At 73.2% G+C, this 56,019-nt stretch carries 51 protein-coding genes and 5 pseudogenes (2 of these 56 only partly in view); 29 read left to right on the top strand and 27 right to left on the bottom strand.

Translation table 11 applies throughout. From position 1 onward, the window contains the following. Together lanKC and ACIBCA_RS20755 are read left to right on the top strand one after the other, a co-directional pair. Positions 1-2,028 carry the 3' portion of a class III lanthionine synthetase LanKC gene (gene lanKC / locus ACIBCA_RS20750; RefSeq protein WP_396284397.1) on the top strand. 624 nt of this gene lie to the left of the window's left edge, so the window shows 2,028 of its 2,652 coding nt (coding positions 625-2,652); its start codon lies off the left edge, out of view; the stop codon is at positions 2,026-2,028. 277 nt (positions 2,029-2,305) lie between these two features. After that, positions 2,306-3,007, top strand: a complete 702-nt coding sequence (locus ACIBCA_RS20755; protein ID WP_396284398.1) for a DUF4328 domain-containing protein — start codon at positions 2,306-2,308, stop codon at positions 3,005-3,007. 21 nt (positions 3,008-3,028) lie between these two features. On the opposite strand, the gene ACIBCA_RS20760 is transcribed toward ACIBCA_RS20755, so the two are convergent. After that, a complete protein-coding gene (locus ACIBCA_RS20760; protein ID WP_396284399.1) occupies positions 3,029-3,799 on the bottom strand; it encodes an MBL fold metallo-hydrolase in 771 nt (256 codons plus the stop codon). 78 nt (positions 3,800-3,877) lie between these two features. Between ACIBCA_RS20760 and ACIBCA_RS20765 the strand changes: the two genes are divergently transcribed. Further along, positions 3,878-4,486: a CGNR zinc finger domain-containing protein gene (locus ACIBCA_RS20765; RefSeq protein WP_396284400.1), complete on the top strand. Its 609-nt coding sequence runs from the start codon at positions 3,878-3,880 to the stop codon at positions 4,484-4,486. A gap of 92 nt (positions 4,487-4,578) precedes the next feature. Here ACIBCA_RS20765 and ACIBCA_RS20770 read toward each other — a convergent pair whose 3' ends face one another. Then, the gene (locus tag ACIBCA_RS20770) at positions 4,579-4,734 is read right to left on the bottom strand and encodes a hypothetical protein (RefSeq protein ID WP_396284401.1); all 156 of its coding nucleotides are present in this window, start codon (positions 4,732-4,734) and stop codon (positions 4,579-4,581) included. Between the two features lie 355 nt (positions 4,735-5,089). Between ACIBCA_RS20770 and ACIBCA_RS20775 the strand changes: the two genes are divergently transcribed. Together ACIBCA_RS20775 and ACIBCA_RS20780 are read left to right on the top strand one after the other, a co-directional pair. Beyond that, a complete protein-coding gene (locus ACIBCA_RS20775; RefSeq protein WP_396284402.1) occupies positions 5,090-5,299 on the top strand; it encodes a hypothetical protein in 210 nt (69 codons plus the stop codon). Positions 5,300-5,341: 42 nt separating this feature from the next. Then, positions 5,342-6,121, top strand: a complete 780-nt coding sequence (locus tag ACIBCA_RS20780) for a hypothetical protein (RefSeq protein ID WP_396284403.1) — start codon at positions 5,342-5,344, stop codon at positions 6,119-6,121. A gap of 146 nt (positions 6,122-6,267) precedes the next feature. Here the strand turns inward: ACIBCA_RS20780 and ACIBCA_RS20785 are convergent, their stop codons facing one another. After that, the gene (locus ACIBCA_RS20785) at positions 6,268-6,597 is read right to left on the bottom strand and encodes a hypothetical protein (protein ID WP_396284404.1); all 330 of its coding nucleotides are present in this window, start codon (positions 6,595-6,597) and stop codon (positions 6,268-6,270) included. Between the two features lie 524 nt (positions 6,598-7,121). On the opposite strand from ACIBCA_RS20785, the gene ACIBCA_RS20790 reads away from it, so the two are divergent. Continuing rightward, complete coding sequence (locus ACIBCA_RS20790) at positions 7,122-8,591, top strand: alpha/beta hydrolase (RefSeq protein ID WP_396284405.1); 1,470 nt, start codon at positions 7,122-7,124, stop codon at positions 8,589-8,591. Between the two features lie 179 nt (positions 8,592-8,770). Here the strand turns inward: ACIBCA_RS20790 and ACIBCA_RS20795 are convergent, their stop codons facing one another. Beyond that, on the bottom strand, positions 8,771-10,213 hold the full coding sequence (locus ACIBCA_RS20795; RefSeq protein WP_396284460.1) for an alpha/beta hydrolase family protein: 1,443 nt from the start codon (positions 10,211-10,213) through the stop codon (positions 8,771-8,773). 298 nt (positions 10,214-10,511) lie between these two features. Between ACIBCA_RS20795 and ACIBCA_RS20800 the strand changes: the two genes are divergently transcribed. Continuing rightward, the gene (locus ACIBCA_RS20800; RefSeq protein WP_396284406.1) at positions 10,512-11,792 is read left to right on the top strand and encodes a sensor histidine kinase; all 1,281 of its coding nucleotides are present in this window, start codon (positions 10,512-10,514) and stop codon (positions 11,790-11,792) included. After that, a complete protein-coding gene (locus ACIBCA_RS20805) occupies positions 11,789-12,451 on the top strand; it encodes a response regulator (RefSeq protein WP_396284407.1) in 663 nt (220 codons plus the stop codon). The genes ACIBCA_RS20800 and ACIBCA_RS20805 overlap by 4 nt, the downstream gene beginning before the upstream one ends. Here the strand turns inward: ACIBCA_RS20805 and ACIBCA_RS20810 are convergent. Beyond that, positions 12,446-12,826, bottom strand: coding sequence for a hypothetical protein (locus tag ACIBCA_RS20810; protein ID WP_396284408.1), 381 nt, complete (start codon positions 12,824-12,826; stop codon positions 12,446-12,448). The two genes, ACIBCA_RS20805 and ACIBCA_RS20810, sit on opposite strands and share 6 nt — an antisense overlap. Before the next feature lie 167 nt (positions 12,827-12,993). On the opposite strand from ACIBCA_RS20810, the gene ACIBCA_RS20815 reads away from it, so the two are divergent. Next, positions 12,994-13,437, top strand: coding sequence for a hypothetical protein (locus tag ACIBCA_RS20815; RefSeq protein ID WP_396284409.1), 444 nt, complete (start codon positions 12,994-12,996; stop codon positions 13,435-13,437). Positions 13,438-13,465: 28 nt separating this feature from the next. On the opposite strand, the gene ACIBCA_RS20820 is transcribed toward ACIBCA_RS20815, so the two are convergent. Continuing rightward, the gene (locus ACIBCA_RS20820; protein ID WP_396284410.1) at positions 13,466-13,924 is read right to left on the bottom strand and encodes a DoxX family protein; all 459 of its coding nucleotides are present in this window, start codon (positions 13,922-13,924) and stop codon (positions 13,466-13,468) included. 263 nt (positions 13,925-14,187) lie between these two features. On the opposite strand from ACIBCA_RS20820, the gene ACIBCA_RS20825 reads away from it, so the two are divergent. Further along, the gene (locus tag ACIBCA_RS20825; RefSeq protein ID WP_396284411.1) at positions 14,188-16,299 is read left to right on the top strand and encodes a phosphocholine-specific phospholipase C; all 2,112 of its coding nucleotides are present in this window, start codon (positions 14,188-14,190) and stop codon (positions 16,297-16,299) included. Positions 16,300-16,377: 78 nt separating this feature from the next. On the opposite strand, the gene ACIBCA_RS20830 is transcribed toward ACIBCA_RS20825, so the two are convergent. From ACIBCA_RS20830 to ACIBCA_RS20845, 4 genes and pseudogenes are all read right to left on the bottom strand, one after another. Further along, complete coding sequence (locus ACIBCA_RS20830; protein ID WP_396284412.1) at positions 16,378-16,851, bottom strand: PH domain-containing protein; 474 nt, start codon at positions 16,849-16,851, stop codon at positions 16,378-16,380. 257 nt (positions 16,852-17,108) lie between these two features. Continuing rightward, a pseudogene (locus ACIBCA_RS20835) lies at positions 17,109-17,326 on the bottom strand (ferritin-like domain-containing protein); the annotation flags it as partial. Next, positions 17,323-18,597: a M23 family metallopeptidase gene (locus tag ACIBCA_RS20840; RefSeq protein WP_396284413.1), complete on the bottom strand. Its 1,275-nt coding sequence runs from the start codon at positions 18,595-18,597 to the stop codon at positions 17,323-17,325. The pseudogene ACIBCA_RS20835 and the gene ACIBCA_RS20840, both read right to left, overlap by 4 nt. Positions 18,598-19,160: 563 nt before the next feature. After that, complete coding sequence (locus ACIBCA_RS20845) at positions 19,161-20,354, bottom strand: alpha/beta hydrolase family protein (protein ID WP_396284414.1); 1,194 nt, start codon at positions 20,352-20,354, stop codon at positions 19,161-19,163. 168 nt (positions 20,355-20,522) lie between these two features. Between ACIBCA_RS20845 and ACIBCA_RS20850 the strand changes: the two genes are divergently transcribed. Continuing rightward, the gene (locus ACIBCA_RS20850; RefSeq protein WP_396284415.1) at positions 20,523-21,689 is read left to right on the top strand and encodes a sensor histidine kinase; all 1,167 of its coding nucleotides are present in this window, start codon (positions 20,523-20,525) and stop codon (positions 21,687-21,689) included. Further along, positions 21,686-22,447, top strand: a complete 762-nt coding sequence (locus ACIBCA_RS20855; protein WP_396284416.1) for a response regulator — start codon at positions 21,686-21,688, stop codon at positions 22,445-22,447. Before ACIBCA_RS20850 ends, ACIBCA_RS20855 begins: the two co-directional genes overlap by 4 nt. A gap of 254 nt (positions 22,448-22,701) precedes the next feature. On the opposite strand, the gene ACIBCA_RS20860 is transcribed toward ACIBCA_RS20855, so the two are convergent. The 3 genes from ACIBCA_RS20860 to ACIBCA_RS20870 all read right to left on the bottom strand — a co-directional run bounded on the left by ACIBCA_RS20860 (position 22,702) and on the right by ACIBCA_RS20870 (position 24,819). Then, the gene (locus tag ACIBCA_RS20860) at positions 22,702-22,941 is read right to left on the bottom strand and encodes a DUF5302 domain-containing protein (protein WP_396284417.1); all 240 of its coding nucleotides are present in this window, start codon (positions 22,939-22,941) and stop codon (positions 22,702-22,704) included. A 417-nt stretch (positions 22,942-23,358) separates the two neighbouring features. After that, entirely contained in the window at positions 23,359-23,682 is a 324-nt protein-coding gene (locus ACIBCA_RS20865; protein ID WP_396284418.1) for a beta/gamma crystallin domain-containing protein, read from the bottom strand. Between the two features lie 546 nt (positions 23,683-24,228). Continuing rightward, a complete protein-coding gene (locus tag ACIBCA_RS20870) occupies positions 24,229-24,819 on the bottom strand; it encodes a dihydrofolate reductase family protein (protein WP_396284419.1) in 591 nt (196 codons plus the stop codon). Between the two features lie 226 nt (positions 24,820-25,045). Between ACIBCA_RS20870 and ACIBCA_RS20875 the strand changes: the two genes are divergently transcribed. From ACIBCA_RS20875 to ACIBCA_RS20885, 3 genes are all read left to right on the top strand, one after another. After that, on the top strand, positions 25,046-25,456 hold the full coding sequence (locus tag ACIBCA_RS20875) for a hypothetical protein (protein ID WP_396284420.1): 411 nt from the start codon (positions 25,046-25,048) through the stop codon (positions 25,454-25,456). A gap of 36 nt (positions 25,457-25,492) precedes the next feature. Then, positions 25,493-25,663 (top strand): hydrophobic protein, encoded by a 171-nt coding sequence (locus ACIBCA_RS20880; protein ID WP_396284421.1) that lies wholly within the window; start codon positions 25,493-25,495, stop codon positions 25,661-25,663. Between the two features lie 100 nt (positions 25,664-25,763). Beyond that, a complete protein-coding gene (locus ACIBCA_RS20885) occupies positions 25,764-27,266 on the top strand; it encodes a bifunctional phosphatase PAP2/diacylglycerol kinase family protein (protein ID WP_396284422.1) in 1,503 nt (500 codons plus the stop codon). 194 nt (positions 27,267-27,460) lie between these two features. Here the strand turns inward: ACIBCA_RS20885 and ACIBCA_RS20890 are convergent, their stop codons facing one another. Beyond that, entirely contained in the window at positions 27,461-27,868 is a 408-nt protein-coding gene (locus tag ACIBCA_RS20890; RefSeq protein WP_396284423.1) for an SsgA family sporulation/cell division regulator, read from the bottom strand. A gap of 170 nt (positions 27,869-28,038) precedes the next feature. Further along, entirely contained in the window at positions 28,039-29,037 is a 999-nt protein-coding gene (locus ACIBCA_RS20895; protein WP_396284424.1) for a VTT domain-containing protein, read from the bottom strand. A 160-nt stretch (positions 29,038-29,197) separates the two neighbouring features. Here ACIBCA_RS20895 and ACIBCA_RS20900 point away from each other — a divergent pair. From ACIBCA_RS20900 to ACIBCA_RS20920, 5 genes and pseudogenes are all read left to right on the top strand, one after another. Then, positions 29,198-29,516 (top strand): annotated as a pseudogene (locus tag ACIBCA_RS20900) (hypothetical protein); the annotation flags it as partial. Positions 29,517-29,683: 167 nt separating this feature from the next. Next, positions 29,684-30,556 (top strand): SigB/SigF/SigG family RNA polymerase sigma factor, encoded by an 873-nt coding sequence (locus ACIBCA_RS20905; protein WP_396284425.1) that lies wholly within the window; start codon positions 29,684-29,686, stop codon positions 30,554-30,556. 82 nt (positions 30,557-30,638) lie between these two features. Then, entirely contained in the window at positions 30,639-31,034 is a 396-nt protein-coding gene (locus tag ACIBCA_RS20910; protein WP_396284426.1) for an STAS domain-containing protein, read from the top strand. 124 nt (positions 31,035-31,158) lie between these two features. After that, entirely contained in the window at positions 31,159-31,638 is a 480-nt protein-coding gene (locus tag ACIBCA_RS20915; protein ID WP_396284427.1) for an ATP-binding protein, read from the top strand. A gap of 107 nt (positions 31,639-31,745) precedes the next feature. Beyond that, positions 31,746-31,997, top strand: coding sequence for a hypothetical protein (locus tag ACIBCA_RS20920; RefSeq protein ID WP_396284428.1), 252 nt, complete (start codon positions 31,746-31,748; stop codon positions 31,995-31,997). Between the two features lie 284 nt (positions 31,998-32,281). On the opposite strand, the gene ACIBCA_RS20925 is transcribed toward ACIBCA_RS20920, so the two are convergent. Next, positions 32,282-32,827 carry a helix-turn-helix domain-containing protein gene (locus tag ACIBCA_RS20925; RefSeq protein WP_396284429.1) on the bottom strand — a complete coding sequence of 182 codons (546 nt, stop codon included), beginning with the start codon at positions 32,825-32,827 and terminating at the stop codon, positions 32,282-32,284. A gap of 86 nt (positions 32,828-32,913) precedes the next feature. Here ACIBCA_RS20925 and ACIBCA_RS20930 point away from each other — a divergent pair, with 86 nt between their 5' ends. Both ACIBCA_RS20930 and ACIBCA_RS20935 read left to right on the top strand, forming a co-directional pair. Next, the gene (locus ACIBCA_RS20930; protein ID WP_396284430.1) at positions 32,914-33,777 is read left to right on the top strand and encodes an alpha/beta fold hydrolase; all 864 of its coding nucleotides are present in this window, start codon (positions 32,914-32,916) and stop codon (positions 33,775-33,777) included. Beyond that, positions 33,777-33,902, top strand: coding sequence for a hypothetical protein (locus ACIBCA_RS20935; protein WP_396284431.1), 126 nt, complete (start codon positions 33,777-33,779; stop codon positions 33,900-33,902). Before ACIBCA_RS20930 ends, ACIBCA_RS20935 begins: the two co-directional genes overlap by 1 nt. 1 nt (position 33,903) lies before the next feature. Here the strand turns inward: ACIBCA_RS20935 and ACIBCA_RS20940 are convergent. Continuing rightward, a pseudogene (locus tag ACIBCA_RS20940) lies at positions 33,904-34,179 on the bottom strand (transposase); the annotation flags it as partial. 464 nt (positions 34,180-34,643) lie between these two features. Here ACIBCA_RS20940 and ACIBCA_RS20945 point away from each other — a divergent pair. Further along, positions 34,644-34,910 (top strand): annotated as a pseudogene (locus tag ACIBCA_RS20945) (hypothetical protein); the annotation flags it as partial. On the opposite strand, the gene ACIBCA_RS20950 reads toward ACIBCA_RS20945, so the two are convergent. Further along, a complete protein-coding gene (locus tag ACIBCA_RS20950; RefSeq protein WP_396284432.1) occupies positions 34,883-35,212 on the bottom strand; it encodes an AAA family ATPase in 330 nt (109 codons plus the stop codon). The pseudogene ACIBCA_RS20945 and the gene ACIBCA_RS20950 overlap by 28 nt on opposite strands. A 147-nt stretch (positions 35,213-35,359) precedes the next feature. Between ACIBCA_RS20950 and tap the strand changes: the two genes are divergently transcribed. After that, a complete protein-coding gene (gene tap / locus ACIBCA_RS20955) occupies positions 35,360-37,864 on the top strand; it encodes a telomere-associated protein Tap (RefSeq protein WP_396284433.1) in 2,505 nt (834 codons plus the stop codon). A 100-nt stretch (positions 37,865-37,964) separates the two neighbouring features. Further along, on the top strand, positions 37,965-38,507 hold the full coding sequence (gene tpg / locus ACIBCA_RS20960; RefSeq protein WP_396284434.1) for a telomere-protecting terminal protein Tpg: 543 nt from the start codon (positions 37,965-37,967) through the stop codon (positions 38,505-38,507). Between the two features lie 278 nt (positions 38,508-38,785). Here the strand turns inward: tpg and ACIBCA_RS20965 are convergent. Next, positions 38,786-39,151: pseudogene (locus ACIBCA_RS20965) on the bottom strand (hypothetical protein); the annotation flags it as partial. 202 nt (positions 39,152-39,353) lie between these two features. On the opposite strand from ACIBCA_RS20965, the gene ACIBCA_RS20970 reads away from it, so the two are divergent. Next, positions 39,354-40,508 (top strand): exonuclease SbcCD subunit D, encoded by a 1,155-nt coding sequence (locus ACIBCA_RS20970; RefSeq protein ID WP_396284435.1) that lies wholly within the window; start codon positions 39,354-39,356, stop codon positions 40,506-40,508. After that, complete coding sequence (locus ACIBCA_RS20975; protein ID WP_396284436.1) at positions 40,508-43,510, top strand: AAA family ATPase; 3,003 nt, start codon at positions 40,508-40,510, stop codon at positions 43,508-43,510. The genes ACIBCA_RS20970 and ACIBCA_RS20975 overlap by 1 nt, the downstream gene beginning before the upstream one ends. On the opposite strand, the gene ACIBCA_RS20980 is transcribed toward ACIBCA_RS20975, so the two are convergent. The 5 genes from ACIBCA_RS20980 to ACIBCA_RS21000 form a co-directional block, all read right to left on the bottom strand. Then, positions 43,507-43,785 carry a hypothetical protein gene (locus ACIBCA_RS20980; RefSeq protein WP_396284437.1) on the bottom strand — a complete coding sequence of 93 codons (279 nt, stop codon included), beginning with the start codon at positions 43,783-43,785 and terminating at the stop codon, positions 43,507-43,509. The two genes, ACIBCA_RS20975 and ACIBCA_RS20980, sit on opposite strands and share 4 nt — an antisense overlap. Positions 43,786-43,805: 20 nt before the next feature. Next, a complete protein-coding gene (gene istA / locus ACIBCA_RS20985; RefSeq protein ID WP_396284438.1) occupies positions 43,806-44,768 on the bottom strand; it encodes an IS21 family transposase in 963 nt (320 codons plus the stop codon). 289 nt (positions 44,769-45,057) lie between these two features. Then, positions 45,058-46,134, bottom strand: a complete 1,077-nt coding sequence (locus tag ACIBCA_RS20990) for a hypothetical protein (protein ID WP_396284439.1) — start codon at positions 46,132-46,134, stop codon at positions 45,058-45,060. A gap of 14 nt (positions 46,135-46,148) precedes the next feature. Further along, complete coding sequence (locus ACIBCA_RS20995) at positions 46,149-48,287, bottom strand: hypothetical protein (RefSeq protein ID WP_396284440.1); 2,139 nt, start codon at positions 48,285-48,287, stop codon at positions 46,149-46,151. Between the two features lie 14 nt (positions 48,288-48,301). After that, positions 48,302-48,718 (bottom strand): hypothetical protein, encoded by a 417-nt coding sequence (locus ACIBCA_RS21000; protein ID WP_396284441.1) that lies wholly within the window; start codon positions 48,716-48,718, stop codon positions 48,302-48,304. A gap of 312 nt (positions 48,719-49,030) precedes the next feature. Here ACIBCA_RS21000 and ACIBCA_RS21005 point away from each other — a divergent pair, with 312 nt between their 5' ends. Beyond that, entirely contained in the window at positions 49,031-49,342 is a 312-nt protein-coding gene (locus ACIBCA_RS21005; RefSeq protein ID WP_396284442.1) for a hypothetical protein, read from the top strand. Positions 49,343-49,816: 474 nt separating this feature from the next. Then, positions 49,817-51,019, top strand: a complete 1,203-nt coding sequence (locus ACIBCA_RS21010) for a hypothetical protein (RefSeq protein WP_396284443.1) — start codon at positions 49,817-49,819, stop codon at positions 51,017-51,019. A 273-nt stretch (positions 51,020-51,292) separates the two neighbouring features. Here the strand turns inward: ACIBCA_RS21010 and ACIBCA_RS21015 are convergent, their stop codons facing one another. The 3 genes from ACIBCA_RS21015 to ACIBCA_RS21025 form a co-directional block, all read right to left on the bottom strand. Further along, complete coding sequence (locus ACIBCA_RS21015; protein ID WP_396284444.1) at positions 51,293-53,905, bottom strand: helicase associated domain-containing protein; 2,613 nt, start codon at positions 53,903-53,905, stop codon at positions 51,293-51,295. Between the two features lie 250 nt (positions 53,906-54,155). After that, the gene (locus ACIBCA_RS21020; protein WP_396284445.1) at positions 54,156-55,169 is read right to left on the bottom strand and encodes an AAA family ATPase; all 1,014 of its coding nucleotides are present in this window, start codon (positions 55,167-55,169) and stop codon (positions 54,156-54,158) included. Continuing rightward, positions 55,166-56,019, bottom strand: the 3' portion of a protein-coding gene (locus ACIBCA_RS21025) for a transposase (protein WP_396284446.1). Its footprint extends 1,399 nt past the window's final position; only the last 854 of its 2,253 coding nucleotides appear in the window; its start codon lies beyond the right edge, outside the window; the stop codon is at positions 55,166-55,168. The genes ACIBCA_RS21020 and ACIBCA_RS21025 overlap by 4 nt, the downstream gene beginning before the upstream one ends.

Below are 56,019 nucleotides of genomic sequence, written 5' to 3' on the forward strand. Positions count from 1 at the left end.
TTCCTGAACGAGCAGATCCACACCCGCACCACCCCCGAACCCGCCCCGGACGACTTCCCCTACACCATCGAACGCGCCCTGCACTTCTCCAACGGCGGCGGCGTCTACAAGGCCCGCGACCGCCGCGACGGGCGCACCGTCGTCCTGCGCGAAGCCCGCCCCCTGGCCGGACTCGACACCCACGGCACCGACGCCGTCCAGCGCCTGCACCGCGAACGCGACATGCTGCGCCGCCTGGAGGGCCTGGACTTCGTGCCCCGCCTGTACGAGCACCGCACCGTGTGGGAGCACGAGTACCTCGTCGAGGAGTTCATCGACGGCGAGAAACTCGAACGCTTCCTCTTCACCGGCCGCCACCCCCTCCTCGACGGCGACCCCGACCCGCGGCGCATCGCCGAACACACGGCCCTGGCCCTGGACTTCGCCGAGCAGCTCACCCGCATGCTCGCCACCCTCCACGAACGCGGCGTGGCCTTCGGCGACCTCCACCCGGGCAACGTCATGGTCCGCCCCGACGGGCGCCTGGCCCTGGTGGACTTCGAGCTCGCCTTCGACCTGGAGAACGGCACGCCCCCCGCCTTCGGCGCCCCCGGCTTCATCAGCCCCGCCGCCCGCACCGGCACCGCCGTCGACCACTACGCGCTCGCCTGCCTGCGCCTGTTCCTCTTCCTGCCGCTGACCTTCCTCATCGAACTCGACGCCGGCAAGGCCGCCGACCTCGCCCACGCCGCCGCCGAGCGCTTCGCCCTGCCCGGCACCTGGCCCGACGAGCTCCTCGCCGACCTCACCCGCGCCACCGCCGGCCCCCTGCCCCCCGGCAGCCTCCACACCGCAGACTCCAGCACCGCCACCGCCACCGCCACCGCCACCGCCACCGGCGCTACCGGCGCCGCAACCGCCACCGGCCCCGGCCCGGCCGAACTGCCCGACACCGCGACCCCCGAGGGCCTGGCCCGCCTGGCCGACGACCTCGCCGCCGGCATCCTGGCCGCCGCCACCCCCCACCGCAGCGACCGCCTCCACCCGGGCGACCCCGAGCAGTTCACCCGCCAGGGCACCGACCTCGCCCACGGCGCCGCCGGCGTCCTCTACGCCCTCACCGCCACCGGCCGCCCCGTCCCCGCCGAACACCTCGACTGGCTCCGGGAAGCCGCCCGCCACCCCAAGGCCGTCCACCCCGGCCTCTACGACGGCCTCGCCGGCACCGCCCTCACCCTCGAGGCGGCAGGCCGCGGCGACGACGCCCGCGACGTCCTGGAGCGCGTCCACCACCTCACCGCCACCCGCGACGACCTCGGGGTCCTGGGCCCCTCCCTCGCCTCCGGCCTCGCCGGCCTCGGCCTGACCCACCTCCACTTCGCCCACCGCCACCCGGGCGACGCCGCCGACCTCACCCGCCGCGCCGAGACCCTCGCCCACCGCCTCACCACCGCCGAGCCCCCCACCCGCACCGGCCTGCTCCACGGCCCCGCCGGCAGCGCCCTGTTCCTCACCCGCCTGTACGAGCACACCGGCGACAAGCACTGGCTCACCGCCGCCCACGCCGCCCTCACCCACGACCTCGCCCGCGCCCGCCACGACCACAAGGGCCTGCTGCTCGCCCACGACGGCCGCACCACCGCCTACCTCGCCGACGGCTCCGCCGGAGCGGCGCTCGCCGCCCGCGCCCTCCTCGCCCACCTCGACGACCCCGCCCTGACCGAGGCCGCCGACCAGCTGGAGAAGGCGTGCGAGGCCGAATTCGTCCTCATGCCGGGCCTGTTCGAAGGCCGCGCCGGCCTCATCACCGCGCTCGCCGCCAGCCCCGCCCCCCGCGCCCGCACCCACCTGCACCGCCAGCTCGCCCGCCTGACCTGGCACCTGGTGCGCCACCAAGGCCGCGCCGCCGTCCCCGGCCACCAGCTCCTGCGCCTGTCCTGCGACCTGGCCACCGGCTCCGCCGGACTCCTGCTGGCCCTGCACGCCGCCGCCACCGGCCGCAGCGCACTGCCACTCATAGACCCCCGGGACGCACCCGCGCCCCGGTGACCACCGAGAAAGAAAGAGGTAACACCATGGCCTTCATCCTCGACCTCCAGGGCCTCGCCGAGGAGTCCGAGTCCATCGTCGAGTCCCTGTGGTGCAGCCACTGGTCCTCCCGCGCCTGCATGTAGTACGGGAGAACCACCGGTGCCCGCCCCCGCTTCGGGGGGCGGGCACCACCCGTTCCCGGGGCCGCCGCACAAAAGGCACTGGTGTGCACGAACGGTGAAGCCCTAGGGTGGCGGACCGTCAACCGTGGTCCATTCCTGGAGTGCCTGTCCCGATGTCCTCGCCCGCCGTTTACCAGCCGCCGCGTACGGTCGCCACCGTCACCACCGTCCTGCTCGCCGTGAGCGCGGGGGTGGCGCTGCTCTCGGCCGTCGCCGCGCTGCTCATGTACGCCTCCGCCGACGACCTGACCCATGTGCTCGGCGGCGCCACCGCGCTGGTCACCCTGACCGGAGTGCTGCAGCTGCTGGCCCTGGCGGGCACCGCGGCCGCCTTCATCACCTGGTTCTACCGGGTGCGCGTCAACGCCGAGGTGTTCGACCCGATGGGCCACCGCATGTCGCGCGGCTGGGCGATCGGCGCCTGGTTCACCCCCATCGTGAACCTGTGGTTCCCCCGCCAGATAGCCCTCGACACCTGGCAGGCCAGCGTCCGCCCGGACGCCTCCGGGGTACGGGTGCTGCCGCACGCGCTGCTGAACGGCTGGTGGGTCACCTTCGCCCTGGCCCGCGCCGTCGACCGGATCGGCGGGAACATGGCGGACGTCGCCAACTACAGCGACTCCTGCCGGCACGCCGCGATGTGGCTGCTGGTCTCGGACGTGCTGGACGTGGTGGCGGCGGGCCTGGCGATCGCGGTGGTCCAGAAGCTGACGGCCGCGCAGGAGGAGCGCCACGCCGAGGCCGTCGCCCGCGCCTTCCCCGGCACGGGCTTCCCCGGCGCCCACGGCGCCCACGGCGCCACCGCCTGGAACTGACGCCCCTCCCGCCGCCGCGCCTCAGCCCTTCGTGCTCGCCTGGAGCCGGTCGGCCAGCCCGGCGGCGGTGAAGGCGGCGACCAGGTCCTCGTTGCCCTCGGTGAAGTGCGCCCAGCTGTCCTGGTGGACGGGCACCACCGCGCGGGCGCCGAGGATCTGGGCGGCGCGGGCGGCCTGGGCGCTGTCCAGGACGAGGGGCTCGCCGTCGAACAGGACGGGGAAGCGCGGGGCGCCGGCGAAGAGGACGGCGGTGTCCACCGGCGCGAAGCGCGCGGCGATCTGCTCGACCACCTCCAGCGAGGCGTTGTCGCCGCTGACGTAGACGGTGGGCAGGCCCTCGCCGGTGAGCACGAACCCGACGACCTGGCCGGTGACGGCCTCGACCTGCTCGCGCGTGCCGGGCCCGTGCAGGGCGGGCACGGCGGTGACCGTGACGGTGCCGCCGCCGGGGCGCTCCAGCTCGACCTCCTCCCAGTCCGCGAGCCCGCGGGCGCCGCCGCCCAGGCGCTCGCCGCCGCCGGGGGTGGTCAGCGTCAGCGGCACGTCGGCGAGCAGCGCGCGCCCGGCGTTGTCGAGGTTGTCGGCGTGCTCGTCGTGGGAGAGCAGCACCACGTCCACCCGCCCGAGCTCCTCCACGGAGCCGTCCGGCGGGGCGAGCTTGGTCAGCTCGGGGCGGCCGGGGCGGCCGTAGTCCCCGGGGCCGTCGAAGGTCGGATCGGTCAGGAAGCGGAGACCGCCGTACTCGAACAGCGCGGTCGGGCCACCGAAAACACGCACGGGAAGCTGCGTCACGACATTCACCTCACGGATAGGAGTGATGTATCCGTGAGAGAAACTAGGCGATCCTCACGGATGAGCGCAAGAGCTACCATGAGATCCATGACCGAAGCCGACCCCGGCGTCCCCCCGGCCCCCGGGGAGGAGCAGCACATCTGCCTGGCCCTGGCCAACAGCGCCCTGACCCAGCCGGGCCTGCACCTGGACCGCCTGGCCACCCCCGCCGACGCCGAGCACTGGCTCCTGGTCCAGGGCCTGACCCCCGCCCCCGCGGGCCTGCAGGAGATGTGCGCCGCCCAGGTCCGCTCCCTGCGCGAGCACCTGCGCTCCCTGCTCGCCTCGTACGCGAGCGCCCAGCCCGCGCACCCCGCGGCCCTCGCCGCGGTCAACGACGCCCTCACCCGCGTCCCCACCGCCCGCCTCCTGCAGTGGGACGAGAAGTCCGGCCCCTACCGCAGCACCCCCCACCCCACCACCGCGATGGTCGACCACGCCCTGGCCGCCATCGCCGCCGACGCCGCCGACCTGCTCACCGGCCCCGATGCCCCCCGCCTGGCCGCCTGCGCCTCACCCCCCTGCACCCGCTTCCTGCTGCGCCAGGGCCGGCGCCAGTGGTGCTCCACCCGCTGCGGCGACCGCGCCCGCGCCGCCCGCGCCTACGCCCGCCGCACAGCCCCCGACACCCCCGACGCCCCCGCCTGATCCGCCCTCAGGCCCCCCGCAACGCCGAAGGGGAGGCGCCACCAGGCGCCTCCCCTCCACGATCCGCCCGGCACCGCCCAGGTGCCGAGCCCTCAGTGCACACGCTTGGCCACGCGGCGCGTGAACCGGGCCGCCACCGTACGGCGGCGCAGCCGCTGCGCCTGCTTGGCCTCGCGTACCAGGCGCTCGTGCTCGGCGCGGTGGGCGAGCTCGTTGGCGGTCTGCTGGAAGGTCTCGTACTCGAACATCTCGGGCTCCCCTTCGGGGTTTCGTCTCTGCCGTTTCCCTGACGAGTAAGACTTTCCTCCCCCAGTGGGGGCCCGGGCATCGGGCGCCTGCCCCATCTTCGGGCCCCCGCACGCCTTAGCCCCGCCCCCGCACCCCGCCTTAGACCCGCCGGATCCCCGATCCCCAGGCGTAGAGACCCCCCTTACCTTCCTTAGAGGTACTTAGATGCCTTAGACGCCTTAGATCTGCGGGGTTGACAGCCCGCCAATGGCCCCATGCCCGACACCCCCGGTTCACTTCCTCCGGTTGATCATCGACGGCCCCCGCGCCTAGGCTGCCGACGAACCGTCGCACCACGAACCGAAAGGCCCCGCCATGGAGTTGAGCCCGCGCCACAGCGCCCTGATCGCCACCGCCGCGGCCGCCCTGGCCGCCGCTGCCGTCACCGGCGTCAGCGCCACCCAGAGCCGGCCCACGACGGGCACCGGCACCGGCATCACCGTCGAGGCCCACATAGCCATCGGCAGCACCCCCACCGAGACCACGGCCCCCGCCCTGGTCGTCCCCGACCACATGGCCCTCTAGGCAGCCGCCGACCCGAGCCAACTCCCCGACCGGCCACCCGCGTTGACGACACCACCCGCCGACCCCACGGTGCGCCTGGTCACCGAGACCGCCGAGCGGCTCCTCGCCCTGTGGGCGTCCCGGCCCGAGATCCGCCACCCGGGCTGGGACCGCCCCTTCCGCCCCCTCGCCGACCTCCTGCCCACGGCCGACCTCGACTTCGCCGCCCACAACCCCCAGATGGTGCCCCTGCTCTGGTACCCGGCGCTGCGCCACGGCCCCACCGCCCGCCCGGTCATCGAGGTCTTCGACCACCTGCCCGAGGGCCTGGGCGCGCCCCTGCCCCGCCGCCAGGACCTCTCACGCATCTACGCCTGGGCCCTGGCCTCGCACACCGCCCTGCGCTGGATCGCCGACCGCCTGGACGGCCGCCCCCTGCTGGAGGTCGGCGCCGGCAGCGGCTACTGGGCCCACCTGCTGCGCCACCAGGGCCTGGACGTCCTGGCCACCGACGCCGAGGCCCGCACCGAACACAACGGCTGGACCTCCCGCTTCCGCTACACCGACGTCCGCCCCGGCCACGCCCCCGCCGACGCCGCCGCCCACCCCGACCGCGCCCTGGCCCTGCTCTGGCCGCCCCACCGCGACCCGATGGCCGCCGACGCGCTGCGCGCCTACCGGGGCGAGGCCCTGCTCTACCTCGGCGACGGCCCGGGCGGGCTGTGCGCGGACGACGCCTTCTTCGCCGAACTCGAGGCCCGCTGGCGCCCCGTCTCCTCCTGCCCGCTGACCCTGCGCTGGCTGGGCAACCGCGACCGGGCCCTCTTCTACCACCGCCGCTGACCCGCCCGCGCCGCCGAGCCGCCCGCCCGCCGCCGAGCCGGGCCGAACGGGGCCGGACCGGGCGGGAACGCCGAACGGGACGCGCCGGGGCCACCGCCCGCAGGCAGCAGACCCCGGCGCGTCCCGGCCGGTCCCTGAACGGACCGTCAGCAGCCGCTGAGGATGTCGATCGCGACGACCTGCGAGTGCAGCGACCAGCCCTGGCCCGGGTAGAGGCGGTCGACGAAGCCGCTGGAGTACTTCAGCAGCGTGCAGTCGTCGTGGCGGGCGTTGGTGACCCACGCGGCCGAGCGCGTCAGCGAGCCGGTGTTCTGCCAGCCCTGGTCCTTGTACATGGTGACGATGTGGCCGTTGCCGTCCTCGAAGCACACGTACGGCCAGGGGCAGGTCTCCTCGGCCGAGGCCGTCGGCGCGAGCGCGAGCGTGGAGGCGGCGAGCGTGGCGGCGAGGCCGAGGGCGGCCGTGATCTTCTTCATCGGTTCTTCCTGGTCAGGGGACAGCGGACGGCGGACGGGCGTCCGGCACGGCCACCAATGTAGGCACCCCGAAACCCCCCGACCGCGCCACCCGAAGCCGTCTCACCCCCGCCCACCAGCACTTTGAGACGCCATCACCCCGCGAACTGGAGACGTCTCAAACCTGCGCCGTACACCGGCACCCGCCCGTACGCCGCAGGTCGGACCCCCGCCCCCTCCCCACGCCGTACGCGCCGCGCCCCCGGCGCACCCGAGACTGGAGGCACCGCGAGACACCGACGACTCCGTACAGGGGGGCCGGGCCCTCTCTTTCGGATCTTGCCGGGCGGTCGCCGCCGGGGCACGCACCTCGCCGGCTTCTCGTCAGTCGCCGATGTCCCCCAGCCTTCGGCCGGGAGGTGCCCCCACCGCATGGACTCCCTCCTCGGCGCCGCCGATGCACGCACCCATGGGGGCACCTCCCGGCCGAAGGCTGGGGGAGACGCCCGCTCATCCGACAACATCCGAAAGAGAGGGCCTAGCCCATGGCCGCGCGATCCGGTCGAACGATTCCCGCACTGACCCTCGGCGCGGCCACCGCCCTCCTCGCCGCGCTCACCCCCGCCCCCGCCTCCGCCGCCGATGACCCGCTGCGCCCCTACACGACGCAGCAACCCCGCTGGGAGCGCTGCGACACCGAGCAGCCCGCGACGCTCGAGTGCGCGACGATCGCCGCGCCGCTCGACTACGCCGACCCCGCCGGCCGCAGGATCGACCTCACCATCTCGCGCATCCGCACCGACGACACCCGCCGGCGCCACGGCGTGCTGCTGATGAACCCCGGCGGCCCCGGCAGCCCCGGCCTGTCCATGCCCGCCGACATGGCCCAGATCCTCCCCGCCCAGGTCCGCGAACGCTACGACCTGGTCGGCTTCGACCCCCGCGGAGTCGGCCGCAGCTCACCGCTCACCTGCGGCCTCACCGAGGACGAGCGCACCGTCCTGCACCCCTACCACGACGCCACCTTCCCCAAGGACGTGCAGCGCGCCCGCACCGTCGCCGACAAGTGCCGGGCGAAGGCCGCAGACGTGCTGCCCCACCTCACCACCCGCAACACCGCCCGCGACATGGACCTCATCCGCGCCGTCCTGGGGGAGCGGAAGATCTCCTACTTCGGCTTCTCCTACGGCACCTACCTCGGCTCCGTCTACACCCAGCTGTTCCCCCGCCGCTCGGACCGCATCGTCCTCGACAGCGCCGTCGACCCCGCCCTCGCCTGGCGCGGCACCCTCCTCGCCTGGCCCGCCCGGGCCGAACTCGCCTTCACCCGCTGGAGCGAGTGGGCCGCCGAACGCGACGCCACCCACCACCTCGGCGCCACCCCCGCCGCCGTACGCCGCACCTTCTGGGACCTGATCGCCCACGCCGACCGCACCCCCGTCCCCACCACCGGCGCCGCCCTCGACGGCGACGCCATCCGCGCCGAGTACCGCGCCTTCGTCCACCCCGCCGCCGCCACCGACCGCATCACCGCCCTCAAGGCCGCCGCCGCCGGCGGCCCCCCGGCCCCCGCCGCCCCCGACGAACTCCCCGGCGACAACGAGATGTCCGCCGCCTGGGCCGTCTTCTGCGGCGACACCCGCACCTGGCCGCGCGACCCCGAACAGTACCGCCGCGACGCCCGGCGCGAGCGCGCCCGCCACCCGCTCGCCGGCGACCTCGCCGCCGGCATCCAGCCCTGCGCCTTCTGGCCGACCGAGGCCCGCGAGGACGCCACCACCGTCGACAACACCGCAGGCGCCCTCATCGTCCAGAACGAATGGGACCCGCAGGCCACCCTCGACCTGGCCCACGGCATGCACCGCGCCCTGCACGGCTCACGCATGATCACCGTCACCGGCGGCGAAGGCCACGGCGTCATCGTCGCCGGCCCCTCCTGCGCCGACACTCCCGCCCTGCACTACCTCACCACCGGCAACCTGCCCGCCACCGACCTGACCTGCCCCGCCGCCTGACCCCGCCCCGCGAGCCGACCCCGCCAACCCACCCCGCCCGCCAACTCGCCCCGCCCCGCCCCTTGCTAGCCTCGAAGAGGCCCGCACCACCGCGTGGAACGAGGAGCAATGAGGCAGCCGAACCTCTCCAGCACCGTCGAACGACGCCTCCTGGTCAACTACCGCGTCACCCCCGGCCCTCACCCCCCGGCGCGCTGCACGCTCAGGCTCCCGTACCCCGCCAGCGCCCCGGCCACATCCCCGCCCTGACCCCGCAGCACCGAGTCCAGGAACACCAGCGTCACCGCCGCGACCCTGCGCACACTCCCCTCCCGCCCCAGCGACCCCACCAGCTGCGGCACCGGCGGCAGATACAGCGGACCGTCCATGAACGTCAGATGGGCCGCCCCCGCAAGCGCCAGCCGGTACCCCGTCCCCGTGTTCGCCGCCAGCGCCGCCTCCAGCCGGGGCCCGTAGCGCGGATCGGTCGCCGCCGTCACCTCCTGGGTCAGCGCCAGCACCGGCCGGTGCAGCGCGGGGGAGAGGGGCCCGTGCGGGAACCCGTCCAGATCGACCACCGCCGCGAACCGCCCGTCCTGCCGCGCCGCCTGCAGGGCCGCCGCCCCGCCCATCGAATGCCCCGCCACCGCGGCCCGCCCGGTGTCCAGCCGCCCCGCCAGCGCGTCACCGCTCCCGCCCCGGCCCAGCTCCTCCAGCCGGGTCAGCACGAACCCCAGGTCGGCGGCCCGCACCGCCGTCCACCCCGCCGCCAGCTCCTCGTCCCTGGCCGCGTCCCCGCTCGAAGCCGTCGCCGAACGCACCACCCGCCCGTCCTCCAACTCCACCGCCGCCGAGTCGTACGGATGGTCCAGAGCCGCCACCACGTACCCGTGACTGGCCAACTCCTCCGCCCACGCCGTGTTCTGCGTGCGCACCCCGCCCGAGCCCGGCGAGAACAGCACCACCGGGAAGCTCCCGCCCCCCTCCGACACCGCCGCGTCCACCACCGCGTGCGTACGGGCCCCCACCACCCCGTCCATCAGGAACCCCGGCAGCCCCACCCCGCCGGCCAGCGCCCGCGAGACCGTCCGCGCCTCCTCCCGGGTACGCCCCAGGTACAGCGCCCGCCCCGCCCCGCCCGGCCGCGCCGGGTACCAGAGCTGCACCACCACCGTGCGCCGGTCCTCCGGATCGGCCGTGAACGTCTCCGGCCGCTGCGCGTCGCTCCACTGCACCACCCGCGTACCGACCGCGAACGGACCCGACGGCTCGGGGAACACCGGCACCGGGAACGCCCACGCCGCCACCGGCCCCGCGGCGATCAGCCCCGCACACGCCGCCGAACCCGGCACCGCCAGCCACCACCGCGCCCGCCACACCGCCCGCCCCCCGGGACGCAGCCGCGGCCGCAGCACCGGCGACAGCGCGAACGGCAACGCCACCATCGCACCCGCCAGCACCGGCACCACCTGCCAGCGCACCCCCACCACCGCCAGCACCGATGCCGACGGCACGAACACCCCCGCCGCCCCGAGGGCCACCCGCCCCCGCACCGCGGCGGGCAGCCAGCGCGCCACCACCAGGGCGAGCGCACCCGCCACGACGACGAACTCCGGAAGGGACATCGAAGGCCCCGCGATCATCTCGGTCACCCGGCCATGCTCGGCGCGCCGCCCCCGCCCCCACATCGCCCCCCGGACCCCACCCCCACCCGACCCGGGTCGCAAGGAGCCACCCCGCGGCCCCGCCCGCCCTGCGACCCCGGGAGGCACCCGCACTCCTCCTGCGGTCGTACCCCCGCGCCCCACCCTCACCCGGCGGGACCATGCGCCCCACCACGTGCGCCCCCTACCGTGACAGCGCGCCCGTACACCGTCCGACCCCGAAGCGACGTCCGACCCCGAAGCGACCTCCGCCCCCGAAGCGACAGGACCCCCCCCGATGCCCGACGCGTTGACGCCCGACGCGGCCACCCCGCCGGTCGTCCACCCCCGCTGGGCGAAGGCCGCCGCCCTCCTGCCGCCCGCCGCCCGGGACGCCCTGCCCGCCCTCCTCCTGATCCCGCACGCCCTCATCACCCGCCCCGCGCACGAGACCTGGGCTGCCGCCGCCCTCACCGCGGCCCTGACCCTGCCCCTGGTCCGCCGCCGCCACGCCCCCCGTACGGTCTTCGCCGCCGTCGCCGCCGCGGCCCTGCTCCAGTGGCTCGCCGGCGTCCAACTGCCCGCCGACATCGCCCTGCTGATCGCCCTGCACACCCTCGCCGCCCGCACCGGCCACCGCACCACCTTGGCAGGCGCCGCCGTCCTCGAGGCGGGCGCCCTCCTGGCCTGCCTGCGCTGGACCACCGACGGCGCCTTCCTCGCCTCCTTCACCGCCGCCACCGCCACCGTCGTCGCCACCGCCGCCCTGGGCGCCGGCGCCCGCACCACCCGCGCCTACCTCGCCGCCCTGGAGGAACGCACCATCCGCCTGGAACGCGAACACCACCAGCAGGCCCGCCTCGCCGCCGCCGAGGAACGCACCCGCATCGCCCGCGAGATCCACGACATCGTCACCCACAACCTCTCCGTCATGGTCGCCCTCACCGACGCCGCCGCCCACACCCGCCCCACGCCGCCCGACCGCACCACCACCACCCTCATCCAGGTCGCCGAGACCGGCCGCCAGGCCCTCACCGACATGCGCCGCACCCTCGGCATCCTCCACACCGACCAACCCGACCAACCCGACCAACCCGGCGAACCCGACCACACCGACCACACCGACCAACCCGGCGAACCCGACGCCGAACGCCACCCGCTCCCCGGCATCGCCCAACTCCCCGCCCTCACCGACCGGATGCGCGCCACCGGCCTGCCCACCACCCTCCACCTCAGCGGCGAGCACACCCCCGTCCCCGCCACCGCCCAGCTCACCGTCTACCGCCTCGTCCAGGAAGCCCTCACCAACACCCTCAAACACACCCCCGCCGGCACCCGCGCCACCGTCCGCATCCACTGCACCCCCCACACCGTCACCCTCGACATCACCGACGACGGCCCCCACCACCCCGACCCCCACCGGGCCCCACGGGCCCCCGCCGGCCACGGCATCCCCGGCATGCGCGAACGCTGCGCCGCCTACGGCGCCACCCTCCACACCGGCCCCCGCGAGGAAGGCGGCTGGCACGTCCACACCCGCCTCACCCTCGACACCACCCGGGCACCGGCCCCCGCATGACCATCCGCGTCCTCATCGCCGACGACGAAGCCCTCCTGCGCATGGCCTTCACCACCGTCATCGAGGCCCAGCCCGACATGGAACCCGTCGGCGAGGCCGCCGACGGCGACCAGGCCGTCGCCCTCGCCCGCGAACTACGCCCCGACGTCGTCCTCATGGACGTCCGCATGCCCGGCACCGACGGCATCGAGGCCACCCGCCGGCTCACCGCCGCCCGCCCCCGCACCCGCGTCCTGATCCTCACCACCTTCGACCTGGACGCCTACGCCTTCGCCGCCCTCAACGCCGGAGCCTGCGGCTTCCTCCTCAAGAACACCCGCCCCCACGAACTCCTCACCGCCATCCGCGACATCGCCGCCGGCGACGCCGCCGTCTCCCCCCGCATCACCCGCCGCCTCCTCGACACCCTGCGCCCCCACATCCCCGCCGCCCCCGACCCCCACCACGAAACCCGCCTGGCCCGCCTCACCCCCCGCGAACGCGAAGTCCTCCTCCACATCGGCCACGGCCTCTCCAACACCGAGATCGCCGCCGCTCTCCACCTCGCCGAGGCCACCGTGAAGTCCCACCTCGGCCGCATCCTCCACAAACTCGAACTCCGCGACCGCGTCCAGGCCGTCGTCTTCACCTACAGAAGCCGCCTCATCCACCCCTCATGACGCACCGTTCCCGACGTCGACGACGAACACCCCCTCATCCACCCCCTCCAGCACCAGCCCGTTGTCCAGCCGCACCCGCACCGTCACCCGCTCCCGGTACGCCGCCCCCACCGCCTCCAGGCCCGCCACCTCGGCCTCCAGCCGCTCCCGGCTCCCCGCCGGCATCGTGTGCCCGTAGTCCTCCAACAGCCCCTTCAACCGCCGGTACTCACGCACCTCCGCACCCTCCGGCACCACCCCGTCCACCCGCTCGACCACACCCCTCACCCCCGCCCCCACCGAAACGGCCCCCACCACCCCGACCCCCTCGGCCACCGCCTCCCCGATCCCCAGATCCACACCCAGCCCCACCCGCTGCCCGACCCGCACACCCATCCCGCTCCTCCACCCTCTCCACCACCCACACCAGAACGCGCCACGCTACCCGACCCCCAGCACCCCCACCGCCGTCGCTACCATGGCTCGCCGAACCCGCGCGAACCCGCGCCGACCGCCGTCGAAAGGATCGGGCAGGGGAGTGAATCCGAACCGGTGCCGCTCACATGAACGATGAACAGCGTTCCCCCCGGTGGCTGCGGGCCCGTGTCCCCCTGCTGCTCGCCTGCCTCGGATGGGCCTGCACGGCGCCGACACTCGTCGCGGACGCCGACATCCACGAGCTCGTGAGCCGCTGCCTCGACAGCCCCGGAGCCCCCGCATACGTCCTGCCGCTCAGCCGGGCGGGCCTGGCACTGGCCGTCGTCGCGGTGTGCTGGGGCAGCCGGCAACTCGTCACCGGCGTACGCTCCAGGACACTGCGGCTCAGCCTCGGACACGCCCTGCTGTGCGCGGTACTGCCGGTGGCGGTCATCGGCGTGCCCGTCCAGTACGCCCTCACCCAAACCGCCGCACACGACACCGGGCCGCGGCCGAGCCCCTGCATCGGCCACGGCCCGCTCGGCGCCACGCCGGTGGCGGCGGGCGAGCGGCCCGCAGCCACCGGCTGACCCGCCCGGCGCTCCCGCAGGCGCCCGGTCAGCGCCGCAGGCCGAGCAGCCCGGCCGTGTCGGCGCGCCGGTTCCAGGCGATGACGGCCAGCGGCACCATGAAGAGGAACGGGGTCCCGGCGTTCTCCCCGTGCATCACGGTGAGCTGGGTGACGAACGCGAACACCAGGAACACGATCAGCGCCGTCGCGGCCGGCCCGGCCAGCCGTCCGGCCAGCAGGCCGATGGCCCCGGCGAGCTCCACCAGCCCGGTCAGGTACATGAACCAGTGGCCCCAGCCGATGCCGTCGAAGACGGTCGTGGCGGCGGGGATCGCGAGCAGCTTCGGCAGGGCGCTGGCCAGGGCGAAGAAGAGCGCGAGCAGGATCCGCAGCGTCCAGACCGTCCGGACGAGGGCCCGGCTCGGCTTCACAGCGGCGGTGGTGGTGGAGGCGGTGCTGGCGGTGCTGGCGGTGCTGGCGGTGGTGGCGGTGGTGGTGCCGGACATTTCAGGTCTCCCCGGGCGGTCGTCGTTGCTTTCCCGGGTTTGACCGCCACCGCCGCCAGAACTCATCGCTCCGCCGGAAAGAAAATTTCTCCCGCCCCGGGCCCGCCCGGCCACCCGGCCCCACCCAGCCGCAAAGTTGGCTGGACAACAGGAAATTGGCGGAACGATCACACGGCATTCGCCGGAACACCGTGTACATCCCGCCCACGGCTCCTAAGGTCAGGCCCGCTCCGTACCAGTCCCCCCGACGGAAAGGGCCTCACGTGACCTCCTTCGACCGGCGCCGATTCCTCCAGCTGGGCGGCGCCTCCGCCGCCGCGGCCGGCCTGGGCATGTTCCCGCCCGCGGTCGGCAGGGCCCTGGCCCTGCCCGCCCTCGGCCGCCACCGTTCGATCGAGGACGTCGAGCACGTCGTCATCCTGATGCAGGAGAACCGTTCCTTCGACCACTACTTCGGCACCCTGCGCGGCGTCCGCGGCTTCGACGACCCGCGCCCCACCCTCCTGCCCGACGGCAAGCCCAACTGGCACCAGCCCGCCGCCTCCGTGCGCACCGCCCGCTACCACGACCGCGGCCTGCCGGCCTCCGAACAGGAGGTCCTGCCCTGGTACATCGACCCCGGGAACACCACCGAGCACCAGGCCGGCACCGACCACGGCTGGAGCAGCGGCCACCTCGCCTGGAACGAGGGGCGCCACGACCAGTGGGTGAACCAGAAGCAGGACGTCATGACGATGGGCCACCTCAAGCGCCAGGACCTCCGGTACCACTTCGCCCTGGCCGACGCCTTCACCGTCTGCGACTCCTACTTCTGCTCCGTCCACGCCGACACCGCCCCCAACCGCATCTACCTGTGGACCGGCACCAGCGACCCGCGCAACGCCTACGGCCGCAAGCCCAACGGCCCCGGCCTGTGGGAGCGCAACGACACCGACGGCTACACCTGGACCACCTACCCCGAACGCCTCGAGGCCGCCGGCGTCAGCTGGAAGCTCTACCAGGGCGGCTCGGGCGAGCCCGGCACCCCCACCGACAACTACACCGACAACTCCCTCATGTTCTTCGAGCGCTACCAGAAGGCCGAGGGCGCCACCGGCCCCCTCGTCGACAAGGGCGCCACCGACCACACCCTCAAGGAGTTCCGCGCCGACGTCGAACAGGGCCGCCTGCCCCAGGTCTCCTGGATCGTGCCGCCGTACCAGTACAGCGAGCACCCCTCCGCCACCCCCACCGACGGCGCCTACTACATCAACCTCGTCCTCGAGGCCCTCACCGCCGACCCCGAGGTGTGGGGCCGCACCGTCTTCCTCATCAACTACGACGAGAACGACGGCCTGTTCGACCACGTCGTCCCGCCCATGCCCCCGGTCGTCAGCGCCCCCGGCGGCCAGGGCATGGTCTCCGACGACCTCCGGACCAGCCTGCGCGACGAGCTCCTCGACCTCGGCAAGTACCCCGGCGAGATGAGCCCCCTGGTCCCCGGCGCCGACCCCGGCGGCCTGCAGCCCATCGGCCTGGGCCCCCGCGTCCCGCTGCTCGTCATCTCCCCCTGGTCGCGCGGTGGTTGGGTCTGCTCCGAGACCTTCGACCACACCTCCGTCCTGCGCTTCCTGGAAGCCCGCTTCGGCATCGACGAGCCCAACATCAGCGCCTGGCGCCGCTCGGTGTGCGGCGACCTCACCTCCGCCCTCGACTTCTCCGGCACCGACCCCAGGCCCCTGTCCATACCGGTGCCCGCCCCCCTCGCCTCCCGGGGCAGGCCCTACCAGGTGCCGCTGCCCCAGCGCATGCCCGTCCAGGAACCCGGCACCCGCCCGGCCCGCGCCCTGCCCTACGACCTCGTCGTCAACGAGGAGGAGACCGACGACGCCCGCCGGTTCCACCTCGACCTCGAGAACCGCGGCGAGGCCGGCGCCTGGCTCTACGTCTACGACCGCACCGCCCCCGCGAGCGCCCCGCGCCGCTACGCGGTCTCCGGCGGCGACACCCTCACCGACCACTGGACACTGCCGGACTCCGGCCGCTACCACCTCGCCGTGCACGGCCCCAACGGCTCCCTCCAGGAGTTCGAGGGCGAAGCCGGCACCGAACTGGTCGCGCGTTTCGACCCCCGCGGCACCGGCGTCCACGTCCACGTCCGCAACAACGGGCCCGCGCCCCGCACGGTGACCGTCGCCGACGCCTACGCCAAGGGCCCCGCGACGACCCGCACCCTGCGCCCCCACGCCTCCGCCCAGTTCACCCTCGACGTCGACCCCCGCAGCCGCTGGTACGACATCTCCGTCACCGCCCCGGGCGCGCCCCTCTTCCGCCGCCGCTGGGCCGGCCACCTCGAGAACGGCCGCCCCGGCACCAGCGACCCCGGCCCCCGCTGACCGGGCCCGTCCCGTCTCGTCCTGTCCCGCCCCGTCCTGTCCCGCCCGAGCGGGACAGGACGGGCCCCGCGGATCAGCTCAGCCGGCCTCGCCGCGCCGCTCGGCCAGCAGCGCGTTCAGCCGCTCCACCTCACGGTCCACCACCACGTGCTTGTCGTCGACGTACGGCAGGTGGACCTTACGGCCGTCCGCCCGGAACGCGTACGTGAGGAACGCCGGCGCACCGCGGCCCGCGTGCGCGTTCGGGTTGGGCGCCTTGCCGAACCGCGCGATCTCGGCCCAGGCCAGCCGGCGCCGGCGCACCATCCCGCGCACGGTGACCCCCTCGGGGGTGACCAGCGTGCCGGCCCGGGCGACCCCGACGACCACCAGCAGGCAGAAACCGATCACCAGCACCGAGCCGATCGCCTTGGTGGACGGCGCGAACTCCTTGTCGTTCCAGATCGGCAGCAGCGCCCCGAAGGACAGCAGCAGGATCGTGAGCGCGAGCCCCCCGACCCGCGTCGTCGCCACCCGGTACTCGTGCGGAACCCTCAGCCGATCGTCACCCATCCCGCCCACCCCCTGATCCTCGCCACCACCCCGCCGCCACGACCAGCGTCGGCCGAACCCGCAGTATAGGGACGGGAGTTGCTCACCGACAGGCCGCGGACATCGCTCGCTTCCCTTCACGTGGAGGAGCGCCTCGTGTCGCCGAGATACCCGGCTCCGGTGCCGGGCCGGCGCCGCAGCCGTGGCTGTCCCTCAGACGCGCACCAGCGGTGTGTCGACGAGGTGTTCGGCCAGGAACCAGGCCTGCCGTTCGCCGGGTGCTCGTCCAGGACGAGGTGGAGCCGGTAGAACGTCGCGCCGCGCATCAGCCAGTGGTGCTTCTTGTAGAGGCGAAGAGGATCTGCGTGTCCGCGAGGACCCTGTTGAGGCGCTGGCAGGAGTACATCCGCGCCTCGTAGGACAGGGCGACCGGGAACTGTTTGCCGGTCCCGAACCCCTGGATCACCTCGCCCGCCACACCGGTCCCTGCTCTCAGAACTCCAGCACCTCGCGGTCGAGCGGGTACCGGTCACGGTGGGGTCCGTCGAACGGCGAGGGTGTGACCGGCAGGACACCGGTCGGCTGCCGGCCCAGGTTGTCGTCCCAGATCCGGGGTTCGACGTGTCCGAGGACCCGGAAGCTGCGGAAGGTGAACGGCGGGCTGTCGGTCGGGAAGAACTCGGCCGTGGTCATCACCTGGAAGTGCAGGTGCGGCGTGGTGGAGTTGCCGCTGTTGCCGATCAGCCCGAGCGCCTGCCCGGCCTCGACGCAGTCGCCCTCCCGCACGCCGAGCGTGCCGGCCTCGAGGTGGCCGTAGAGCAGGTAGCGGCCCGGCGCGACCTCCAGGGTGACGTGGTTGCCGACGGTGTCCGCGATCGGCGGCACGGGCGGCGACAGCGGCGGCGGGTTGTCCGGGACCCCGTCCTGGACCTCCACCACCCGGCCGCCGGCCGCGGCCACGACCGGCTGGCGGAAGCTCAGGTAGCTGGTGAGCCGCGCGGGGTCGCCCTCCCACGCCTGCCCCTGATCGCCGACCCGGTACCAGTCGATCGCCAGGCGCTGCGGCACGAGGAAGCGGCCGTTGACCGGGGCGAGGCCGCGCCGGTGGTGGGTGTTGCCGCAGCACGACTCACTGGCGTACCAGGCACCCGGGAGCACGGGCGCGCCCAGGTCCAGCGGCGCGCTGCGGGCGGTGGGGGTGGCCTGCACCGTCTCCTCGAACGCGGACGGGCCGGAGGGGGTCAGGACGGCGCCCGAGAGGTGGTGTTCGAGGACCTCGGGCACCGGCCGGCCGCGGTCGAGGGCCAGGTCGATCCAGACGACCCACTGCTGGGAGCCCTGGATGACGGTCGGCGTCGGCGCCGGGGGAGCCGGGGTGGAACCGTCCGCGCCCGGCAGCGGGTCGCCCACCGCATTGGCGGCCTCGGCCAGCTCCTGCCCGCCCAGCGAGCCGACGACCCGGCGGCCACGGCCGTCCAGGACCTCGACCCGGTCGAGCCGCAGCGGCGTGCTCGCGGACAGCGCGCTCGTGACGAGCAGCTCGTACGACACGTGCGTCCTGCCGTCCGTGGCCTCGAACGGCGCCGGTTCGGTCATCACCGCCGCCGTCAGCGGCGTGAACTGCGTACCGGGCGCCGGCGCGGCCACACCGGTCCCGGCCCCCGGCCCCGCCGAGGCCAGCAGCACGCCGGCCGCGAACACGGCGGCGGCCGGCCCACGGCGCAGGGGACTGCGGCCGGTACGGTTGCGAGTCTCGCGATCAGCCATGGTGCTCTTCCATCCGTCGGATCCACACGCCCGCCGAGGCGCAAGCCCATGCAACCCGCCGGCACACCACTTCACCCGCAGCCCCCGGCACCCAGCCACCGAACTGCACCCGTCCAGCCCCATCGACCACCGCCCCCGCCCCGCATCCCGCGGGCATCCGGCGACCTCGAAGAATTCCGTGCCGGCTGGACCAGCTGGTGGTACGGGCTCGTCTCCCCGGCACGGCCCGCGGCACCCGACCCCGTGGGGGACGCCGCGCCGCCCGGGTTCCCCCACCTCACCCCGTGGCCGGTGTTCCGGCGAACCGTGCCGGCCGAACGGCGGGAGGGGAACACGTGGCACTCGCGGCGCAAATCCGCAGGAGCACGCCGGCGTCCCCAGGCGGCAGGCCGGTCACGGTCGGCCGTGACCACCGACGGCACCGCCGACCCGACCTGGTGGCTCGGCACCACCCCGCCCAGATCACCGACGCCCGCCGGCTCTGACCCGCCGACGACCCGCCGACGACCCGCCCCTGCGCCCAGGCACCAGGCCGCGCTCCTGGACGCCCTCCGCCGATGCGTTCACCGCGCGTAGCCCACCTCGGGAAAGCCGGCGGAGGGACCGTCGAGCAGCCGCCCCCGGCCGCCGCGCAGGTGGAGGTCGAAGAACGCCCGCGGGTAGGCGCGTTGGAACGCCTGCGCCCGGTGCCCGGGAATCGTCCCGACCTCCTCCTCCAGCTTGGGCGCCGACATGCCCAGGAGCGGGGCGAGCAGCGGCAGGATCAGCACGTCGTCGCCGAACGACTGGTGCGCCGCCCCCCGTACGGTCAGGTGCAGGCGCCAGCCGCGCAGGTGCGACCAGAACGCGCGCAGGGCGGGGTTGTTCTCCATGCCGCCCTTGCCCGGGGTGTCCACGACCAGGAACGGACGGTCGAGCCCGGCGTCCACCACCGGGCCCGCCGCGCCCCCGTCCAGGCTCATTCCCGCCGTGATCCGCCCGTCGGCGAGCATCGTCGCGGCGGTGGCGGCGCCGCCCAGGGAGTGGCCGAGCATCCCGACGCGCCGCAGGTCGAGCGCCCCGCGCAGGCCCGCGGGCAGCGGGGTGCGGCAGACGCCGGGGTGGCCTCCCGAGCCGAGGACGGCGAGCCGGTCCAGGACGAAGCGGATGTCGGCGCTGCGGACCGCGAGGGCCTTGGCGTAGTCGCCGACCCCGTTCGGCGGACCCGTCTCGACGCGTCCGCCGGGGAAGGCGACCACCGCCGCGTCGTAGGTGTGGTCGACGGTGACCACCACGAAGCCGTGACCGGCGAGGTCCTCCACGACGCCGGTGCCGAACGAGCGTGACGCGTCGGACCCGGGGGAGTAGAGCACGAGGGGCAGGGGGCCCGGCGGGCCGCCGACGGGAGCGCCCTCGCGGCCGTGGGTGTCCCCCAGCCGTACCCGGCCCGGAGGCAGGCCGAGGCGGCCCAGGTACCGCTCGGCCGCCGCCGGGGGCATCCAGGGGGCGGCGGGGCGGCCCGCCCCGCCGCGGGCGGGGTACCAGATGCTGATCATCAGCTCACGGCAGGGGCGGGAGGGCACCCAGGGGTCCGGCCGCGCGGTGTCGGCCAGGTGCAGCGCGACCGTACCCAGCGGGTACGGTCCGTTCGGGGCGGGCAGCCGGAACCGCACCGGTTCCCCCCGCCCCGCTCGCGCGAGGGCCGCCGGCGCGAGCGGACCCAGGATCGTGGCGGCGGCCAGTGCGGCGCCCGAGGACATCAGTGCTCTCCGGTTCATGCGCTCCACTGTTCCGCCCGGCGGGCCCGGCGGCTTCGCCCCCGGGAAGGAACGCGGTGTCAGCCCAGGAGGGTAGGACGGGCATCGGCCGCGCGGATGACTCAGCCCGCGAGATGACGTCCTGCGGACTGACGGGCCCCGGGCCCCCGCTCGGATAGCGTGGCCCGCATGGGTGACGGGCAGTCACGGCCGCTGGTGGCCGGGCGTCTGCGGGACGGACAGTGGCACGGCGTGGACACGGCCGCGGCCGTGCTCCTCGCCCTGGCGTTCGGCGCGAGCCAGGCGCTCAGCGGCGGCTGGGGCGCGGGAGCCGTGGCGGCGGCGGTCTGGCTGCCGGTCGCGCTGCGGCGCAGACGGCCCGTCGGAGTCCTCTGCACGGTCCTGGCCGCAGCGGTCCTCGCCACGGTGCTCACCGGATGGGAGGAGTCCTGGCTCCCCGTCGCGGCCGCCCTGTACACGGTGGCGGCGCGGGAGGCGCGGCGCCGCTCCGCCACGGCGCTCGGCTGCTCGCTGGGCGCCGTCGCGGCGGCCACGGCCCTCGCACCGCGACCGGCCCCGGCCTCCGAGGTCGCGGGGGGCGTCGTCTTCGCGTCGCTGATGATGACCCTGCCCTGGCTGGTGGGCACCGCGCTGCGAGAGCAGCGCTCGTACGCCCGGCTCGCCGCCCGGCAGGCCGTCACCGACGAGCGCCTGCGCATCGCCCGCGAACTCCACGACGTGGTCGCCCACCATCTGACCGTCATCGCGGTACGGGCCGAGGTGGCCCGCGCGGTGGCCCCCACCGACCCGCAGGAGGCCGAACGCACCCTCGCCCTGGTCGGGACGGCGAGCCGCACGGCACTCACCGAGATGCGCCGCATGCTCGGCGTCCTGCGCTCCCCCGGTGACGGAGCCGAGCTGGAAGCCGCCCCCGGCCTGGCGGACCTGCCCGCGCTCGCGGACACCGCCGGCCCGCGCGTACACCTGTCCGTCGTCGACCCGGACCCGCCACTGCCCCCGGGCGTGGAACTGGCGGTCTACCGGATCGTCCAGGAAGCCCTCACCAACGTCGTCAGACACGCGGCATCGGCCGACTGCCGGGTCAACCTGACCCGGACGGACCCCGGGGCCGTCGAGATCGAGGTCGTCAACGACCCCCCGCCCCGACTCCCACCCGGACTCCCGTCCCACCCCCCGCCCCACCTCCCACCCCGGCGCCCCGGCGGCGGACACGGACTCATCGGCATGCGCGAACGGGCGGCCATGTGCGGCGGAACCCTCACCGCCGGCCCCCTGACCACGGGCGGATTCCGCGTGCACGCACGCCTGCCCTGCCCACCGGAGACAGCACCGTGAACCGCCCCATCAGCGTCCTCATCGCCGACGACCAGGCACTGCTGCGCGCGGGCTTCCGCCTCCTCATCGACAGCGCCCCGGACCTCACCGTCGCAGGCGAGGCCGCCGGCGGCGAACAGGCCGTCGAACTCGCCCTGCGGCTGCGCCCCGACATCGTCCTCATGGACATCCGCATGCCCGGCACGGACGGCCTGGAGGCCACCCGCCGCATCTGCGCACACCCCGACGCCGACGGCACCCGCGTCCTGGTCCTCACCACCTTCGACCTGGACGAGTACGTCTACGCGGCGCTGCGCGCCGGAGCCAGCGGATTCCTCCTCAAGGACATCCTCCCCGCCGACCTCCTGACGGCCCTACGCGTGGTCGCCTCCGGCGACGCCCTGCTCGCCCCCGCGGTCACCCGCCGCCTGATCCACGAGTTCGCCGCCCGCCACGAACCGCCGCACCCGCAAGCCGCCCGCGAACTGGCGAACGTGACCCCGCGCGAACGCGAAGTCCTCCACCTGGTCGCCCGCGGACTGCCCAACCCCGCCATCGCCGACCACCTGGGCCTGAGCACCGCGACCGTCAAGACACACGTCCGCCGCCTGCTCGCCAAACTCCACGCCCACGACCGCGCCCAGATGGTCGTCATCGCCTACGAAACCGGCACCGTCACCCCCGGCGGCAACTCCCCGCCCACCGGCCGACACCCCGCCGGCCTACACCCCACGGGCCGTGACGGCGGCCCCGCAGAGGACCCGCCCGCCGGCGCGTAGACCCCGCGCACGGCCTCCGCCACTGCGACGACCACGACCCGCCGGACCCGCCGCACGGGCCGGCGCCCCGGCCGTCTGCCTGCGGCCGCCCGCCGCCGGGGGCGCGTGGGGGGCGGCAGCGTCACCACCACCACCGCCCCCGGCCCCGCAGCCACCGGGCAGCGGGCAGCGGCGGAACAGGAACCCGTCCGCACCGCCGCCCCGCGCCTGCTCGCCCCGCCGCAGCCCGGCCGCTTCGGTGCGCACCGGTGCGGTCAGCCGCCGCTCTTGCGGCGGAAGTTGCGCTTGCCCCCTGCGGCGGCGTGCGCGCCGTGGATCTTCGAATCGCCGTTCGGGCCGCCGGCCGCGCCTGCGCCCTTGGCGCCGTGCTTGCGCTCCAGTGCGGCGAGGAACCGGGCCTTGACGTCGTCCTGGGCGGCGGCCGCGGGAGCCTCGACGGCCGGTTCGGCCTCCGGCCTCTCGGGGTTCTCGGGTGACGCTACGTCGCTGCTCATACAGGATCTCCTGGTGGGATGGGGCCGATGCCTTCACGGGACACCATGTCACGTCCCAGAACCGGCCCGGCCCACCAGAGCACCCCGGGAGCCTTCGGCCACCGACCCCGGCCGCCACCACCCGGGGCGGGCGCGAGACGGCGATCCCCTGCCGGCGAGCTTCGACGAACGGTGCCCGGAGTCCGCAGGCGCTCGACGGCCCGGAGGGCCGGGTATCTCTCCGGAGGTGGCCGGCACCGGGTCCGGCAGGCTGCGGCGCCACGGGCCGGTGCCGGCCATGCCGGGGGGCGTGGCCGGCACCGATGAGCCGGGCTGGAGCGAATTCACGTCACGGGAAGATTCGACGGCGATCCAGGTGGCGGGACGTGTGGCGATGCGGCCGGAAGAATTCCGTGCGGGGCCCGCTCCGCCGGCTCTTCAGAGGATCCGGATGGAGTTGACCTTCGGCGGGTGGTTCGGGTACGAGATGTCGGTCCAGCGGTTGACCCTCACCGAGTCGCCGTTGTCGTCGGAGTAGACCAGGTCGTTGTTTCCCGTGGAGATCCGGTCGACCCACCACCCGCCGAAGCCGATCGACCCGCCGTTCGCGTAGCAGTCGACGCTGTCACGGCCGTCGAGGTGCGACCAGATCTTGAGGAAGTCGTTGCGGCTTCCGTCGCACGGGATGTGGTCGATGGCGAAGGCGCTGCCGGACGGCACGGCCACGGTGAGCGTGGCCGCCGCGGCGAAGGCCAAAGCCATCGAACCCACGGTCTTCCTCGCGTTCGAGAACATGGATCCTCCCCAGTCGGATGAAATTACGAACTGAATTCCACTGCGCAACGAATTTCCGTTGCGTCGTGCCCGATCAGTATCCGGGCCGTTTTTATGCGGGTCAATCGAACACGCCTTGGTTCAACGTGTTCCAGGCCATTTCCATATGGGATTTCCGCAAGGCGTGGGGTGCTTTGTTCTGGTGTGGCCCGAGAGGTTCCGGGGCCGGGTGGCCGGGGGACCGGAACGTCGGCCGAAGAGAACCCGCCGGCCGTTCTGACAGGGGAGACCGTGGGGCCGCCGAACGCGCCGGACCAGCGCTCGGGGGCACGTGGCCGGAAAAGGGACTGCGCGGAGGCCGGCTCGGCCACCGGGGCACCGGAGCGGGCCGGTCGTCCCGGCGGCGCGAGGCCGCGCCGCCCCGGCCACACCTGACCGGTCGCCTCCGTGCCGTCGGCCCTGCGGGTGGCCGAGGTCCGCCGCCGGCCGGGGGAGCGGTCGGTCCCTGCGTGAACGCGGTGCGCCCGGGTGCGTCTACCTGACCCAGCGGGTCTCGACGATGCCGCAGGTGTGGGCGGTCGAGTGGGCGGCCCGGTAGTTCCGCGTGGCGAGCCAGGGCCCGAAGACGCTGTTGCCCTCGCCCGCGAAACCGGGGTTGGTGAACAGCCGGAGCTCGTCGGCCAGGTCCTCCCGCAGCAGGGAGGAGGCCAGGCCGGCGCCACCGAAGCAGACCAGGTCCCCGTCGGCCAGCTTCTTCGCCTGTTCCACAGCGCCGGTCAGTTCGCCGTTGAGCACCGTCGTCCGTGGCCAGTCGAGTTCGGGCCTGCCCGACCGGCTCGGAACGAACTTGGGGAGCGCGCCGATGGCCCGGCTGAACTCCCAGTCGGGATCGCCGGGATGTTGCTCCGCCATCCGGCCCCAGTGCCCCAGGTAACCCTCGTCCGCCATGGGCCGGCTCAGCAGGAGGCCCGAGGCGCCGGCGAGCAGGCCGTTGAAGGCCGCGCGGAGGTCCGCGCTCCACGGCCAGTCGGGGCCCCAGTTCCACACCTGCCAGTCGGCGTCCGGCAGCCTGCTGTCGACGTAGCCGTCGATGGAGATCTGCATCGCCACAGTCAGGCGGCTCATGATTCTTCCGTCCCCTCGTCAAGGTCAGGACTGCGGATCACTCGGAGGCCGTCCCCCGGTCGCACCCGACGAGTGCCGCCTGGAACCGTCAGGCCCGCCGATCCGCGCCGACGTCGAGACGATAGTCCGCACGACTGACATCTCATCAAACAAGCCACCCCTCATACCCGTTGATGACGGGCACGGCGCGGGTGATGCCACCGATCCGGCTGGGTCCGAGCGTGACATGACGAAGGCCCTGCGCCGCCACCGGGACGACGCCGTGCTGATGGGCTCCCCCTCCCAGACCGGCCGGGACCTGTGGTCACGCACCGTCCCCACCACCGGCGAGTGGGCCGGCGGCGCCGAGGTCCACCTCGCCCTCGCCGGCCACCTCACCCCGTGGAAGGTCGAGATCCTCGGCGGCCTGCTCCTCGAGGACGGCAGGCCGCTCGACGAATGGGGCAGGCGCCTCAAGCCGGCCTGGGCGGACCTGACCAACCTCTCCCGCGTCCACGCCGACGCACGCCGGCGCACCGCCGCCCGCCTCGCACCAGCTCTTCCAGCATGCCCGGCGCCGGCGGCCGCCTTGCCCGGCGCCGCTGATCCGTACGACGGTCCGCAGGCATGCATTGCGCCGAACGGGTCATCAGCATGAGCGTCCAAGTAGACACACGAAGGAGATGACCAACCCGTGGCCGCTCTTCTGCTCGTCCTGCTCCTCGCCGTCGTACTCTTCGGTCTCGGCTTCGCCGTCAAGATCCTGTGGTGGGTGGCGCTGTTCGTCCTGGTGGTGTGGCTCCTCGGCTTCCTCGTGCGCACCGTCGACGGTGCCGGCGGCCGGCGCCGCTGGTACCGGTGGTGAGGACGGCACCGCCCCCGGGACGGAACGCACCCATCTGCGACGGGACGGCCGGGACAGCCCCGGCCGTCCCGTCCCCGCACGAGAAGGAGGACCGCCCCGTATGAGGAAAGCCCTGAACGACCTCGACGCCCGGCTGTTCGTCAAAGTGGCCTCCCGCCGCCTGCGCGGCACCGACCCGTGGCTCTCCCGCCTCACCCGCGCCGCCGACCACGGGAAGCTGTGGATGGGCGGCGCGGCACTGCTGGGCGCCACCCGCAACCGCACCGCCCGGCGGGCCGCCCTGCGTGCGAGCGGCTCCCTCCTGCTCGCCTCCGCCCTCGCCAACATCGCCGCCAAGGGCCTCACCCGCCGGCCCCGCCCCGCCCTCGACCCCGTGCCCGTCGTACGGCGCCTGCTCAAACAGCCCGTCACCAGTTCCTTCCCCTCCGGGCACTCCGCCTCCGCCGCGGCCTTCGCCACCGCCCTGGCCATCGAGTCACCGCTGCTGGGCGCCATCGCCGCTCCCGTGGCCGCCGCGGTGATGGCCTCACGCGTCTACGTCGGCGTCCACTACCCCGGCGACGTCCTGGCCGGAGCCGCCCTCGGCGCGGGGACGGCCGCGCTCACCCTGCGCTGGTGGCCCCGCCGCAGCGACCGCCCGGCCGACACCTCCGCCCCCGCCGTCCCGGCGCCCGCGCTGCCCACCGGCGCCGGCCTGCACATCGTGGTCAACGGCGCCTCCGGCTCCACCCCCCTCACCACCCCCGACAGCCGCCGGTGCTCGGTCGAGGAGGAACTGCGCCGGGAACTGCCCGACGCCGACCTCCTCATGTGCGCGGACGGCGACGACCTGGCCGCCCTGCTGGAGCGGGCCGCGGCCCTCGCCGCGCAGTCCGGCGGGGCCCTGGGAATCTGCGGCGGAGACGGCAGCGTCAACCTGGCCGCCTCCGTCGCCGCCCGGGAACACCTGCCCCTGGCGGTCTTCCCCGGCGGCACACTGAACCACTTCGCCGTCGACCTGGGCACCCACAGCCTGCGCTCCACCGCCGACGCCGTCAGGGCCGGCACCGCCCGCGCCGTCGACATCGCCCTGGCCACCGGCGACCACGGGCAGCGGCGGATGTTCCTCAACACCTTCAGCATCGGGATCTACCCCGACCTCGTCCGGACCCGCGAACACCTGGAGGACCGCCTGGGCAAGTGGCCCGCCCTCGCCGTCGCCCTCGTCCGCGTCCTGGCCCGCGCCGAACCCGTACGAGTGACCGTCTCCGGCGTCCCCCGGACCCTGTGGATGCTCTTCGCCGGCAACGGCACCTACGACCCGCCCGGCTTCGCCCCCACCCACCGCACCAGCCTGGACGGCGGCCGGCTCGACATCCGCGCCGTCGACGGCAGCCACCCCTTCGCCCGCACCCGCCTCCTGCTCGCCTTCCTCACCGGCACCCTCGCCACCTCCCGCGTCTACCGCGAGGCACGCCTGTCCGCCCTCGACCTCACCGACCTCCACGAGGTCCGCCACCTCGCCGTCGACGGCGAAGCCGTCCCCGCCCCCGACCGCCTGCGCCTGTCCAAGGCCACCGCCGCGCTGACCGTCTACCGGCCCGAACACCCCGCCATCCCCTGAACACCCGCCGGCCCGCCCCGGCCCTCAGCGCCGTGGCGGGCGCCGGCGCGCGCGGACGGCATCACGAGACATCCCCTTCCATCGACGGCACGGACGGCACGGACGGCACGGTCCTACGGTCAACACCCGGGGGAGCGGGCACACGCCGGCCCGCAGCCGCCGAGCGCCGCACCCCGCCGCCACCCCCCGACGGCTCACGAGAGGATCCTCTCCACCACGGCGTCGACATCGAGGTACTCCCCTTCACGGCCGGCCGGCACCAGATCGAAGGAGTCCAGGAGGAACGCCGTCACCGCGTCCGACGGGACGCTGATGACCGCCCGCTCCTCCCCGCCACGCAGGGTCACCAGCACCCGCCCCCGCGGACCGGGGGAGACCGTCACGTCCCCGCACCCGGCCGGCGCGTGACGGCCCTCGTTCAGCAGGTCCCGCCCGAAGAACCACCGGATCTCCCCCTCGTCCGGCCCGTCGAGTGACGGGAACGCCAGACAGACCGCGTACGGCAGCGAGGCGTCGAAGCGCAGCTGCGCCTCGACGCAAACGGCGGGGAACGGGCCCTCGGGCAGGGTCACGGAGGTGGAGCGGCAGGTGGCGACGGTCATACGAGTCTCCAATTCCGAGTACGGACATCACTGAAGCGGGCTGCGACAGCGGGCTGCGACAGCGTGCGGCTACCCGCGCTGCGCCGATCCATCGCCCCGACACCGCACCTTCCGCGTTCCGCGTTCGGCCCGCCCGCGCCCGGCCCGCCCCGGGCCCCGCCCGGCGGGGCTCAGGGCGCCACGGTGTCCGCCGCGGGCGGCTCGGGCTCCTCGTCGTCGTCGCCGTCCGTCGCGCCGCCCTTCCTGCGGACGTCGGCTGGCGTGGGTGCGGTGATCGAGCGTTCCTCGGCGGAGCGCTCCCGCTCCCCGGCCCCTCCCTGCGCCTTCCTGCGGACGTCCGCCGGGGTGGGTGCGGTGATCGAGCGTTCCTCGGCGGACCGCTCCAGGGCCGATCCGTCACCCCCGGTTCCGCTGGTTCCGGTGTCGTCGTCGTCGCGCGTGGTCATGGTGTGCTCCCTTCCGAAGCGTCGGCGGCGCGGACACCGGGCGGGTGCCCCGAAAGCCGGGGTCGAACCGGCCGGCCGTCCGGGGCCGCCCGGTGTCCGTGCCGCCGACGGACTCCCGCGGCGGCGCGAGCGGCGCCGGCGCAGGTACCGCACGAGGAACGCGGCGGCCACCAGAACAACCACCGCCACCGCCGTGACCCGCCCGACGGTGCCCTCGACCCTGGTGTAGACGGCCCCGGCGAAGTAGCCCAGAAGGGTGAAGGTGACGCCCCAGGCCGCACCGCCGAGGGCGTTGTAGAGCAGGAAACGCCGGTACGGTATGCGGGAGACACCCGCCAGGGACGGCACCAGGGGGCGGAAGAAGGCGACGAACCGGCCGAAGAAGACGGCGGCCGGCCCGCGCCGGCGGATCAGCTCGCGGGCCCTGTCCACCTGCGCGCGGTGGCGCCGCAGCGGAGGGGTGCGCAGGAGCGCCGGGCCGAGGTGGCGGCCGATCTCGTAGCCGGCGGAGTCCCCGAGGACGGCGGCGCAGACCACGACCAGGACCATCCAGCCGACCGAGACCCTGCCCTGGTCGGCGAGGAAGCCGCCGAGGACGGCGGCCGTCTCGCCGGGGATGAAGAAGCTGAAGAACAGGGCGTCCTCGGTCAGGACCATGGCGCCGACGACCGCGTACACGACCGGGCCGGACAGTCCGTCCAGCCAGTCGGTGATCGAGTGCATCGGCCACCTCGCCGGGGATCGGCGCCCCTTCCCGCCCAATGTAACGCCGGCCCCCGGGGCCGGGGCCCGCGTCCCGCGCGGGCGGGCGGCAGGGGCCGTCAGCGCGCCGCCGGCTGCCGCGGCCCGCCGCTGTACGGCTCCACACCGGCGCCCTGGTCGGCGGGCAGGAGCGTACGTCGGGCCGTGGTTTCCGGAGCCGCTGCTCGCCGACCCCTACGAGGACCCGGAGCGCTCGGCGGAGCCGGCCGACTCCGTGTCGACGGCAGCGCTCCTGCTGCTGGAGAGACTCAGCCCGCCGGGACCGGGACGGCAAGGTGCTGCAGACTCTGGCGCTCGACGTGCCGGACGGGCGGATCCAGACGATCCGCTTCGTACTCAACCCCGACCTCAACCCCGACAAGCTGGGCCACGTCGGCCCGGCCGGGGACGCGTGGGAGGTCTCCCGCGAGTTCAGGGAGTCCCGCCGCTCGGCGCAATGACCGCGCTCGCGCGGCACCGAAAGCCTCTCCGACCAGGGCAAGAGGACCCGGCCCCGCGGGCCGGCACCGGATCGGACGTTCACGGAACCTCCACGGCGGGCGGGTGCATCGATCGGCGCGGCCCGGGTACCAGGGCCCCCGTCGCGCCGTCTCGAGAAAGGACTCGCATGCCCAAGCCCACCGGCCATCTGCTCGTCCGCCCAGCGGCTCCCGGCACGAGCATTCGGCAGCCGCCGCTCACGGAGCTGCCCGAAGGAACGGATCCCAAGGAGATCGCCCCCGCCGACGCGCGTGAGCTCACCAAGGTCCTGCTGCGGCGCCTGGCGGCCCTGGAGGAGGGGACCAGGGAGTACTCGTACGTCCGCACCACCCTGGTGGAGATGAACCTCTCCCTGGTGAGGTTCGCCATCCGCCGCTTCACCTCCCACCGCGAGCCGCAGGAGGACCTGCTCCAGGTCGGCGCACTCGGCCTGATCAAGGCCATCGACCGCTTCGACCCGGACCTCGGCGCGGAGTTCACCACCTTCGCCATGCCCACCATCCTCGGTGAGATCCGGCGCCACTTCCGCGACACCACCTGGGCCGTCCACGTGCCCCGCCGCCTCCAGGAACTGCGCATCCTGCTGGCCAGGACCCAGGACGAGCTGTTCCAGCGACTGGACCGCGCACCCACGCCCGGCGAACTCGCCGAGCGCCTCTCGCTGCCCGTCGAGGAGGTGCTCGAGGGACTGGCCGCCGCCAACGGGCACACGGCGGGCTCACTGGACATCGGCAGCGCGCAGGACGAGGACGGCCCCGGCGCCCCGGTCGACCACCTGGGCCACAAAGACCCCGAACTCGCCCGCGTGGAGGACCTGGTGGCGCTCAAGCCGCTGGTGGCCGCGCTGCCGGAGCGCGAGCGGCTCATCCTCTCGATGCGCTTTTGCGAGGACATGACGCAGTCCCAGATCGGCGAGCGCCTGGGCGTGTCCCAGATGCACGTCTCCCGGCTGCTCAGCCGCACACTGCGGCGGCTGCGGGAAGGCATCGAAGAGGACTGAGACGCCCGACACGGCCACGGGGCCGGCCGGCGAACCCCGGGCCGCGCACAGTCACAGCGCACGGACGACGGAGGGGACGACGATGAGACCATCCGACAGCGACCCGGGCCACACCGCCCTGGCGGGCGCCGCACCCACGCCGGGCCTGGTGGTACGCAGCCGCAAGACACGAAGCGGCGCGGTGGTGTGCTCCCTCGCGGGCGACCTCGACATCGAGACCCTGGACCAGGCCCCCCGGACGCTCGCCGCGCTGGTCGCCCGGCGCCCGGCCGCGGTGGTCCTCGACCTGCGCGACGTCGCCCTCTGCGACTCCTCGGGCCTGAACCTCCTGCTCCGCACACGCCTGGCGGCGCAGCGCGAAGGGCTGGACCTGAGCCTCGCGGCGGTGGCGCCGACCGTAATAAGGGTCCTCGAACTGACCGGCGCGCGAACGGTGTTCACCATCCACGACTCGGTCGAAGAGGCCCTGCCGCACTGAACGGCCCGGTGGCCGCGGCGCCGCGCCCCCTCGGGCACCGCCGCGGCCCCCGGACAGGCATAATCCCGCAGGCGCCGGGAAACCGGGCTGCGAAAGCGTCGTCGATCCGAAAGGCTGCCCTCACATGACGATGAGCAGGGGAGCCCTGGACAGCGACCCGCACCGGGCCGAACCCGCCCTGCCCGCCGGCGGCCAGCGCAGACGGCTGCCCCTCGCGGGGCTGCCCCAGCCCGTCGCCCGGGCCCGGGCCCACACCCTCCAGGCACTCGACGACTGGTGCCCCCGGCTACGCGGGCCGCAGACCGACGGCGCCGCCGCCGAGGACGTCGTCCTGGTGGTCGCCGAGCTCGTCGGCAACGCCGTCCTGCACGGCGACGGGCCGCTGGAGCTGGTCCTGGACCTCACCCCCGCCCGGCTGCGGGTCGAGGTCAGCGACCGCAGCGCCCAACTGCCCGCCCCGCGCCGGCCGCACCACCCCGCCCTGCCCGGCGGCCACGGCCTGTTCATCGTGCAGCGCCTCGCCGACCGCTGGGGCGCCGAGCCGCACACCCTGGGCAAGACGATCTGGACCGAGTTCGACGCCGCCCGCCTACGCGCCCCGTGACCCGACGAACCCCCGCCACGCCGGCCCGCCAGAGCACCCGGCGCCGGTGCCGGCGTTCAGGGCCGGGCGGGAGCGGGCGGGAGCGGGCCGGGCACGACTCCTCCCGCGTGCCCGTGCGGGCGTGTGCGGTCCTGATCCACGACGGCCGCCTCTGCTCCCCGGACGTCGGCGCCTCCCTCGACCAGGCCGTCCGGCCCGACACCGTCGCGGGCGGCCCGGTGCCGAAGACCCGCACGTCGTACGGGGTCGTCTTGTCCACCATCCACAGCTCCCCGGGGCCGGACTTCTCTCGCTGGTCCTTCCCGCGCCTCAGTGCTTGGGTGCCGGAGGTCAGCAGGTTCAGGTGGTACGGCTCCTGACGGTCCGAACGCCACACCATCCGCTCGTCGTGCACGAAGCGCTCCGACCGGAACGACGTCCGGAACATCGCCACCGGCTCCGACCACCGCGACTCCGCCTCGGAACTGTCCGCATGAGCGCTGGTCGCCTCGCACTCCCGGGTCCTGCCCGGCGCGTCCTGCCAGAACTGGAAACGATCCTTCGCCGGCAAACCCTCATCCCCCGGCCCCCGGGGTACCAGCCGCCATCTCCACCCCTCCGGAAGAAACTCCCCCGCCGGTCCGGCAGGGCTCCCCCGCCGACATCAGGACGGGTCGTCCGGGGCGGCGTCGGTGGGGAAGCGGATCGGGCTGAGCAGGTACGGCCTTCGCCCGGGTGCCGGTGCGTTCGCCAGGTAGGGGCCGAGCACGGCGAGCAGGTCGCCCGTCATCCGCCCGAGTTCCTCCGGGTCCAGCCACAGCGTGCCCTGCCGGTAGGAGACCCCGTCGGCCACCGGGTCGGAGTCCTCGCGGTCGAGGTAGGCGTTGAACTCGGCGATCAGGACGGCCATGGCGGCGGCGAAGCCCCGGCGGTGGTCGTCGGGCGTCATCGCGGCGGCGTCGGCGGTGCCGACGGAGGGGCGGTCCCGGCGCAGCCGGTAGTACCGCTCGACGGTGCCGCGCACGCGCTGTTCGTCGGCGACCTCCAGGAAGCCGGCCTCGGCGAGTACGCCGACGTGCCGGTACATGGTCACCTTCGGCACCTCGGGCATGCGCGCGCACAGCTGGGCGGTGGTGAGGATCCGGTCGCCGGCGAACGCGTGCACGATGCGCAGCCGCACTGGGTGGAGAAGCACGTCGGTGGTGTCCATGGGCTTTACGATTCCACATTCGGCACTATTATCGGAAGTGGAAATAATGGCGATCCGTAGGTGATCGACGGCGATCGGAGGGGGACATGCGCCAGTCGAGGGGACGGGCGGTGCCGGTGAACGGCCGATCCGTGTACGTGGAGGAGTCCGGCACCGGCCCGGACCACGTGGTGTTCGAGGCGGGCGCGGGCATGGGCCGCACCTGCTGGGATCCGGTGCTGCCGCTGCTCGCGGACCGGGCGCGCCTCGTGGCGTACGACCGCGCCGGCGCCGGTCGCAGCGGCCGGACGCAGGGCCGGCCGAGCATCGACGACCTGGCCGCCGACCTGGTCGCGCTGACCGGGGCGGTCGTCCCCGGCCGCTTCGTGCTCGTCGCGCACAGCATGGGCGGCCTGGTCGCGCGGCGGGCCGCGGCGGCGCTCGGGCCGAGGCTGCGCGGGCTGTTGCTGCTGGATCCGACGGCGGAGACCGCGCCCGTCTACGACACCTTCGACCGGACGGTCGTCCAGGTCGACCGCACCATGGCCGTGATGCAGGCCCTCGTCCGGTTCCGCCCGCTGGCCCGCCTCGGCAGCGGGAGCGTGCGCCGGGCGTTCCCCGCGGACACCTACGCGGCGATGCTGGCCGAGGACCTCGTCCCGGCGGGCATCGCGCAGACGAGGAAGGAGGTCAAGGCCGTGGCGGAGGCGATTCCCCGCTTCCGCGCCGAGCCGCCCGCCCCGCCGTCCTGCCCGACCGTCCTGCTCTCGGCCTCCCGCCCGCAGCCGGGAAGGGCGCGCCACCACGCCGGACTCGTCGAGCACCAGCGCCGGTGGGCCGAGTCGCTGCCGGACGGCCGGTTCGAGCCGGCCGACTCGGGTCACCTCGTCCAGGCCGAGCAGCCGGCCATAGTCGCCGCCCGCGTACGCGAACTGCTCGACGCGTCCGAGACGGGCGAGGAGGCCCGCTGATGCACGGGCTTCACGAGAGCACTCCGGCCCTGTGGGTCTCCGACGCCGACCGCGAGCGCGCCGCCGCCGTCCTGCGGGAGGTGGCGGCCGACGGCCGGCCCGCCACCGGGGAGCTGAGCCTGTGATCTATCCGGTGCGCCGTGATTCGGTGCCGACCTTGTGGTGGGTCGGTCTGCGGTAGGACCCGTCGGTGGCCAAGAGCAGGCCCACGTCGTAGCGGGTCGCGGGGCGGCGGTTCTTCGAGCCGGGCGGGCGACCGGGGCCCGGCCGGGAGGGTTTCGGCACTTCGGCCGGCGTTGAGGTTCGGGCGCGCAGGTGTCGGAACCCGCGGCGGACCCGGGTGGGTGAGCTTGTTCGGTTCGGCCGGCTCTCCCACGGTCGTCGCAGGTCGCCGCGCAACTCGCCGCGGCCGTCACCCGCCGCACCACCGGCACCCGCACCTGCGAGCAGTGCGGCGCCCACCCCGAGACCACGTGCGTCAAGGTCGACGGCTGGCTGCTCTGCCGCACCTGCGCCCACATCCACCACCTGCGCCAGGCACAGAAGCAGTCCGCCGACCAGGTCACCACCGCCCGCGAGCAGGCCGCCCGTCTCCACGGTGACGAGCGCCTGGCCGTCCTCGCCGCCACCTACACCCACCGCCCCACCGACTCCGAGGCCGGCCCCGGCAAGGCGCGCCCACCGGCCGCCGCCCGCATCACCGTCCTCGATCGCGACGGCACCACCCTCTACGACCGCACACTGCGCCTGACCGGGCCCCGAACCCACCCGGCACCGCCGACCGCCTCCTCATGTCGACGTGGACCAGCTCGCCCGGTGCGGCGCGTTCGTAGCGCCGCACCGGGCGTGCGGTGGCGCGGTCGAGGTACGCGTCCTGGGCCAACCCGATCGAGGCCCACTTCGGGCCCCTGCGGCAGTTCACGATCGCCAGCTCCAACCACCGCAACCACACCGTCCTGACCCGGGCCCTGCACGCCTATCTGCGCTGGCGCAACAAGAGCGCCCGCCACCCCGACGTCCTCGCCGCCCAACGCAAGGAGCGCGCTCGCATCCACAGCGAGAAGGGCATCCGCTGGGGCGGCCGTCCCCTCCCCGCCGAGCAGCTTCAGGTCCTCAAGGCGACAGCTGCATGACGCTCCCAGCGGCAGCCGTGGCTTTCAACCAGCGACTTGTAGTCGTCGCGGGCGGCGCGGCTCCAGAAGCTGTAGTCCACCACTACGTCGCGCCCGGCGAGCATCAGTTCAACGAGCTCCTGCCGTTGCTCGCGGCGGACCTCTTCCTTGAGCTGGTCGAATGCCTCGGCTTCCAGTACCAGGCCGGCGTCACGCTGCCCGAGTCGTCGCCAGAGCACCTCGTCGATCGACAGTCGAACGAAACCGCGTCGCACCAGCTCCATCGCGTAGGTCGTTTTGCCTGCCCCCGGAAGACCGCACATCACGCTTGTCCATCGGCCAGGGTCGGGTGTCAGAGGACAACAAGCCCGTCAATCGACGGCTTCGTGTTGCCCGACCCGGTGAATGTGTGCCTCAATGTGCGTTCCAAAAGTGACTTTCACGCTAGGGTGTGCGGTGGAGGTGGGGTTGTGACTGACGACCTGTTCGCGTCGATCGACGCGTTGCTGGCCCGGCCGCGGCCGGGGGACGACCTGCCGGTGCCCGCGGAGCGGGAGCGGCTGCGCAAGGCCGGCGACTACACCCAGGAGGAACTGGCGGCCGCGCTGAAGACCCGCCGCGAGACGATCGTGCGGTGGGAGGCCGGGACGACGGAGCCCCGCCCGCCCAAGCGCGAGGTCTACATCGCCTTCCTCGCGACGCTGGCACTCCAGCACGGCGCGGCCGAGCCGACCGAGTGGCTGCGCCGGGCGCAGGCCGCCGGCCTCGTGCGGGCCGACGGCACCCAGGTGCCCGCTCCCGAGACGCCCTCCGAAGCGGTGCAGCAGGTCACCGTGGCGGCCCCGGCCCCGGCCCCGGCCCCGGCCCCGGCCCCGGCCCCGGCCCCGATTCCGGTGCCGGTGCCGGAGGTGTCCGCCGCCGCCCCGGAGGCCGAACAGCCGGCCCCGTTCGCGACGTCCGCGCAGGTGGTGATGCTGGACCAGAATCCGGACGGCTCGCTGCTGATGGCTCCGCCCGCGCCGTGTGTGCAGTGCGGGCAGCCGTCGGTCTACCGCGCCCAGGGCCACCCGATGCACCTGGGCGGTTTCTGCCGCCCGGTGGCCGCCGTCCCGGCCGTCCACCAGCAGCCCGCCCCGGCCGCTCCGGTTGCCGCGCCCCGCCAGGCCGTCCCCAGGGCCGCGCCCGCAGCGACGCCGCGCCGTCCCGGACCGTCCCGTCCGGTGGCCTCGCCGCGGGCGCGCAAGGCCCCGGCGAAGAAGCCGGCCGCGGCTGAGGGGCCGTCCGGCTGGGAAGCCGCCGCGACGGCGCGGTTCCCGGCCGGTCCCCTCGCGGTGCTGGACGTCGCTCCGTCCGGCAAGGCCCTGGTCGCCTACCTCGCCGACGGCACGCGGGCTGCGACCGCGCCGGCCGGGCGCACGCTCGTCGACGTCGTCCAGTGGGCACTGGAGGCGAAACTCGGTCAGGGGCGTCTGCACCGGCACGGCAAGGACGGCGACGCCCTGCTCGTCCTCACCGACGCAGCCCTCGCCGAGCTGGGTTTGCCACCGCTCGGCCGGGACGAGAAGAAGGACTTCGTCCAGCGCCTCGGCCAGCTGCCGAAGACCCACAGGTGCGTCAAGCAGCTGGAGAAGGCCGGCTGGCTGCTCACCCAGCGCGGCCTCGGCCCCTGGGCCCGGATCTACCGCACCCCCGAGGACGGCAAGCGCCAGTGCGTCCAGCTGTGCATCCCCGCCTGGGGCGCCCTCGCCTCCGGCGGCTGGAAGATCCCCGACCACCTCGCCGCCCCGGACCTGGCCCGCCTGCTCGGCACCTACGCCACCCGCGTCCTCACCCCCCGCGGCTCCACCGCCGTCTCCGGCCTCGAACTCGTCACCGCGCTGCGCCCGCCCACGAAGGCCGTGCGCACCGACACGGGCTGGACGTCCGGTGCGGTGGAGGGCTCCCGCCCGAAGGAGGCGTTCGACCCGGCGCCGCCGGAGGTCCCGGACATCCACCCGCTCGCGGAAGGCCGGGAGCCGGGCGGCGAGCTGGTCACCGAGGCGTGGGACTGGCACCGCGAGCTCACCGGCACCGAGAAGCGCTCCGCCTGGGCGGTGGGCCTGGACGTCAACATGGCCTTCCTCGCCGCCGCCGGCCGCCTCACCCTGCCGCTGGGCCCGCCCGCGCACGAGCTCAACCCGGTCTTCGACCCGAAGACCCCCGGCTCGTGGCTGATCGACCTGTCGGGCCTCGACACGGACCCGCTGCTCCCGTCGCCGTTCACCGCGGACGGCGAGCGGCCGACGGGACCCGCCTGGTACTCCACGGTGAAGCTCGCCTACGCGGTGGAACTCGGCGCCCGGGTACAGCCCACAGAGGCGTGGCTGCGCCACGAGCACGGGCCGTACCTGGACCCGTGGCACAAGCACCTGCGCGCCGCGTACCTGGACACGATGGCCGCCCTCGGCGTCCCGCTCACCCTCGCCGATCACGACCCGCTCGCCTTCCTCGACGCCATGGCCGCCCTCAAGCAGGGCGACCCGGCCGAGCTCGCGGTCCTCACCGCGATCAAGCAGACCGCCAAGGGCACCATCGGCAAGATGCGCGAACGCCCCCGCGGACACGGCTACAGGCCCGGCGAACGCTGGGCCGCCCTGGACCGCCCGACCTGGGACCCGCTGATGCGCGCCCTCGTCATCGACACCGCCACCGTCAACCTCCACCGCAAACTCCGCCGCATGGCCGACGACACCGGCCTGCACGCCATCGCCGTCCTCTCCGACTGCGCCGTCTTCGCCGCCCCAGGCCCCGGCCCCCTCGACATCCTCACCCGGCCCGACGGCACCCTCACCACCTCGCTGCGCCTCGGGGTGTCGCCGGGGATGGTGAAGTTCGAGGGCTCCCGGCCGATGCCGGAGATCGCCGAGCTGCTCGCCGACGCCACGAACCCGGCCCGGCACATCAAGACCGGCGGCATCGTCTCCGAGGACGAGTAGCCGGGCCCGCCGGCATCCGCCCGGCGGGCCCTCACCGACACAACACCCCGGCCAACGTGACACAGTCCCGGCCGGGACGGAGAGAAGGAGCTGATGACCCGTGGGGGAGATCGACGAGGGCCTGGAGCGCGCCGAGCGCACCAAGCCGATCCCGCAGTCCGTCCCCGCCCGGGTGCGCTTCCTCCTCAAGGGCACCAAGGGCTCCACCAGGCGGCTCGCCGCCGACCTCGGCGTCTCCCAGCGCACCGTGCAGCGCTGGCTCAAGGGCCAGGGCAACCCGAGGCCCGCCGCCGCCAAGGCCATCGAGGCCAAGGTCCGTACCGCCTGGCAGCCCCGCGTGAAGCGCCGGGTGCGCCGCGACGCCGAGAAGAACGGCTTCATGCTCCACATCCAGGCGACCTTCGGCTACAGCGCGGCCGGCGGCACCACCGACGACCCGCGCGAGCGCGTGATCACGCAGAAGATGCCCGGCCCCGTCGCCCAGCGCCTCTACGAGGCCCGCGACGCCGGAGCCGGCCAGGCCGAGCAGGAGCGGATCCTCGCCGAGGCCCTGCGCGAGGAGTACTTCAAGGACGGCGGCCGCCGCGCCCGCGGCCTCGACGTCGAGCTCAACGACATCGCCTGGATGGACGTCGAGATCTGACCGGGCGCTCCAGCCGGCCGCAAGAGCAGTCGACTTGGCCACCAGGACGGGCGCCCCATCTGATCAGTGGCAGTCCTGGCCCAGATCCGGTTGGCCACACGCGCCCACACCTCGTCCTTGAAGATCTCCTCCAACTCGTTGAACTTGTCCGCTTCCGGGGCGTCGTCCTCAGGCTCGCCGAGGAACTTCACGTGCTGCGGGGCGCTGCTCCCGAAGAACTGGGTGAGCTTGGCGGGCTTGAAGATGCTCTTGGACACGTTCCGGCTGTCGGCGTCGACCACCAGCATCACGGTGCGGCCCCGGGTGATCAGGTACTGGGCGAGGTGCAGAGCGCCTTCGTTGTTGGCGCAGGACCACAGGGCTACACCGGCGGCCTGCAGGGTGAGCCCCTCGCACAGCCGGAACAGCAGGGGGAAGGCGCGCTGTTCGGTGTCGCCCTCGACAGCGAGGAAGCAACGCTCGTGCAGAAGAACGGAGTTGCGCAGACCGACGGCGACCGCGATCTTGCCGAGGTGCTTGTCGATGTCCTCGCCGACCGTCCCGGCCCCGAGCCGTTCCACGACGGTGCGGTGGTTGTCGAGTTGCGCTCGTCCCGCTCCACTTCGCTCACCGGGCCGCGTGGGCACGGCGACCCGTCGCACCATCGGCCGCCCGGAGAGGCAGTGGTGCCGGGGCACATCATCCTAGAACGTCCGTCCCGCCTCATTGTCCGCCTCGGATGCCGGGTGATCCAAGGCCGCCCGAAAATGACAGAAATTGACGCCTGCTGTCGATCTTCTGCGCTGAAGTACGGTGAACTGAAAGCCAGTTCGTGTGACTGGCAAGTAGGCGTTACGGTCACGGCCCATGAGGATCCTGCACACCTCGGACTGGCACCTGGGCCGCTCGTTCCACCGCGAACCCCTCCTGGAGGCCCAGCGCGCCTTCCTCGAGTACCTGATCGACGTGGCACAGCGTGAAAACGTGGACGTGGTGACCGTCGCGGGCGACGTCTATGACCGGGCGATCCCGCCGCTGGAGGCCATCGACCTGTTCCAACGCACCCTCGCACAACTCGCCGGCCTGAAGGTCCCCCTGGTCATGATCAGCGGGAACCACGACTCGCCCCGGCGGCTCGGCGTGAACTCCCGGCTGATCGAGCACGCCGGAATCCACCTGCGCACCGACCCCCACGACTCGGCCCGCCCCGCAGTGCTGCACGACACGCACGGCGACGTCGCCTTCTACGGCCTGCCCTACCTCGAACCCGCCCTGGTACGCGAAAGCCTCGGCGCGCCCGCGACCAGCCACCAGGCGGTTCTTGGCACGGCGATGGACCGAATCCGCGAAGACCTGGCCACCCGACCCGGGACCCGCGCCGTCGTACTCGCCCACGCCTTCGTCACCGGCGCCGAGCCCACCCCCAACAGCGAGCGCGACATCACCGTCGGCGGTGTCGCGAACGTTCCCGCCGCCCTGTTCCACGGCATGGACTACGTCGCGCTCGGCCACCTGCACCGCAGCCAGTCGATCAACGACCGCATCCGCTACAGCGGCTCCCCCCTGCCCTACTCGTTCTCCGAGGCCGGCCACCCCAAGAGCATGTGGCTCGTCGACCTGGACGGCGACGGCTCCGTGACCGCCCGCACCGTCGCCTGCCCCGAGCCCTACCGCCTCGATCGCCTCGAGGGCGAACTGGACGAACTCCTGACACAGGACCAGTACGCGGACCTCGAACAAGCCTGGCTCCACGTCACCCTGACCGACACCAGCCGCCCCCACATGGCCATGGAGCGCCTGCGACAGCGCTTCCCGCACGTCCTCAAACTCACCCACGCCACCACCGGCGCCTCCGCCGACGACCTGCCCTCACGCGAACGCATGGAAAGCCTCACCGACCACGAGATCGCCCTGGAATTCCTGCGCCACGTCACCCACGCCGAAGCCACCGAACCCGAACGCGACCTGCTGCATCGCGGCATCGAACACGTCCGCGTCACCGCCCGGGGAGAAGCCCTCTGATGCGTCTGCACACGATGACCATCACCGCGTTCGGGCCGTTCGCCCGCACCGAGAACGTCGACTTCGACCAGCTGTTCAGCGCCGGCGTCTTCCTCCTCAAAGGCGTCACCGGCGCAGGGAAGACCAGCGTGCTCGACGCGGTGTGCTTCGCCCTGTACGGCTCGGTCCCCGGCCACCGGCCCACCAGCAGGCTGCGCAGCGACCACGCCCCCGACACCCTACGAACCCACGTCGAACTGCAATTCAGCATCTCCGGCCGCCGCTTCAAGATCGCCCGGACCCCGGCGCAGACCTACCGCAGCACCCGCGCCAAGGACGGCACCGCCACCGCCCAGGCCACCGCACACCTGCACGAACGAATCACCCGCCCGGACGGCACCCCCGCATGGGAACCCGTCAGTGCCCACATCCAGGAAACCGGCACCCAGATCACCACACTCCTCGGCCTGACCAAGGAGCAGTTCTGTCAGGTCGTCCTGCTCCCACAAGGCGACTTCGCCACATTCCTCCACGCCAGCGCGAACGACCGGCGCGCACTGCTGAGCCACCTGTTCAACACCCACCGCTTCCAGGAACTGCAGACCTGGCTCACCACCCACCGGAACACCCTCAAGAACGACCTCCAGCAGGCACAGAGCACCGTCGACCGGCTCGGCGGCCGCATCGAACAGGCCGCAGGCCCCCAACTCCTCCAGACACCACCCCCCAGCACGTCCCACGGCACCGACCTGCTGCCCTGGGCACACGACCTCCTCACCCGCGCCGCGGCCGCTCACGACGCCGCCCGCATCGCCGAGGAGAAGACCGACCAGACCCACAAGGACGCAAAGACGGCCCTCGCCCTCGCCAGCGCCCTCGCCGCCCGCCAGCAGCGCTACAGCGAAGCCCTCACCCGCCGCACCGCCCTGGACGAAAGCCGCGAACACAACCAGCACCTGCGCACCCGTCTGGAGCACGCCCGCAGCGCCGAGCACCTGCGCCCGCTACTGGCCGCCGTACGCGTCGCCGCCGACCAACTCGCCACCGCCCAGGACACCGAAGGCCGGCACCGCAAGCTCCTGGACACCACCCACGCCAACGCGACCACACCCGAACTGGAACAGGCCCACCAGGACCTGCACGCCACCCTCGGGCGCCTGGAAGCCATGCGCCCCCGCGAGGAGCGCCACACCGAACTCGTCCGCCAGCTCACCACGCTGGAAGGGAAAGAGAAACTCGCCCACGAGGAACTGGACGACGCCCAGACATGGCTCGACGGCTGGCCCCAGACCCGCGACACCGCCACCGAACGCATCGCGGCGCTGCGCAGCGCCGCCGAGCAGGTGCCGCAGCTGGCGAAGGAGGAGAACGCGCTCGCGCGGCAACTGGAGGAAGCCGAGACCCGCGATGCGCTGGCCGCCGAACTCGAAAAGGCGGCCAAGACCGCGGACACACGTGACGGCCAGGCCCGAGCCGCCCAGAAGACCTGGCTCGACCTGCGCGAACAGCGGCTGAACGGCATGGCGGCCGAACTGGCCGCAGACCTCCAAGACGGACAACCGTGCGTCGTGTGCGGTTCCCCCGAGCACCCCCGCCCCGCGCAGCCCTCCGAGCAGCAGCCGACCCGCGCGGACGAGGAGAAGGCGGCCAAAGCGTACGAGAAGGCCCAAAAGCTCCACAAGGCCGTCGACCAGACCCGCGCCGACCTGGCCACCCGACACGCGCAGGCGACGGGCGCCGCGGGCACCGAACCCGTCACCGAACTGCGGGCACGGCTTGAGCAGGCCCGCACCGTCCACACCACGGCCCGGCAGAAGGCCGCCGACCTCGTCGAGGCCCAGCAGAACCTGGACGAACTGCAAACCGAACACGACCGGCGGGATCAGCAGCACACCCAGGCCCGGCAGCAGGTCACCGAAGTCCAGAGCCGGGCCGCGACACTGCGCCAGGAACAGCAGCAGATCATCCACGAACTCGACGAAGCCCGCGCCGACGCCCCCACACTCGACCAGCGCATCACCGTGCTGACCGAGAACAGGGACCGCCTCGCCGCCGTCATCGAGCACGCCCGGCGGACCGCGACAGCAGCCACTCGACACACCGACGCCACCGCAACCGCCCGCGACAGCGCCGCCGAAGCCGGGTTCCCCGCCCTTGACGACGCAACCGACGCCCAGCAGCCCACCGACACCATCCAGCAGTGGCAGACGGAACTCGACCAGTGGGACAAGGACGACGCTGCCACCACCGACCTCCTCACCACCCCCGAACTCGTCGAGGCCGGTCAACAGCCTCTCGCCGACCAGGCCGCAGCACAGACAACGCTGACAACGGCCGAGACGGCGGTCAAGGGCGCCACCAACAACACCCACGAGGCCCACACCCGCGCCACCGAACTCCACCGGCTGACGGATGAACTCACCCCGGCCGCCGCCGCCCTGGAACGCCTGCACGCCGACCACGCCCAGGCCGACCGTCTCGCCGAGGTCGCCAACGGACGCAGCACCGCCAACACCCTCAGCATGGAACTCGAGGCATACGTCCTCGCCAGCCGCCTCAAAGAGATCGCCGAAGCAGCCAACACCCGCCTCCTGAACATGACCTCCGGACGCTTCCAGCTCGCCTACAGCCAGGACAAAGACCCCGGCAAGGGCCGAAGCAAGGCCGGCCTGACCTTGCGCATCCTCGACAACTGGACCGGGCAGGAACGCGAAACCTCCACCCTCTCCGGGGGAGAGACCTTCACCACCTCCCTGGCCCTGGCACTCGGCCTGGCCGACGTCGTCACCGGCGAAGCCGGCGGACGCCCACTGGGTGTACTGATCGTCGACGAAGGCTTCGGCAGCCTCGACGAACAGAGCCTCACCGACGTCATGGACGTCCTCGACCAACTCCGCGCAGGCGACCGCGCCGTAGGCGTGGTCAGCCACGTCGGAGACCTCAGCGACCGCATCCCCACCCAACTTCACATCCGCAAGGAGCGCAACGGCTCAACCGTCCATTCCGTACTCTCCGATGCCTAGTAGTACTTCGTTAGGTCCATTTGATCTTGATGGTCGTGGTGGTCCATGCTGCGGCCTGTGGATCTTGGTGAGGCGGAACGGCTTCGCGAAGACCTCGGCGACTTCGTGGCCGAGGTCTTCGCATCTCTGGCGCGCAAGGGGGCCCCGGGCTTGCGGACCAGGGCCTCCAGGTAGTGGTCGAGGTCGAGCCGGGTGCCGCCTCTGGCGATCAGCCGCCCGTGGCGGGCGACCTCCTCCCGGCCGTCGTAGACGACCAGCTCGGAGGCGTGGGGCATCACGCGGACGGTGCGGCCGATCAGCCGCACCGGCACCGAGTAGCAGTGGTGCGGACGTTGATCTGGCTGTAGCGGTCCACCCGCGGTGTCGACAGGCGGCCGGTCTCGAACGGCTCATCCGGCAGCGGCGCGAGCAGGGGGCGCTCGACGGCGAGGTACTCGCCGATCGTTCGCGGGCGCGAGCGGATCCGGCGGCCCTCGTCCTGCTCGTCCCACCGGTCGATCATCGCGTTCAGCTCGGCCGGCGTGGCGACGTCGGGAACGGGGACCAGGTGGTTGCGGCGGAACCAGCCGATCTGCCCTTCGACTCCGCCCTTCTCGTGGGCGCCGCCGGTGCCGGGCTGGCAGTAGAGGGCATCAAGGCCGTAGTGCGAACGGAACGCGGTCCACCGCTCCGCCTCCACCCTCTGCCGGGAGAAGCCCAGCACCCGGGCCACGGCAGCCTTGAGGTTGTCGTAGCGGACCCTGCCGGTCGGCACCCCGCCCAGCGTGTTGAGAGCGTGGACGTGGCCTTCGAAGAACGCCTCCTGCCCGGCCGAGGCGAAGATCCGGTGCACGGCCTTGCCCGAGTAGGACAGCCGGAACGCGAACAGGTAGCAGGTCACCAGCTCGCCGGCCGGACGCACCGTCACGTCCCCGAAGTCGGCCTCCGCCTCCGCACCGGGTTTGTGGGTCTGCGGCACGAACGCGTCCACCACCGCGCGGCCCGCCTGGAGGCGGATCTCCGCACGGTGCTCGGCCACGTAGCCGTGAACCATCTGGTACGAGACCTCGTCCGCACCGTGCTCGTCGACGAGACGGTCGAAGATCCGCTTCACGGGGTGGCGCTGCTTGCGCGGAGCGTCCAGGTCGGCCGCAGCGTGGGGGCGGTAGCGTGCCGGGATGAGCGGGAGCGGGGGAGCGGCGCGGCCGCTGCCGGAGACGGTCGCTCCGCCCCGGCCGTCGACAGCGTGCGCGGCGCTGGCAGGACGACCTTGCCGCATCCTCGCTGCGTCGCAATGCCGTTGGCCGTCGTCGTGGCGGACCGGGCCATCGTCTCGGCCTTGGGCTCGGTCACGCCGTACGTCGTGACCGCGACCCGAAGACCCCTGCCGCACTCGCCTGGAAGCAGAGCCCACGCCGGCGCGACCACCTCCATTCGGTGGCCTGGCGCCAGCCGTCTGGCGAATCGCGCAGCAGAGGGACCGCTTCGGAGCTCGCTCGCGAGGTCGGCCATCGCTCGATCCGTCCGTCGAGTGGCCGTCACAGAGTCGGGCCCCTCGACGGAGGCAATCAGAGAATCGGCTCGCAGCCGATCGCCTTGCCCCCTGCGGTGAGGAACTGCCGTACGAGGTCTTTCTGGTCGGGGAACAGGAAGGGCTTTCCGAGACCGTTCGTGTAGCCGCCGTTGACGGTGAAGAAGACCTCCTTGCCGTGGCAGGTGGCGACGAGTGTCCCACCCGCGACCCAGCGGGCCCGTCCGACATCGGACGGCTCTTTGCCGTTCTTGCCGTCCTTCTGAGTCAGGGCGGTGGTCCGTGGTTCGGTCGTGATCGCGAAGATCTGTGCCCGGCTGTCGTACCCCGGGTCGCCGCCGATCGTGCAGGACCAGATCGGGCCGAACGCGGTGGTGACCTGTTGCGGCATGTGCCACTGGGCCTCAGGGTTTTTCGCGGGCGCGAACCCGGGCAAGCCGCAGAGGTTGGCCCAGTCCGGGTCCGTCTCGGCCCCGTTCGCGGACAGGCTGTTCGGAGCGGCAAGCTTCCGGTCCGCGCACGAGCGTGTCTTGGCCGCCCCGTTGGCGAAGGCCACAGCCAGTCGGGCTCTGGCTTCGTCGTCGCCGGCCTCGCTGGTGCGGATTTCGGCGCGCAGGCCCTTCTGGCAGCCATCGGGGAGTACGGCCCACGCTGCGGACGGGGTCACCGCACCGGCCGAGTCGCCGGAGAAGAGCCGGGCGTCGGACGCGGCCAACTCCGCGGGGCCTTCCTTGCTGTTGAGGACGACGGTGAAGCGCACAGTCTTCTCGGAGGTGTTGAACAGACCGGAGCTGACCGTGGCGGAGCAACTGTTCCCGGTGGACGTCTCCGTCGCCGAGTAGTAGGTGCTCTTGCGCTCGCTGATCCGGCCGGACCCCAGGAGGTCGTGCACCTGGTCAGCCGTGGCGGCGCCGTCGCACACGCTGTCCGGCCCGCCGAGGTTCGTCAGCCGGTACAGCGCGAACCCCACCCCCCCGACCGGGACGAGAGACAGCGCCAACACCCCTGCCGCCAGCCGCACGCGCAGTCCTCGGGTGGTGAACCCGCGCCGATCGAGCGCCGCGCCGATGCGCCCGTCAGGGCTGTCGGAGTCGTCGGGACGGTCGTTGCGCATCGTTTCCACCATCCTCACGACCGCCCGAACACGGTGCGGTAGGTGCCGTCGACGGCGACGTTGTAGGTGGTGCGCGCGTCCGTCTTGAGCTGCTGCGACACGCTCCCGGTCATGTCCGCGGCAGCGGGGTCCGTCCCGAACTCGGCCACCCTTTCGTCGATCATCTTGTTCAACTGGTTCTGTCCCGCCGAGAAGTGGGAGCTCAGATTGCCCTGGAGCTGGGAGTCTGCCAGTGCCTTGGCGTCGTTGGCGTACTGGGCGGTCCCGACATCGACCAGGCGCTGCGCGACGTCGCCCACTCCCGGAATCAGGTTCGCCGGTGTGCCGAGCAGGTGGTAGTTCATCTTCGCGTCCCAGTCCGCCTTCGCCTTCTCGGAGTCCGTGTGATCCGAGGAAGTGTCGGCGAACACCGCGTCAAGTGCGCCGAGGGCGGAGCCGGCCTCCTGGGTGAATGAGTGGAGCTTGTGGTTCGCGCCGCCCACCGCGTCAGGCTTGAACGCCTCGGGGCCGTAGTCGCCGAGACGGAGGGCGATCTCCCGGGTCTCGGCGCCGTGGATGATCGCGAAGGAGGCGGGATCCTCGGCGGCGCCACGGATCACTCGCAACAACTGGTCGCGCCGGACGGTGAGCCCGTCCGGCTGGGCAGGGCCGGCCAACTCCTTGCCGAGGATCTCGTGCATGTCCGGCGCGTAGTCGGCGATCATGTCGGCCATCGGTCGACGGAGCGCGGCCGGCAGGCCGGCCTTGTCCCCGGGACCGCTGCCGGCGAAGGACTTGAGCGTCTCGTCCATGATCTGGGACATGACCCGGTCGTGCGGACGGACCGGCGGCTGGTTGCCGTGCGGGTCCCGACCAGTCGTGGCGGCCTCCAGGGCGTCGCCGAACGCGGCTCGGGAGGTGCCGCGCACGAGGCCGTCCACCTGGTTCTGCTCGTAGCCCTGATTGGGCCACTTCCGCTCGTGCAGCAGGTAGTCCAGGTTCTTGCCCTTCGCCGGGTCGAAGAAGTCCTTCGACGCCCCGGGGACGCGGCTCAGCGCAGTCATCAGACCGCCCATCGGGTCGGTCTGATCGGTGAGAGCACTCCAGTTCGGCCCCCAGAGGTCTTCGCCCTTGGTCGTGCCGGTGCGCTCGTAGCCGACCAGGTCGTTGCCGACCTTGAGGAGGAACGACTTGTCGAACGTCCCCTTCGCCCCCATCAGCGCCGTCAGCGCCGGGTAGTTGTCGTTGTACCCCGCCGCGGACGCCCCCGGGCGGCGGGCGGCGGCCAGTAGGCCGTCCTCCCAGGCTCCGCCCATCCCGCCGTCGCGGGTGGCGGTGGCCAGAGCGACGGACAGGTTGCCGTAGACGTCCTGGTAGCCCTTGGCGTTGCGGTTGCCGTGGGCGAGGTCGCCGTAGACCTTGGAGTACTCCAGCAGGGCGTCCGGGCCGGTCTTGCCGCCGTAGTCGAGGCCGTTGAGCAGGGCGGTGGAGAAGTCCTTGTTGCCCGCGTTGGTGGCCATGAGTGCCTGCAACTGCTCGAGCTGGTCATCGGAGAGGCTGCCGGCCTTGGACATCAGGTCCTTGGCCCGGCTGGCGTCAGCGATCGGGCCGGCGCCGTACGGCTTCGGGTTGAACGAGGTGGTGCTGGCGCCGATGTCGCTCCGGAGGGCGGCGGCGGCCGTCTGATCGGCGGCGGTGGCCCGGTCGACGGCCTTGCCGAGCCGGGTGGAGATCGCGTCGGCCTTGGCCCGCATCTCGGTGTTGTACTTCCTGGCGGCCGCGACCCCGTCGGGGTCGTTCCGCGAGCCGGGCAGCGGGGGCCAGCAGACCCCGCCATCGGGGGTGACGGTCAGCTCCTCGGTCTTCGCGTCGTAGATCGCGGTGAGGAGGTCGTTGCGGGCCGCGCGGAACTCCTCGGCGGCGGTGGTGACGATCGCGGCGAGGGCGGTCGCGACCGCCGACGCCTGCTTGAAGTCGGTGTCCACCCCCTCCAGCGCCGAGCTCGCGTTGGCCGCCGCCAAGCCCTTCCAACCTGCCCGCTGCGCCGTGCTGGTGAGGTCCTTGCGGACCCGGCCGTCCAGGGTGGTGAGGGTCTTGGCAACCCTGGACCAGGCTTCGGACGCCTCCGTGACCTCGTCCGGACGGGCTTCGTACAACTGCTTGAAGGACACCATGTGCCCGATCCCCCCTAGTGAACTGCCGTGCCGAACAGTCGGGCGTTCCTGGCCTCGTTGGCCGTGTACGCCTGCTGAGTGGTGTCGAGGTTGGTGGCGATCCCGTCGATCCGGTCGTGCAGGGCTGTGCACTGCTTCAGCCACCGTTCGGTGCAGCTGGTGAGCGCGCTGCTGAAGGCGAAACCACGGGTACCCCCCGACGCGGCGCTCATGTAGTCACTGAGGCCCAGCGTGAGGGGCCCGCTGTTGCCGTTGGCCTGGTTGAGGTCGGTGGCGATCTGCCGGGCCATCCCGGCCGAGGCGGCGAGTTCGTGCGGGCTGTCCAGTTGAGTGGTCGCCATGCCGGGGGGAGCGGCGTTCCAGGGCGGCGGGCCGGGTGTCGACGCCGCTGCCGGGGCGACCGGGCCGGTGGTGAAGTCGGGTTTTCCCATGGCTGTGTAGCTTTCCCTCCCTCTGAGCGTGGGCAGTTCACTTCCGCGCCACGCTGACCGTGTCGTGCCCCACCGTCGGTGTACTGACGCACCCTCCGCAGCGGCGGTTGCACGTGGGGTGGGGGAGACAGGCCGGGGCCGCGCAGAAGGAGCTGGACAGGCTCACCGCCCAGCGCACGCGCCGGGTCGCCGGGCTGGCGGGGTACGAGGGCGCCCGGGCACCGGCCATCGCGAAGGCATCCGGACTGTCGGCGACGTCGTACGGATCGCGCCGCTGCTGAACCCGACCCTGCTGGACGGCCTGGTGACACGGTGGGAGCCGCGCGGGGCCCGGCCTTCGGCTGCCTGCTCGACCTCACGGGCCAGTCCTGGGACGCCCAGTGGTGGTGGCAGTTCGCCGCCGGCGCCGGAGACCTCACCGCCGCCTACTGCCTCTACCTGCACCAGGTCCGCATCACCGTGGTCCAGCACGCCGCCCTCATCACCGCGGCGAGCGCCTGCTGGTACGCCCTCGCCGTCTCCGTCTCCGCCGCCGCCATCACTGCGGTGGCCGCCCGCAACGCCGACCGTCGCCGCGACGCCCGGGAGGTGCTCAAGGTCCTCGTGCGCCGCGGCACCCGCTAGACCCACCCGGCAACGCCGGGCGTCGGAGCCCCCGCCGGGACAGGGCCCCGACACCCGGCGTCGCCGAGCAGCCGACCGACCAGGCATGGGAACAATTGTTCGATTAAGCTGGCGGTGTGACCAGCGCAGTCCCGTTCTCCCGCCCCCACCCCGGCCACCCCGCGTACGAGCCCGGCGACGCCGAGCGGGCGCCGCGTGAGCTGATGGCCGGTCCCGGCCGCTGATGGGACACCGACTCGGCGGCCGGTGGCGACCCGGCCGTCCGACTCCAGCCACCACGCCGGGTCGCGGCGTAGGAGCGCTGCCGGGTGATCGGCCAGGCCGGGCACTGCCACGGGCCGATCTCCTCCAACGCGGGCCCATCGCAGGGCCACGACCACCGGAGACCCACTGACGACTGTCAGTGTCAGTGGGTCTCCGTACGCTTCCCGTACATGGCCCGTCCTGGGACGGGACTTCGGCGGGGGAGGGGCGATGGCGGTGCGCAGGCCGGTCGACGGCGAGGTGCATGTCCACTACGGGCAGATCTACGTCGAGAGCGATCCCGACAGCTTCGGCCCCGGCCTCGCAGAGGCGTTCGCGGGCCAGAGCGCGGGGCTGTGCGGTGCCGCGATACCCGGTGCGCTCTGGCTGGCGACCGGGCTGCACACGGGCAGCGTCGGGTTCACCGTCGAGGTGCACGATGAGGAGCTGCCGCTGGATCCGGCCTGGGAGGACGTCGTCGAGGTCTCGTTCCGCCCGGCCTCGGACGAGAGCAGGCTGATCCAGTGGGCGGGCGAGGCCGTCTGGGAGCTGGACCTCGAGGAAACCGACTACCGGGTGCGGTACTGCGCGCACGGCATGGACGAGGGCCGGCGGCGGGACACCAGACTCGCCGACGAGCCGCAGGCGGACCGGTACCTCCTGCAGTTCTGGCCCGCCCCGCCCGAGCCGGACCGGGTCCTTCGGCAGACCACCGAGTCCGCGGCCTACTGGCACGACTACGCCCGTCGGCTCCCGCCCCCGCCCACTCCCCAGGAGCGTGCGGAGGCCGAGCGCCGGGCCCGGCTCGCGCAGGAGGAGGCCGATCGGCAACGCCAGGCGGCCTACGAGCGGTGGCAGTGGGGCGGGACGGTACCGAGCGAGGCCCTACGCCGTGTCGGCGGCAACATCCATGGCCTGCTGGCCTTCGACGCGCCCCTGGTGCATGCGCTGGACGCCGCGGGCCCCCAGGTCCAGCGGGAGGTGGCACTGCTCGCCGCCCGGCGCGCGTGTACGACGGCCGGCCTCACCGACCTCGACTGGGTCGCCGCCGCGCTCACCGCCCTCACCGACGGCGGCCCGCTGCCGCCGCCGCTCGACGATCCCACGCGCATGTGGGAGGCCCTGAGCTCCGATCCGCGCGCTCCCCGCCGCACGGTCGGCCGGGCAGTCCCGCCCGAGAAGGCCCGGTTCGAACCGCCGGTCACGCCCGGGGAGGCCCGACCCGTGATCGTCGCCACAACAGGCACCGTCCCGGCGTTCGGCTCGCCGCAGCGGATGTCCCAGCCGCACATGGCCCTCCCTACGCTGCTCGCCGCCGCCGAGGCGGATCCGCTTCGGGCAGCCGTGGATGCCGTGTTCGCGGGCGTGGCCGCATACGGGGAGGACTACCGGACCCTGCTGGAGGAGGTCTGGTCGGCCGTCAGCGGGCGGTGACGGACGGCACCAAGGCCGCGGCGCAGACGTACCTGCTGCTGGACAGGACGGGGCGATCCCTTGTCGATACGGGGATCGCGGCGCCGGAACCGGCGCCGGGGCGCATCCCACAGTTCGGCGAGATGGCGCCCTCCGTCACAGCCGACGCCCCCGCAGTAACACGCCCATAGGTTCCCCGACGGTGCGGTTCACGCCCACTCCACGCCGTGCTCGGCGAGCTGCTGTCCAGGGGTGTTTTTTCTGATCAGAGTGTGGGGGTGTGACCTGGGCTGATCAGTTTGGGTCTGGGGCGTGGTCCCGGGGTGGTGTTGGGCGTGGTGATGGTCTGTCTGGCTGATCTGGCTGCTGAGCTGTGGGTTTGCTGGTTCGGGCTGTGTTGGTCAGGTGGTTTGGGTGTTGGTCAGGTTCGCTGGTCGTTGGTAGGTCGGTGGCTGGATCACCTCTTCCCGGGCTGTCTGTCGGGCGTCGCCGTTTTGTGCCTTCGGTGATGCCGATGGCGGTGAGGAGTTCTCGCTGGTCGGGGTGGAGCTGGTCATAGACGCCGCGCTGGCTTTTGACCCAGTAGCCCAAGGCGCTGCCCTGGGCTACGAGGATGCGGCGGGCGGGGTCCCAGGGCAGGCCGGCCTGGACGTGGTCGCGGGCGCGGTAGTAGCTGCGCTGCCACTGCATGTTCCAGGGAGGGTTCCACCAGGGGTCGAGGGCAGCGAGAACCTGAGCGTGGGCCGGGGGCGGAGTGCCGTGGCGAGAGCGGGTCTTGGCGCTGCGGCGTTGTTCGGCGAGCCATCGGCCGAGAGGGAAGCCGCTGTCGGTGAGGTGGTCACTGGGGACGGCGAGATGACCGTGCTCCGTGGCCCACCGGCGGGCATGGGTGAGTGCGTGATCGCGCCGGGCCCGGGCTTCGCCGGGTTTCTCGGGGTGCGCTGCGTGCTCGAGGGCGGTAGGTGGCCCGATGACGGGAACAGGGAAGACCGGGACGGGCAGTACGACGTCGGGCAGGACACCCGCTGCAGTGATACCGATGCCTGCGAGGAGGTGCTGCTGGCCGGGACGGAGCTCCTTCCACAGTCGCTGCTGCGCCTTCAGCCAGGCCCGCGCGGACTCGCTCATGACCGACCAGTACACCGACGGGTCGCTACCGCCCATGAGGTGAGCCTGCCGGCGTGCGTGGTGGTAATCGCGTTGCCGTCGCAGGTGCCAGGGCGGTCGCCACCAGGGGTCGATCGCGGCGAGCGCCCCGGCGCGATCGGCCGACATCTTCCCCAGGCCTGCCCGGCCCCGCTGGCCGGCGAGCCACCTGCCGAGCGGGTATCCGTCGTGGACGGTGGAGGTGTGGACGTCGGCGAGGGAGCCGTGTTCGGCCGCCCACGCGCGGGCATGGGCGAGGGCTTCCTCGGCTGCGGCCCGGATGCTGCGGCGCCGGGGGCGGGCGATGGCCGCCGCCACGCTGTCGATGCCCAACTCGGCGAGCAGGTCCCGCTGTTCGGGATGCAATCGCGGGTAGCGGGTGCACTGCAAGTGGAGCCATTCGCCGAGGCTGATGTCGGTGCCGGGAAAGCCGGCCGCCGCGTCGAGCGGTCCGTGGGCCTGGGTGTGGGTTTTGGCCCGGTGCCAGGTGCGCTGCCACTGGGTGGGCCACGGGGCGTTCCACCATGGGTCGAGTGCGTGCAGGGCCGTGCTGCGCCACAGCGGCATGCCAAGGTGATGGAAACGCTGGTTGGACATCCAATCGCCCAGGGGGAACCCGTCCTGGACGGTGTCCTTGCGGGTGGCCAGATGCCCGTTGGCGGCTGCGTAGGCGCGGGCGTGGGCCAGGCCGGTGGTGAAGGAGCGGTCGCCTTTGCGGCTGTGGCCACGTCGATGCTTGCTCGCGGACTGTCCTTCGGTGTTCCCGCCGCGGGCCTGGCGGTCGTAGTCGGCGAGGTCTTCTGCCAGATGGCGGGGGCGGTGGCCGGAGTGGACCTCCCACAGCCCCAGTTTCAGGGGTGCCGCCCCGCATCCGGCTTCCTCGGTCGAGGCCTTGTGCGCCCAGGTGAACAGTGGGCCGAGTGTGAGGGGGGAGAGACGGTCCGCGAGCCAGGGCCGACCGAGGCGTTCGGTGAGTTCGCCGATGAGTGAGGGGAGGTTGCCGAGGCGATGGGGCAGGTGGCCGCCCGCGTCGGCGATCAGACGCCGCCGTACCTCTGGGTCGGCCAGCACGGCGGCGACCGTGACCGTCTCCGGATAGGTGACCAGGTCCCGGGCCAGCACCTGCCACCTGCCTGCCGTTTCCCCGGCTGGCCGGGTCGCCTCCAGCCGTGCCGGCCACAGCGTCTCCTCGGGCCACCCCAGGCTCCACCACCAGGCCGTGACCGCCCGCGCGGTCTCGAACGCCTCCCGGCCGATGGGGGAGCCGCGCAGTAGCCGTTGATGGCGGCGCTGCGCCAAGACAACTTCGGGCTGCGCGGCCAGGCTCACCACAAGACCGCCGGTGCCAGGCACGGCCATCGACCAGTACCGGTGCCGGCCGCAGACCTGCCGGTGCGCGGCCAGGTACACCCGGGCGCCTTCGCGGCGGCCTGTCCGGACCGCGACGCAGCCCGGACAGGCCGGGCCCCACCCCGCGACCTTGTCGACACCCGCCGTCAGCATCGCCGTCGGGCCAGGGGCATACAAGGGGCGTGGCTCCTCCTGCGCCCAAGCGGGCAGGGCCCGACGCAGGCTTTCTTCCGGCATCTGGCTGAGTACGGAGAGCCGGGCGCGCGCGGCGGCGTTCAGGTAGACCTCGCTGTCCGGCCGAACCGATCCGAGCAGGTTCTGCAGGCGGTCGACCTCGACCAGCGCGGCCAGCAGGCTTCGCGTGTCCACGTGGTACCGGGCCGCGACCCGGCCCACGAACGACAGCGTCATCTCCCCGTCCAGCGGCGCGACCCGCACCACGCCGCCCGGCCCCAGAGACTTGGCGACTCCACTGCTCCGCCGTGCACGGCCCATCTCCTGCTACCCCCTCAACAACCTCACATCGCAAGCCCTCACCGGCCCCTGCCCGGCGACCTGTGGTCACGGGCCCGCCCCGCAACCCGATCTCCCCGCCGCCCGGGACCCTGCGCCCAGCGCCACCGCGCCTTCCGCCCGCCGACGCGGGAAGGAGGCGGCCGGTTCACGTCATGGGACGTCGCCGTGGCCATGCGTCGGCCTCGGCGGTGGCGTCGAGCTCGACTTCGTCGAGCAGCTTCTTGGTGATCTTCTCGGTGCCTTCGGTGAGAGCGATCAAGGCGGCTTCCCGCACCAGTTGGGACAGGCTGCCGATCCGTCCACCGGTGCGGGTGTGGAGGTAGGCGGCGTGCCGGACGAGAGTTCCCGGTCTGTGGGCGCGCAGCCGCAGCAGGTCTTCCATGCCGTGCAGCAGGGCATGCCAGGTCTGCTGATCCGCGGCCGTCCCGTACGCGAGCGGACGGTTACGGAAGATCTTGAACCGGCCGGCGATCTGAGCGCCCCGAACCCCGGTCAGCAGGGGAGAGGTCTCGATGTCGACGGCGGAGTACACGAACGTCGCCGGGATGCGCTCGCCGAGGTACTTGAGCTGGTCGGAGGTCTCGGCACCGGAACGCCGCCGGGTGTCGAGCAGGTGGACATCGTCGATCAGCACCAGCTGCGTTCCCAGCTCGCACAGGGTGTCGCACACCGCGTTGGTGATGTCCGTCTGGTTGAGCCGCTCGGACAACGGCATGCCCAGGAACCGGGCGAACTCGCTGACCAGTATCTTCGGAGTGGCCGCCGGCGGCACGCTGATGAACAGCACAGGCCTGCGCCCGGTCCGGCCCGGATGCTGGCGTGCGTCGGAGAGCTGGAAGGAACGGCCGAGGGCCATCAAGGTGGTGGTCTTGCCGGTCGTGGCCGGCCCGGAGACGATCAGTCCTCGCCGCGCGCCCGCCTGCTGGCAGCGGTTGACCAGCAGCAGCCGCCAGACCTGGGTGAAGACCCGTTCCATCGCCGGGGTGAGCATCACCGCCAGCTCCGAGTGGTAGGCCTCCCGCTCGGCCTGGCCCCAGGCGTCATCACCGATGTCCCCGGCCTGCGCCGGCGGCCTGTGCACGAAGCGGTCCCAGCCCTGCCATGTGGTCGCCGCGGCGAACGGCGCCGACACATCCCCGCCCCCGGGCAAGCCCTTCACCAGCGCATCGCCTCCTTCAGCGGGTCGTAGACCTTCATCGCTCCCACCGGCTGCCACGGCTCGCCCTCCTCGTCGTCCCGCGAGCCTGTGGCCGCAGCGCCGGCCGACAGCACCGCATCCCGTACTTCCTCGCCCTGGGCGTCCGCTTCGTCCTCATCGTCGAAGGGGTTACCGCTCTCGTAGAGCACACCGTCCACCCCGCCGTCGCCAGGGCGGGACAAACCCACCTCCCACGGCAACCGCACACCGACGCCCGGCTCCTCCAGTGACCTGTCTGCCCCTCCACAGGCCACGGCCGCACCCGCACCCGTAGCGCTTGCCGCCCCGGCCCGGGCGGCGACGACCCGCTCGCGCGGGCTGCCCAGCCCAGCCCCCGTGCGCTCCAACAACTCCCGCAGGGCGAGCGCCAAGTCGTGCTCGTGCTGCACCCGGTCACCACGCCGGGCGACAGTGCCTCTGACGTACTGCCAGGTGAAATCGGTGAACGGAGCCCGCACCAGAGAGTGGTGGATCCACGGGACCGTCACCCACTCGTAGCCCCGCGGCGCATCCGCTTTTGGCAGCCGCACCCACACCTGGCCGGGGGAGTGCGGGTTGTAATGGATCTCCCATAACCCGTCGGCGGCCGTCGAGCGCTGCTCCCGATAGGGGTTGAGCACCTTGTGGTCGTAGGTGCGGTAGTCGATGCGGATGCCGTAGTCGTTGATCTTCTGCCGAACCAGCGGCATCAGCTCGATGTAGTCATCCTGCCCGAGCGGCACCGGAACGTGCCCGCAGACGGCCACCAGCGCGGCCCACATCTCGTTCGGGGACAACGCGGTCCGCGGCATCATCGGGTGCCGCAGCCCGT

It is taken from the genome of Kitasatospora sp. NPDC051170 (assembly GCF_044455705.1).
Lineage (GTDB): Bacteria > Actinomycetota > Actinomycetes > Streptomycetales > Streptomycetaceae > Kitasatospora.

Coding starts and splice junctions, on each gene's coding strand:
- ACIBCA_RS20755 (WP_396284398.1), top strand. CDS start 2,306: ATGTCCTCGCCCGCCGTTTACCAGCCGCCGCGTACGGTCGCCACCGTC.
- ACIBCA_RS20765 (WP_396284400.1), top strand. CDS start 3,878: ATGAGATCCATGACCGAAGCCGACCCCGGCGTCCCCCCGGCCCCCGGG.
- ACIBCA_RS20770 (WP_396284401.1), bottom strand. CDS start 4,734: ATGTTCGAGTACGAGACCTTCCAGCAGACCGCCAACGAGCTCGCCCAC.
- ACIBCA_RS20775 (WP_396284402.1), top strand. CDS start 5,090: ATGGAGTTGAGCCCGCGCCACAGCGCCCTGATCGCCACCGCCGCGGCC.
- ACIBCA_RS20785 (WP_396284404.1), bottom strand. CDS start 6,597: ATGAAGAAGATCACGGCCGCCCTCGGCCTCGCCGCCACGCTCGCCGCC.
- ACIBCA_RS20790 (WP_396284405.1), top strand. CDS start 7,122: ATGGCCGCGCGATCCGGTCGAACGATTCCCGCACTGACCCTCGGCGCG.
- ACIBCA_RS20795 (WP_396284460.1), bottom strand. CDS start 10,213: ATGATCGCGGGGCCTTCGATGTCCCTTCCGGAGTTCGTCGTCGTGGCG.
- ACIBCA_RS20800 (WP_396284406.1), top strand. CDS start 10,512: ATGCCCGACGCGTTGACGCCCGACGCGGCCACCCCGCCGGTCGTCCAC.
- ACIBCA_RS20805 (WP_396284407.1), top strand. CDS start 11,789: ATGACCATCCGCGTCCTCATCGCCGACGACGAAGCCCTCCTGCGCATG.
- ACIBCA_RS20810 (WP_396284408.1), bottom strand. CDS start 12,826: ATGGGTGTGCGGGTCGGGCAGCGGGTGGGGCTGGGTGTGGATCTGGGG.
- ACIBCA_RS20815 (WP_396284409.1), top strand. CDS start 12,994: ATGAACGATGAACAGCGTTCCCCCCGGTGGCTGCGGGCCCGTGTCCCC.
- ACIBCA_RS20820 (WP_396284410.1), bottom strand. CDS start 13,924: ATGTCCGGCACCACCACCGCCACCACCGCCAGCACCGCCAGCACCGCC.
- ACIBCA_RS20830 (WP_396284412.1), bottom strand. CDS start 16,851: ATGGGTGACGATCGGCTGAGGGTTCCGCACGAGTACCGGGTGGCGACG.
- ACIBCA_RS20840 (WP_396284413.1), bottom strand. CDS start 18,597: ATGGCTGATCGCGAGACTCGCAACCGTACCGGCCGCAGTCCCCTGCGC.
- ACIBCA_RS20845 (WP_396284414.1), bottom strand. CDS start 20,354: ATGAACCGGAGAGCACTGATGTCCTCGGGCGCCGCACTGGCCGCCGCC.
- ACIBCA_RS20850 (WP_396284415.1), top strand. CDS start 20,523: ATGGGTGACGGGCAGTCACGGCCGCTGGTGGCCGGGCGTCTGCGGGAC.
- ACIBCA_RS20860 (WP_396284417.1), bottom strand. CDS start 22,941: ATGAGCAGCGACGTAGCGTCACCCGAGAACCCCGAGAGGCCGGAGGCC.
- ACIBCA_RS20865 (WP_396284418.1), bottom strand. CDS start 23,682: ATGGCTTTGGCCTTCGCCGCGGCGGCCACGCTCACCGTGGCCGTGCCG.
- ACIBCA_RS20870 (WP_396284419.1), bottom strand. CDS start 24,819: ATGAGCCGCCTGACTGTGGCGATGCAGATCTCCATCGACGGCTACGTC.
- ACIBCA_RS20875 (WP_396284420.1), top strand. CDS start 25,046: ATGACGAAGGCCCTGCGCCGCCACCGGGACGACGCCGTGCTGATGGGC.
- ACIBCA_RS20885 (WP_396284422.1), top strand. CDS start 25,764: ATGAGGAAAGCCCTGAACGACCTCGACGCCCGGCTGTTCGTCAAAGTG.
- ACIBCA_RS20890 (WP_396284423.1), bottom strand. CDS start 27,868: ATGACCGTCGCCACCTGCCGCTCCACCTCCGTGACCCTGCCCGAGGGC.
- ACIBCA_RS20895 (WP_396284424.1), bottom strand. CDS start 29,037: ATGCACTCGATCACCGACTGGCTGGACGGACTGTCCGGCCCGGTCGTG.
- ACIBCA_RS20905 (WP_396284425.1), top strand. CDS start 29,684: ATGCCCAAGCCCACCGGCCATCTGCTCGTCCGCCCAGCGGCTCCCGGC.
- ACIBCA_RS20910 (WP_396284426.1), top strand. CDS start 30,639: ATGAGACCATCCGACAGCGACCCGGGCCACACCGCCCTGGCGGGCGCC.
- ACIBCA_RS20915 (WP_396284427.1), top strand. CDS start 31,159: ATGACGATGAGCAGGGGAGCCCTGGACAGCGACCCGCACCGGGCCGAA.
- ACIBCA_RS20925 (WP_396284429.1), bottom strand. CDS start 32,827: ATGGACACCACCGACGTGCTTCTCCACCCAGTGCGGCTGCGCATCGTG.
- ACIBCA_RS20930 (WP_396284430.1), top strand. CDS start 32,914: ATGCGCCAGTCGAGGGGACGGGCGGTGCCGGTGAACGGCCGATCCGTG.
- ACIBCA_RS20935 (WP_396284431.1), top strand. CDS start 33,777: ATGCACGGGCTTCACGAGAGCACTCCGGCCCTGTGGGTCTCCGACGCC.
- ACIBCA_RS20950 (WP_396284432.1), bottom strand. CDS start 35,212: ATGTGCGGTCTTCCGGGGGCAGGCAAAACGACCTACGCGATGGAGCTG.
- ACIBCA_RS20970 (WP_396284435.1), top strand. CDS start 39,354: ATGAGGATCCTGCACACCTCGGACTGGCACCTGGGCCGCTCGTTCCAC.
- ACIBCA_RS20975 (WP_396284436.1), top strand. CDS start 40,508: ATGCGTCTGCACACGATGACCATCACCGCGTTCGGGCCGTTCGCCCGC.
- ACIBCA_RS20980 (WP_396284437.1), bottom strand. CDS start 43,785: ATGCCCCACGCCTCCGAGCTGGTCGTCTACGACGGCCGGGAGGAGGTC.
- istA (WP_396284438.1), bottom strand. CDS start 44,768: ATGCGGCAAGGTCGTCCTGCCAGCGCCGCGCACGCTGTCGACGGCCGG.
- ACIBCA_RS20990 (WP_396284439.1), bottom strand. CDS start 46,134: ATGCGCAACGACCGTCCCGACGACTCCGACAGCCCTGACGGGCGCATC.
- ACIBCA_RS20995 (WP_396284440.1), bottom strand. CDS start 48,287: ATGGTGTCCTTCAAGCAGTTGTACGAAGCCCGTCCGGACGAGGTCACG.
- ACIBCA_RS21000 (WP_396284441.1), bottom strand. CDS start 48,718: ATGGGAAAACCCGACTTCACCACCGGCCCGGTCGCCCCGGCAGCGGCG.
- ACIBCA_RS21010 (WP_396284443.1), top strand. CDS start 49,817: ATGGCGGTGCGCAGGCCGGTCGACGGCGAGGTGCATGTCCACTACGGG.
- ACIBCA_RS21015 (WP_396284444.1), bottom strand. CDS start 53,905: ATGACGCTGTCGTTCGTGGGCCGGGTCGCGGCCCGGTACCACGTGGAC.